The 54,084-nt window shown below is 66.5% G+C and carries 56 protein-coding genes and 4 tRNA genes (1 of these 60 only partly in view); 31 read left to right on the top strand and 29 right to left on the bottom strand.

The window, feature by feature from the left end:
- Positions 1-330: 330 nt before the first annotated feature.
- The 11 genes from thrS (at position 331) to BW38_RS00995 (ending at position 8,785) form a co-directional block, all read left to right on the top strand.
- Positions 331-2,232 carry a threonine--tRNA ligase gene (gene thrS / locus BW38_RS01045; protein WP_025876257.1) on the top strand — a complete coding sequence of 634 codons (1,902 nt, stop codon included), beginning with the start codon at positions 331-333 and terminating at the stop codon, positions 2,230-2,232.
- Between the two features lie 49 nt (positions 2,233-2,281).
- Positions 2,282-2,824, top strand: coding sequence for a translation initiation factor IF-3 (gene infC, locus BW38_RS01040; RefSeq protein WP_025876259.1), 543 nt, complete (start codon positions 2,282-2,284; stop codon positions 2,822-2,824).
- 273 nt (positions 2,825-3,097) lie between these two features.
- The gene (gene rpmI, locus BW38_RS01035; protein WP_002811096.1) at positions 3,098-3,295 is read left to right on the top strand and encodes a 50S ribosomal protein L35; all 198 of its coding nucleotides are present in this window, start codon (positions 3,098-3,100) and stop codon (positions 3,293-3,295) included.
- A gap of 10 nt (positions 3,296-3,305) precedes the next feature.
- Positions 3,306-3,665 (top strand): 50S ribosomal protein L20, encoded by a 360-nt coding sequence (gene rplT, locus BW38_RS01030; protein WP_005410435.1) that lies wholly within the window; start codon positions 3,306-3,308, stop codon positions 3,663-3,665.
- Between the two features lie 194 nt (positions 3,666-3,859).
- Positions 3,860-4,855: a phenylalanine--tRNA ligase subunit alpha gene (pheS, locus tag BW38_RS01025; RefSeq protein ID WP_032978609.1), complete on the top strand. Its 996-nt coding sequence runs from the start codon at positions 3,860-3,862 to the stop codon at positions 4,853-4,855.
- Positions 4,856-4,938: 83 nt separating this feature from the next.
- On the top strand, positions 4,939-7,320 hold the full coding sequence (pheT, locus tag BW38_RS01020; protein WP_032978612.1) for a phenylalanine--tRNA ligase subunit beta: 2,382 nt from the start codon (positions 4,939-4,941) through the stop codon (positions 7,318-7,320).
- Positions 7,321-7,347: 27 nt separating this feature from the next.
- Complete coding sequence (locus BW38_RS01015) at positions 7,348-7,647, top strand: integration host factor subunit alpha (protein WP_005410432.1); 300 nt, start codon at positions 7,348-7,350, stop codon at positions 7,645-7,647.
- Positions 7,628-7,984, top strand: coding sequence for a MerR family transcriptional regulator (locus BW38_RS01010; RefSeq protein WP_005410431.1), 357 nt, complete (start codon positions 7,628-7,630; stop codon positions 7,982-7,984). The genes BW38_RS01015 and BW38_RS01010 overlap by 20 nt, the downstream gene beginning before the upstream one ends.
- Positions 7,985-8,051: 67 nt before the next feature.
- Positions 8,052-8,128: transfer RNA gene (locus BW38_RS01005), tRNA-Pro, on the top strand.
- A gap of 118 nt (positions 8,129-8,246) precedes the next feature.
- On the top strand, positions 8,247-8,450 hold the full coding sequence (locus BW38_RS01000; RefSeq protein ID WP_025876303.1) for a hypothetical protein: 204 nt from the start codon (positions 8,247-8,249) through the stop codon (positions 8,448-8,450).
- Complete coding sequence (locus tag BW38_RS00995) at positions 8,444-8,785, top strand: phosphotyrosine protein phosphatase (protein WP_025876304.1); 342 nt, start codon at positions 8,444-8,446, stop codon at positions 8,783-8,785. Before BW38_RS01000 ends, BW38_RS00995 begins: the two co-directional genes overlap by 7 nt.
- Here BW38_RS00995 and BW38_RS00990 read toward each other — a convergent pair.
- Genes BW38_RS00990 through BW38_RS00980 form a run of 3 tightly spaced genes read right to left on the bottom strand, consistent with a single transcriptional unit; the run spans position 8,755 to position 10,123 of the window.
- Complete coding sequence (locus tag BW38_RS00990; RefSeq protein WP_032978615.1) at positions 8,755-9,204, bottom strand: GNAT family N-acetyltransferase; 450 nt, start codon at positions 9,202-9,204, stop codon at positions 8,755-8,757. The two genes, BW38_RS00995 and BW38_RS00990, sit on opposite strands and share 31 nt — an antisense overlap.
- Positions 9,201-9,554 carry a DUF6713 family protein gene (locus tag BW38_RS00985; RefSeq protein WP_032978617.1) on the bottom strand — a complete coding sequence of 118 codons (354 nt, stop codon included), beginning with the start codon at positions 9,552-9,554 and terminating at the stop codon, positions 9,201-9,203. Before BW38_RS00985 ends, BW38_RS00990 begins: the two co-directional genes overlap by 4 nt.
- A gap of 59 nt (positions 9,555-9,613) precedes the next feature.
- Entirely contained in the window at positions 9,614-10,123 is a 510-nt protein-coding gene (locus BW38_RS00980; RefSeq protein WP_032978620.1) for a DUF3011 domain-containing protein, read from the bottom strand.
- A 273-nt stretch (positions 10,124-10,396) separates the two neighbouring features.
- Between BW38_RS00980 and BW38_RS0121025 the strand changes: the two genes are divergently transcribed.
- Complete coding sequence (locus tag BW38_RS0121025; RefSeq protein WP_025876311.1) at positions 10,397-10,765, top strand: hypothetical protein; 369 nt, start codon at positions 10,397-10,399, stop codon at positions 10,763-10,765.
- Between the two features lie 51 nt (positions 10,766-10,816).
- On the opposite strand, the gene BW38_RS00975 is transcribed toward BW38_RS0121025, so the two are convergent.
- Complete coding sequence (locus BW38_RS00975) at positions 10,817-11,509, bottom strand: aspartate/glutamate racemase family protein (protein WP_032978622.1); 693 nt, start codon at positions 11,507-11,509, stop codon at positions 10,817-10,819.
- A gap of 137 nt (positions 11,510-11,646) precedes the next feature.
- Here BW38_RS00975 and BW38_RS00970 point away from each other — a divergent pair, with 137 nt between their 5' ends.
- From BW38_RS00970 to BW38_RS21655, 3 genes are all read left to right on the top strand, one after another.
- Positions 11,647-12,279, top strand: a complete 633-nt coding sequence (locus BW38_RS00970) for a cation transporter (RefSeq protein ID WP_032978623.1) — start codon at positions 11,647-11,649, stop codon at positions 12,277-12,279.
- Positions 12,280-12,378: 99 nt separating this feature from the next.
- A complete protein-coding gene (locus BW38_RS00965) occupies positions 12,379-13,020 on the top strand; it encodes a LysE family translocator (protein ID WP_032978625.1) in 642 nt (213 codons plus the stop codon).
- 104 nt (positions 13,021-13,124) lie between these two features.
- Positions 13,125-13,298, top strand: coding sequence for a DUF1328 domain-containing protein (locus tag BW38_RS21655; RefSeq protein WP_025876319.1), 174 nt, complete (start codon positions 13,125-13,127; stop codon positions 13,296-13,298).
- Positions 13,299-13,323: 25 nt separating this feature from the next.
- Here BW38_RS21655 and BW38_RS00955 read toward each other — a convergent pair whose 3' ends face one another.
- From BW38_RS00955 to BW38_RS0121030, 5 genes are all read right to left on the bottom strand, one after another.
- A complete protein-coding gene (locus tag BW38_RS00955) occupies positions 13,324-13,656 on the bottom strand; it encodes an SMR family transporter (RefSeq protein WP_032978627.1) in 333 nt (110 codons plus the stop codon).
- 13 nt (positions 13,657-13,669) lie between these two features.
- Positions 13,670-14,242 carry a TetR/AcrR family transcriptional regulator gene (locus BW38_RS00950; RefSeq protein ID WP_032978629.1) on the bottom strand — a complete coding sequence of 191 codons (573 nt, stop codon included), beginning with the start codon at positions 14,240-14,242 and terminating at the stop codon, positions 13,670-13,672.
- Positions 14,243-14,319: 77 nt separating this feature from the next.
- Positions 14,320-15,075 carry a transporter gene (locus tag BW38_RS00945; protein ID WP_032978631.1) on the bottom strand — a complete coding sequence of 252 codons (756 nt, stop codon included), beginning with the start codon at positions 15,073-15,075 and terminating at the stop codon, positions 14,320-14,322.
- A gap of 70 nt (positions 15,076-15,145) precedes the next feature.
- The gene (locus tag BW38_RS00940; RefSeq protein WP_032978633.1) at positions 15,146-15,379 is read right to left on the bottom strand and encodes a DUF1653 domain-containing protein; all 234 of its coding nucleotides are present in this window, start codon (positions 15,377-15,379) and stop codon (positions 15,146-15,148) included.
- A gap of 11 nt (positions 15,380-15,390) precedes the next feature.
- Positions 15,391-15,642, bottom strand: a complete 252-nt coding sequence (locus tag BW38_RS0121030) for a hypothetical protein (protein ID WP_032978635.1) — start codon at positions 15,640-15,642, stop codon at positions 15,391-15,393.
- Between the two features lie 419 nt (positions 15,643-16,061).
- Between BW38_RS0121030 and BW38_RS00935 the strand changes: the two genes are divergently transcribed.
- From BW38_RS00935 to BW38_RS00925, 3 genes are all read left to right on the top strand, one after another.
- Positions 16,062-16,268, top strand: coding sequence for a hypothetical protein (locus BW38_RS00935; protein ID WP_025876332.1), 207 nt, complete (start codon positions 16,062-16,064; stop codon positions 16,266-16,268).
- A gap of 130 nt (positions 16,269-16,398) precedes the next feature.
- Positions 16,399-16,962 (top strand): DUF3011 domain-containing protein, encoded by a 564-nt coding sequence (locus BW38_RS00930; protein WP_032978638.1) that lies wholly within the window; start codon positions 16,399-16,401, stop codon positions 16,960-16,962.
- Positions 16,963-17,136: 174 nt separating this feature from the next.
- On the top strand, positions 17,137-17,340 hold the full coding sequence (locus BW38_RS00925; protein ID WP_032978640.1) for a hypothetical protein: 204 nt from the start codon (positions 17,137-17,139) through the stop codon (positions 17,338-17,340).
- A 150-nt stretch (positions 17,341-17,490) separates the two neighbouring features.
- Here BW38_RS00925 and dxs read toward each other — a convergent pair whose 3' ends face one another.
- From dxs to BW38_RS00890, 7 genes are all read right to left on the bottom strand, one after another.
- On the bottom strand, positions 17,491-19,398 hold the full coding sequence (dxs, locus tag BW38_RS00920) for a 1-deoxy-D-xylulose-5-phosphate synthase (RefSeq protein WP_032951912.1): 1,908 nt from the start codon (positions 19,396-19,398) through the stop codon (positions 17,491-17,493).
- Positions 19,399-19,503: 105 nt separating this feature from the next.
- A complete protein-coding gene (locus tag BW38_RS00915; protein WP_025876340.1) occupies positions 19,504-20,169 on the bottom strand; it encodes an HNH endonuclease in 666 nt (221 codons plus the stop codon).
- Between the two features lie 411 nt (positions 20,170-20,580).
- Entirely contained in the window at positions 20,581-22,371 is a 1,791-nt protein-coding gene (locus BW38_RS00910) for an acyl-CoA dehydrogenase C-terminal domain-containing protein (RefSeq protein ID WP_032978643.1), read from the bottom strand.
- Between the two features lie 65 nt (positions 22,372-22,436).
- Complete coding sequence (locus BW38_RS00905) at positions 22,437-22,913, bottom strand: LEA type 2 family protein (RefSeq protein WP_025876342.1); 477 nt, start codon at positions 22,911-22,913, stop codon at positions 22,437-22,439.
- 163 nt (positions 22,914-23,076) lie between these two features.
- Positions 23,077-23,643 (bottom strand): lipocalin family protein, encoded by a 567-nt coding sequence (locus tag BW38_RS00900; protein WP_032978646.1) that lies wholly within the window; start codon positions 23,641-23,643, stop codon positions 23,077-23,079.
- A gap of 174 nt (positions 23,644-23,817) precedes the next feature.
- A tRNA-Phe gene (locus BW38_RS00895) sits at positions 23,818-23,893 on the bottom strand.
- A gap of 42 nt (positions 23,894-23,935) precedes the next feature.
- Positions 23,936-24,011, bottom strand: a tRNA-Phe gene (locus BW38_RS00890).
- A 337-nt stretch (positions 24,012-24,348) separates the two neighbouring features.
- Between BW38_RS00890 and BW38_RS00885 the strand changes: the two genes are divergently transcribed.
- From BW38_RS00885 to BW38_RS22040, 3 genes are all read left to right on the top strand, one after another.
- Positions 24,349-25,368 carry an NADP-dependent oxidoreductase gene (locus BW38_RS00885; protein WP_032978654.1) on the top strand — a complete coding sequence of 340 codons (1,020 nt, stop codon included), beginning with the start codon at positions 24,349-24,351 and terminating at the stop codon, positions 25,366-25,368.
- The gene (locus BW38_RS21965) at positions 25,365-25,520 is read left to right on the top strand and encodes a hypothetical protein (RefSeq protein WP_161763275.1); all 156 of its coding nucleotides are present in this window, start codon (positions 25,365-25,367) and stop codon (positions 25,518-25,520) included. Before BW38_RS00885 ends, BW38_RS21965 begins: the two co-directional genes overlap by 4 nt.
- A 104-nt stretch (positions 25,521-25,624) precedes the next feature.
- On the top strand, positions 25,625-25,798 hold the full coding sequence (locus BW38_RS22040) for a hypothetical protein (protein WP_189487004.1): 174 nt from the start codon (positions 25,625-25,627) through the stop codon (positions 25,796-25,798).
- Between the two features lie 54 nt (positions 25,799-25,852).
- On the opposite strand, the gene BW38_RS00880 is transcribed toward BW38_RS22040, so the two are convergent.
- The 4 genes from BW38_RS00880 to BW38_RS00865 form a co-directional block, all read right to left on the bottom strand.
- Positions 25,853-25,928 (bottom strand) — tRNA-Ala (locus tag BW38_RS00880).
- Positions 25,929-26,062: 134 nt separating this feature from the next.
- Positions 26,063-26,977, bottom strand: coding sequence for an alpha/beta hydrolase (locus BW38_RS00875; protein WP_032978657.1), 915 nt, complete (start codon positions 26,975-26,977; stop codon positions 26,063-26,065).
- The gene (locus tag BW38_RS00870) at positions 26,967-27,860 is read right to left on the bottom strand and encodes an alpha/beta hydrolase (protein WP_032978659.1); all 894 of its coding nucleotides are present in this window, start codon (positions 27,858-27,860) and stop codon (positions 26,967-26,969) included. The genes BW38_RS00875 and BW38_RS00870 overlap by 11 nt, the downstream gene beginning before the upstream one ends.
- A 20-nt stretch (positions 27,861-27,880) precedes the next feature.
- Complete coding sequence (locus tag BW38_RS00865; RefSeq protein ID WP_032978663.1) at positions 27,881-28,936, bottom strand: sugar phosphate isomerase/epimerase family protein; 1,056 nt, start codon at positions 28,934-28,936, stop codon at positions 27,881-27,883.
- Positions 28,937-29,037: 101 nt separating this feature from the next.
- Between BW38_RS00865 and BW38_RS00860 the strand changes: the two genes are divergently transcribed.
- Both BW38_RS00860 and BW38_RS00855 read left to right on the top strand, forming a co-directional pair.
- A complete protein-coding gene (locus tag BW38_RS00860; RefSeq protein WP_025876357.1) occupies positions 29,038-29,628 on the top strand; it encodes a TetR/AcrR family transcriptional regulator in 591 nt (196 codons plus the stop codon).
- A 154-nt stretch (positions 29,629-29,782) separates the two neighbouring features.
- Positions 29,783-32,113, top strand: a complete 2,331-nt coding sequence (locus BW38_RS00855; RefSeq protein ID WP_032978666.1) for a TonB-dependent receptor — start codon at positions 29,783-29,785, stop codon at positions 32,111-32,113.
- Positions 32,114-32,210: 97 nt separating this feature from the next.
- Here the strand turns inward: BW38_RS00855 and BW38_RS00850 are convergent, their stop codons facing one another.
- From BW38_RS00850 to rnd, 4 genes are all read right to left on the bottom strand, one after another.
- Entirely contained in the window at positions 32,211-34,277 is a 2,067-nt protein-coding gene (locus BW38_RS00850) for a DUF4034 domain-containing protein (RefSeq protein WP_051585171.1), read from the bottom strand.
- 120 nt (positions 34,278-34,397) lie between these two features.
- Positions 34,398-35,573 (bottom strand): serine hydrolase domain-containing protein, encoded by a 1,176-nt coding sequence (locus BW38_RS00845; RefSeq protein WP_081794608.1) that lies wholly within the window; start codon positions 35,571-35,573, stop codon positions 34,398-34,400.
- 427 nt (positions 35,574-36,000) lie between these two features.
- Positions 36,001-37,074 carry a hypothetical protein gene (locus tag BW38_RS00840; RefSeq protein WP_032978670.1) on the bottom strand — a complete coding sequence of 358 codons (1,074 nt, stop codon included), beginning with the start codon at positions 37,072-37,074 and terminating at the stop codon, positions 36,001-36,003.
- 74 nt (positions 37,075-37,148) lie between these two features.
- Entirely contained in the window at positions 37,149-38,228 is a 1,080-nt protein-coding gene (gene rnd / locus BW38_RS00835) for a ribonuclease D (RefSeq protein ID WP_032978673.1), read from the bottom strand.
- Between the two features lie 84 nt (positions 38,229-38,312).
- Here rnd and BW38_RS00830 point away from each other — a divergent pair, with 84 nt between their 5' ends.
- The gene (locus BW38_RS00830) at positions 38,313-40,196 is read left to right on the top strand and encodes a formylglycine-generating enzyme family protein (RefSeq protein WP_025876361.1); all 1,884 of its coding nucleotides are present in this window, start codon (positions 38,313-38,315) and stop codon (positions 40,194-40,196) included.
- Positions 40,197-40,298: 102 nt separating this feature from the next.
- Positions 40,299-41,189 carry a M48 family metallopeptidase gene (locus BW38_RS00825; RefSeq protein WP_025876363.1) on the top strand — a complete coding sequence of 297 codons (891 nt, stop codon included), beginning with the start codon at positions 40,299-40,301 and terminating at the stop codon, positions 41,187-41,189.
- Positions 41,190-41,759: 570 nt separating this feature from the next.
- Here BW38_RS00825 and xseA read toward each other — a convergent pair.
- A complete protein-coding gene (gene xseA, locus BW38_RS00820) occupies positions 41,760-43,100 on the bottom strand; it encodes an exodeoxyribonuclease VII large subunit (RefSeq protein WP_032978676.1) in 1,341 nt (446 codons plus the stop codon).
- Between the two features lie 45 nt (positions 43,101-43,145).
- A complete protein-coding gene (gene queG / locus BW38_RS00815; protein WP_032978678.1) occupies positions 43,146-44,216 on the bottom strand; it encodes a tRNA epoxyqueuosine(34) reductase QueG in 1,071 nt (356 codons plus the stop codon).
- A gap of 23 nt (positions 44,217-44,239) precedes the next feature.
- Between queG and BW38_RS00810 the strand changes: the two genes are divergently transcribed.
- From BW38_RS00810 to BW38_RS00785, 6 genes are all read left to right on the top strand, one after another.
- Positions 44,240-45,724, top strand: a complete 1,485-nt coding sequence (locus BW38_RS00810; RefSeq protein WP_032978681.1) for an NAD(P)H-hydrate dehydratase — start codon at positions 44,240-44,242, stop codon at positions 45,722-45,724.
- Positions 45,721-46,203 (top strand): tRNA (adenosine(37)-N6)-threonylcarbamoyltransferase complex ATPase subunit type 1 TsaE, encoded by a 483-nt coding sequence (gene tsaE, locus BW38_RS00805; protein WP_025876369.1) that lies wholly within the window; start codon positions 45,721-45,723, stop codon positions 46,201-46,203. The genes BW38_RS00810 and tsaE overlap by 4 nt, the downstream gene beginning before the upstream one ends.
- A gap of 82 nt (positions 46,204-46,285) precedes the next feature.
- On the top strand, positions 46,286-47,863 hold the full coding sequence (locus BW38_RS00800; protein ID WP_032978683.1) for an N-acetylmuramoyl-L-alanine amidase: 1,578 nt from the start codon (positions 46,286-46,288) through the stop codon (positions 47,861-47,863).
- Between the two features lie 128 nt (positions 47,864-47,991).
- Entirely contained in the window at positions 47,992-49,899 is a 1,908-nt protein-coding gene (gene mutL / locus BW38_RS00795; RefSeq protein ID WP_032978685.1) for a DNA mismatch repair endonuclease MutL, read from the top strand.
- 11 nt (positions 49,900-49,910) lie between these two features.
- Positions 49,911-50,840: a DUF1684 domain-containing protein gene (locus BW38_RS00790; RefSeq protein ID WP_032978687.1), complete on the top strand. Its 930-nt coding sequence runs from the start codon at positions 49,911-49,913 to the stop codon at positions 50,838-50,840.
- Positions 50,841-50,842: 2 nt separating this feature from the next.
- The gene (locus BW38_RS00785; protein ID WP_032978689.1) at positions 50,843-51,781 is read left to right on the top strand and encodes a TraB/GumN family protein; all 939 of its coding nucleotides are present in this window, start codon (positions 50,843-50,845) and stop codon (positions 51,779-51,781) included.
- Positions 51,782-51,860: 79 nt separating this feature from the next.
- Here the strand turns inward: BW38_RS00785 and phaR are convergent, their stop codons facing one another.
- The 3 genes from phaR to gluQRS all read right to left on the bottom strand — a co-directional run.
- Positions 51,861-52,406: a polyhydroxyalkanoate synthesis repressor PhaR gene (gene phaR / locus BW38_RS00780; RefSeq protein WP_032978885.1), complete on the bottom strand. Its 546-nt coding sequence runs from the start codon at positions 52,404-52,406 to the stop codon at positions 51,861-51,863.
- Between the two features lie 178 nt (positions 52,407-52,584).
- On the bottom strand, positions 52,585-53,325 hold the full coding sequence (gene phbB, locus BW38_RS00775) for an acetoacetyl-CoA reductase (protein ID WP_025876381.1): 741 nt from the start codon (positions 53,323-53,325) through the stop codon (positions 52,585-52,587).
- 17 nt (positions 53,326-53,342) lie between these two features.
- Positions 53,343-54,084, bottom strand: the 3' portion of a protein-coding gene (gene gluQRS, locus BW38_RS00770; protein ID WP_032978691.1) for a tRNA glutamyl-Q(34) synthetase GluQRS. The gene runs 179 nt beyond the window's last position; 742 of the gene's 921 nt are visible here — the last part of the coding sequence; its start codon lies off the right edge, out of view; the stop codon is at positions 53,343-53,345.

Consider the following 54,084-nt stretch of genomic DNA (forward strand, 5'->3'; position numbering starts at 1 on the left):
ATCCTGGGGGGAAGCGGGCAGGCCGGCACGGGGCGGGCTGCGCGGACATGGTAATCATTGCGTTTTCACGCCGCCAGCCAGCGCCATTCAGGCACCGCTTGGGCTTTGTCCGCCGCTGGTTTAAGATCACGGGCAACCACATCCTGGAACCAAGGTGGCCCGCGCACTGCGCCGGCCGAGCGTGCGACATGAGCACTACCACCGCCCACTGTTGACCTGCCCCGAAGGCCCTGCATTCCAGGCGCCCTCGCGGCGCTTTTTTATTGCCCGGACGACAGCCCGGGAGCGCTTTCCAGCCCGCCACGGCGGGCCCCGCATGAAGCCATTGCAATGATCACGATTACCCTTCCCGACGGCAGCCGCCGCGAATTCGAAAACCCCGTCAGCGTCATGGACGTCGCCCAGTCGATCGGCGCCGGCCTGGCCAAGGCCACCATCGCCGGTTCGGTGGATGGCGTGCTGGTCGATGCCAGTGACGTCATCGACCACGATGCGTCCCTGCGCATCATCACCGCCAAGGACGAGGAGGGCGTGGAAATCATCCGCCACTCCAGTGCCCACCTGGTCGGCCACGCGGTCAAGCAGCTCTATCCGGACGTGAAGATGGTGATCGGCCCGGTGATCGCCGAGGGCTTCTACTACGACATCTACTCCGAGCGCCCGTTCACCCCCGAAGACATGGCGGCGATCGAAAAGCGCATGGGCGAGCTGATCGCGCAGGACTACGACGTCATCAAGAAAGTGACGCCGCGCGCGGAAGTCATCGAGATCTTCAAGGCCCGTGGCGAGGACTACAAGCTGCGCCTGATCGAGGACATGTCGCCTGACATCCAGGCGATGGGCATGTACTACCACCAGGAATACGTGGACATGTGCCGCGGCCCGCACGTGCCGAACACGCGCTTCCTGAAGGCCTTCAAGCTGACCCGCATTTCCGGCGCCTACTGGCGCGGCGACGCGCAGAACGAGCAGCTGCAGCGCGTCTACGGCACCGCCTGGGCCGACAAGAAGCAGCTCGATGCGTACATCAAGCGCATCGAAGAAGCAGAGATGCGCGACCACCGTCGCATCGGCAAGCAGCAGGACCTGTTCCACCTGCAGGAAGAGGCCCCGGGCCTGGTGTTCTGGCACCCGAAGGGCTGGGCGCTGTGGCAGGTGGTCGAGCAGTACATGCGCAAGGTGTACCGCAGCACCGGCTACGGCGAAGTGCGCTGCCCGCAGATCCTGGACGTGTCGCTGTGGCAGAAATCGGGCCACTGGGACAACTACCAGGACGCGATGTTCTTCACCGAGTCGGAGAAGCGTACCTACGCGCTCAAGCCGATGAACTGCCCGGGTCACGTGCAGGTGTTCAACCAGGGGCTGCACAGCTACCGCGATCTGCCGATCCGCTACGGTGAGTTTGGCGCCTGCCACCGCAACGAGCCCTCCGGTGCGCTGCACGGCATCCTGCGCGTGCGTGGCTTCACCCAGGACGACGGTCACGTGTTCTGCACCGAAGACCAGGTCGAGGCGGAAGTGACCGCGTTCCACCAGCAGGCGCTGGCGGTGTACCAGCATTTCGGCTTCGAGGAGATCCAGGTCAAGATCGCGCTGCGCCCCGAATCGCGCCTGGGCGATGACGCCACCTGGGACAAGGCAGAGGGCGCGCTGCGCTCGGCGCTGTCCAGCTGCGGGGTGGAATGGCAGGAGCTGCCGGGCGAGGGCGCCTTCTACGGCCCGAAGATCGAGTACCACCTGAAGGACGCCATCGGCCGCACCTGGCAGCTGGGCACCATGCAGGTCGATTTCATGATGCCTGGCCGTCTGGGCGCTGAATACGTGGACGAAAACAGCCAGAAGAAGCATCCGGTGATGCTGCACCGGGCCATCGTCGGTTCGATGGAGCGTTTCCTGGGCATCCTGATCGAGCACCACGCCGGCCAGTTCCCGGCCTGGCTGGCGCCGACCCAGGTGGTGGTGGCCAATATCACTGATGCGCAGGCTGAATACGTCTCTGCGGTGACCAAAAGCCTTGCGGATCAAGGCTTCCGCGTCAGCGCCGATTTGCGTAACGAGAAGATCGGCTATAAGATTCGCGAGCACACGCTGCAGCGCGTGCCGTACCTGCTGGTCATTGGTGACCGCGAGAAGGAAAACGGCGCTGTGGCGGTGCGTACGCGTTCTGGCGAAGATCTCGGCAGCATGAGCCTCCAGGCTTTCACCGAGCGGCTCCAGGCCGAGGGCGCGTAAACAAAGGTCCGGCCCGTGCGCATTGGCGCCCGGGCCGGGTTCGACACCCTTGGGAGATCGCAATATCAGTACCCCTGACAACAAACAGAACCGCAAGAATCAGGAAATCCGTGTGCCGCGCGTCCGCGTGATCGGCAGTGACGGAGAAATGATCGGCGTGTTGACGCGAGACGAAGCGTTGTCCATGGCCGAAGATGAAGGCCTGGACCTGGTCGAGATCCAGCCGCAGGCCGACCCGCCGGTGTGCAAGATCATGGACTTCGGCAAGTTCAAGTTCGAAGCCCAGAAGAAGGCCAGCGAGGCCAAGAAGAAGACCAAGCAGGTCGAGATCAAGGAAGTGAAGTTCCGTCCGGTCACGGACGAGGGCGACTACCAGATCAAGCTGCGCAAGATGCGCGGTTTCCTTGAAGAAGGCGACAAGATCAAGGTCAACATCCGTTTCCGTGGCCGTGAAATGAGCCATCAGGAACTGGGCCGCGAGATGGCTGGCCGGATCGAAGCCGATCTGGGCGAAGACATCGTCATCGAATCCCGTCCGCGCCTGGAAGGGCGTCAGATGGTGATGATGATCGCGCCGAAGAAGAAGACCTGACGCCTGACGGGCTGCCTCGCGGGGCGCCTGGCGGCTGAATGGATGAAGGTGAAGGGACGCCGCTGGCGTCCTTTTGCTTTTCCGGGGCGGGCAGGGCCGGTCTCGGTGTGAAAACGGTGTGGGGGCTGGTTACAGGGCGGATTTGCCTGTATCATGCCCGGCTCGACCCACCCAGGACGGGTCGTACGCCGATCATGGCAGGACGGAAAGAGCGGCCCAGGCCGCCGCCAGATCAGTCAGAAACCAGGGTCATATCCCATCAAGGACATTGCAATGCCCAAGATCAAGACCAACCGGGCAGCGGCCAAGCGTTTCCGCAAGACCGCCTCGGGCAAGTACAAGTGCGGCCACGCCAACCGTAGCCACATCCTCACGAAGAAAGCGACCAAGCGTAAGCGTAACCTGCGTCAGACGAATCACGTCCGCGCAGAAGACGCAGGCCGTCTGGACCGCATGCTTCCCTACCTCTGAGGACTGATACATGGCACGAGTAAAGCGTGGCGTACAGGCGCGTCGCCGCCACAAGAAAATCCTTGATCTGGCGAAGGGCTACTACAACGCCCGTCGCAAGGTCTTCCGCGTCGCCAAGCAGGCGGTCATCAAGGCACAGCAGTACGCCTACATCGGCCGTAAGCAGAAGAAGCGCAACTTCCGTTCGCTGTGGATCACCCGCATCAACGCGGCTGCCCGCATCAACGGCCTGAGCTACAGCCGTTTCATGAACGGCCTGCTGAAGGCTGGCATCACCCTGGACCGCAAGGTTCTGGCTGACATCGCCGTGCACGACGCAGCTGGCTTTGCTGCACTGGCCGAAAAGGCCAAGGGCGCACTGGCGGCATAAGTCCTTCCCGATGCCGTTGCCGTTCACGGAGAACGGTGTCAGGTAGAGGCAATGCATGGGGAAGGGCGCAAGTCCTTCCCCATTCTTTTTTGTGCCGGGCGCAGCCGTGTAGATGGCGGGCGACCGGCAAGCGGTTGCGACGGCGCGGCCCTTCGCGCATCGCGATGGCAGACCGACTGGAGTTCCGGCTACCCATGAGCGACATCCAATCCCTCACTTCCCAGGCGCTGGCCGACGTGGCCGCCGCGCAGAGCCCGGACGCGCTGGAGCAGCTGCGCGTGGCCCTGCTTGGCAAGAGTGGCAGCATCACCTCGCAGCTCAAGCAGCTCGGTGCGCTGCCGGCCGACGAGCGCAAGGCGGCCGGTGAGGCCATCAACCAGGCCCGCGACGCGCTGAGCAGCGCGCTGGGCGAGCGCAAGGCGGTGCTGGAAGATGCTGCGCTCGATGCGCGGCTGGCTGCCGAGGCGATCGACATCACGCTGCCGGGCCGCAGTGGCGAACGCGCCGGCCTGCACCCGATCACACGCACCCTCGAGCGCATCACCGGCATCTTCGGCCGGCTGGGCTACGAGTTGTCCGAAGGGCCGGAGATCGAGGACGACTGGCACAACTTCGAGGCGCTGAACTTCCCGCCGCACCATCCGGCGCGCGCCATGCATGACACCTTCTACTTCGGTGACGGCCGACTGCTGCGCACGCATACCTCCGGTGTGCAGGTGCGCTACATGGGCGAACACCAGCCGCCGCTGCGCATGATCGCCGCCGGCAAGGTCTACCGCAGCGACAGCGACCAGACCCATTCGCCGATGTTCCACCAGGTCGAAGGCCTGCTGGTCGACGAGCATTCGACCTTCGCCGACCTGAAGGGCACGCTGTCCGAGTTCGTGCGTGCGTTCTTCGAGCGCGATTTCGAGATGCGCTTCCGCCCCAGCTACTTCCCGTTCGTTGAACCCGGCGCGGAAGTGGACATCGCCTGGCAGCAGCCCGATGGCAGCACCCGCTGGCTGGAAGTGCTCGGCTGCGGCATGGTGCACCCGAACGTGCTGCGCAACGTCGGCATCGATCCGGAACGCTACACCGGCTTTGCCTTCGGCATGGGCGTGGAGCGTTTCGCGATGCTGCGCTACGGCGTCAACGACCTGCGCGCGTTCTTCGAAAATGACGTGCGCTTCCTCAAGCAGTTCGCGTAACGCATAAGGTAGCGCCGGGCCATGCCCGGCGGACTCAACAACGCAGGCCCAGGCGCATGCGCCGGGCCCACCAGGGTGAACCCATGAAATTCTCCGAAAACTGGCTGCGCAGCCACGTCCCGACCACTGCCTCGCGCGATGAGCTCAGCGCGGTGCTGACCGCCATCGGCCTGGAAGTGGAAGACGTGACCGCGCTTGGCGATGGCCTGCAGCACGTGGTCGTCGCGCGTATCGTCGAAGCCGAGCGCCATCCCGAAGCCGACCGCCTGCAGGTGTGCAAGGTTGATGCGGGGCAGGCTGAGCTGCTGCAGATCGTCTGTGGTGCGCCGAATGCACGACCGGGCCTGGTTGCGCCGCTGGCGATGGTCGGTGCGCAGATCGGTGAGTTGAAGATCAAGCCGGCCAAGCTGCGCGGCGTCGAATCCAACGGCATGCTGTGCTCGGCCAAGGAGCTGGGCCTGGACAACGATGCCTCCGGTTTGCTGGAACTGCCGGACGACGCGCCGGTCGGCCAGTCCCTGGTGGAGTACCTCGGCCTGCCGGATGCCAGCATCGAGATCAAGCTGACCCCCAACCGCGCCGACTGCTTCAGCATCCGCGGCATCGCCTATGACGTCGCCGCAGCGACGCGCAGCGAAGTACTGGATTTCATCGCAGCACCGATCGCTGCCCAGAGCAGCCGCGAGCTGGCAATCCAGCTCGATGCCGGTGCCGAAGCGCCGCGGTATCTGGGTCGTGTCATCGAAGGAGTCAACGCCGCGGCGAAGACCCCGTTGTGGATGGCCGAGCGCCTGCGCCGCAGCGGCGTGCGCCCGGTATCGCTGCTGGTCGACATCACCCAGTACGTGATGCTTGAGCTGGGCCAGCCGATGCACGCCTACGATCTCGGTACCCTGCAGGGCACGATCAGTGTGCGTCGTTCGCGCGCAGGCGAAAGCCTGAAGCTGCTGGATGGCCGTGATGCTGCGCTGGACGACAGCTTCCTGGTGGTCACCGACGCTGATCGCGCGGTCGGCCTGGCCGGCCTGATGGGCGGCTTCGACACGCGTGTTACCGATGCCACCACCGCCGTGTTCCTGGAAGCGGCGCACTTCGCGCCGGCCGCGATCATGGGCCGCGGCCGCAAGCTGGGCCTGCACACCGATGCCGGCCACCGCTTCGAGCGTGGCGTCGACCCGGCGCTGCCGCGTACTGCCATCGAATACGCCACCCGCCTGGTGCTGGACCTGGCCGGCGGTACCCCCGCACCGGTTACCGAAGCGGTACGAGAGGCCGACCTGCCGCAGCCGGCGACGATCCTGCTGCGCCGCGCGCGCATCACCCGCGTGCTGGGCATCACCATCGAAGACGCCGAAGTCGAGCGCATCCTGCGCGCGCTGGGCATGGACGTGGTCGCCGCTGGCGAAGGCTGGCAGGTCACCGCGCCGAGCCGCCGCTTCGACATCGCCATCGAAGAAGACCTGATCGAGGAGCTGGCCCGGATCCACGGTTATGAGCAGATCCCGACCACGCTGCCGGGTGGCGCATCGCGTGTCGCGATGCCGTCCGAGACCCAGCTGGACGCGCTGAGCGTGCGCCGCCAGCTGATCGCACGCGATCTGCAGGAAACCGTCAATTTCGCCTTCGTCGACGATGGCCTGCTGGGCCAGTGGCAGCTGCGCGAGGATCTGGTGCCGCTGGCCAACCCGCTGTCGGCCGAGCTGGCGGTGATGCGCCCGTCGCTGCTGCCGGGCCTGGTCGCCACGCTGGGCCGCAACGCCGCCCGCCAGCTCGGCCGGGTGCGCCTGTTCGAGCTTGGCCGGGTGTTCGCGCAGCAGGCCGGAGATGGCCAGCCGGCGCCGCTGGAAACCCCGCGCGTGGCCGCTGCGGTCTGCGGTGAAGCGCAGGCGGTGCAGTGGGGCCTGCCGACCCGCAAGATCGATTTCCATGACCTGAAGGGCGACCTGGAATCGCTGGCCGCGGCCAGTGGCGCGGTCCTGGAGTTCCGCCCATCCTCGCGTGCCTACGGCCATCCGGTGCGTTCGGCCGAGGTGTTCCGCGACGGCCTGGCCATCGGCTGGATCGGCCAGATCCATCCGCGCCTGGCCAAGGCGATGGACATCGACGTGGACGTGTACGCCTTCGAGCTGGATCTGGAAGCGCTGTCGGCCCGTGCGCTGCCGCGCGCCGGTGAACTGTCGCGCTACCCGGCAGTGCGCCGCGACCTGGCCTTCCTGGTGCCTGAACAGGTGGCCTGGAGTGACCTGGCCGCGACCATCCGCCAGGCTGCCGGTCCGCTGCTGCGCGAGCTGAACCTGTTCGATCGCTATGTCGGCCAGGGCGTCGAGCCGGGATTCAAGAGTCTCGCTATGGGCTTGATTTTGCAGGACAAGTCGCGCACTCTGACGGACCGCGACGTGGAAGCGGTAGTGGCCGAGGCGGTCACTGCCATCGAGCGTGAACACCACGCCCGGATCCGCGGCTGAGCGGGCAGCACTCGGGGGTAGCAGGCAATGGCATTGACCAAGGCGGAGATGGCGGAAAAGCTGTTCGACGAAGTCGGTCTGAACAAGCGGGAAGCCAAGGAATTCGTCGACGCGTTCTTCGATGTGCTGCGTGAAGCATTGGAACAGGGACGTCAGGTGAAGCTGTCGGGCTTTGGCAATTTCGACCTGCGGCGCAAGAACCAGCGCCCAGGTCGCAACCCCAAGACCGGCGAGGAAATTCCGATTTCCGCCCGTACGGTGGTTACCTTCCGTCCGGGCCAGAAGCTCAAGGAGAGGGTGGAAGCTTATGCTGGATCCGGGCAGTAACCGCGAACTTCCGCCGATTCCGGCCAAGCGCTACTTCACCATTGGTGAAGTCAGCGAACTGTGCGACGTCAAGCCGCACGTGCTGCGCTACTGGGAAACCGAGTTTCCCAGTCTCGAGCCGGCCAAGCGCCGTGGCAACCGTCGTTACTACCAGCGCCACGACGTGCTGATGGTGCGGCAGATCCGCAGCCTGCTGTACGAACAGGGCTACACCATCGGTGGCGCGCGCCTGCGCCTGGATGGTCCGGATGCGCGCGAGGAATCGGCCTTGAGCAACCAGATCATCAAGCAGGTGCGGATGGAACTGGAAGAAGTGCTGCAACTGCTGCGTCGCTGACCCATTTCCGCCGTAATCCGCTATACTTCACGGCCCGCCGCACTGGCGGGCACATCGCAGCATCAGTCGGGGCGTAGCGCAGCCTGGTAGCGCATCTGCCTGGGGGGCAGAGGGTCGTCGGTTCGAATCCGGCCGTCCCGACCACTGTGATGTAACAGACAAGCCTGCGCAGCGATGCGTGGGCTTTTTTGTTGCGGCGTTGTATCCTGCGCGCACTCGTACTACCGCGGCTGCTGAACCCGGTACTCACGAGAACACGATCATGGAAACGCAAAGGAACCGCGCCTGGAGGCGCTCGCAGTCGCGCCACCACGCTGGCGACCACACGGCAGCACCGTCGATCTTCAAGCCGGAAAAGAACTGGAAGCTGATGTATACGCGCGGCGACAAGCTGCTGCGGGCGCGCCAGCTGGGTTTCACCTATCCAGTCCTCAGCCCGCGGCAACTGCTGGACCAGGAATGTTGAACCTGTTGTTTGTCTGCAGTCGCAACCAGCTGCGCAGCCCCACCGCTGAAGCGATGTGGCAGCGCCGGCCAGGTATCAGTGCGCGCTCGGCAGGCACCAGCCCGCATGCGCGCCGGCCCATCAGCCCAGCGGACATCCGCTGGGCTGATGTCATCTTCGTGATGGAGCCCAAGCACCAGCATCGGCTGCAGGCGAATTTTGCCCGCCTGCTTGAACACACGCCGCTGCACTGCCTGGATATCCCCGACGACTATCGCTGCATGGATCCGGCGCTGATGGCGCTGCTGGAAGCGAAGGTCGCGCCTTACCTCACATCGTCAGTAGCGAAGCGGTAGATCAACTCCGGATCGCCTTCGTCGAGGCCGTGCACGATGCCGCACTGCTTGAAACCAGCGGCTGCCAGCAGCCGCTGCATGTTGGCGTTGGATTGGTTGGTGGATGTGAAAAGCCTGGCACCTGCGCTGCACGACGTGGCATGCAGAAGCAGCGCGCTGCCGACGCCGTGTCCGCGCAGTGGCGCGGCGACCATCAGCATCTCGATGAAGGCTTCACCGAAGAAGTGTCGGTGCTGGACCCGGTAGCCGGCCAGCGTGTCGTCGAGTTCGGCGACGTGCATGTGGCCGTCCGCCAGCCATTGGCCGATCTGCACGGCACGCCGTGGGTCATCGGCCGCAACGCTGTCCAGGGCGATCAGTGCCGGAAGATCCGTGCACACGGCCGCGCGTATCCGAACTGCTGGAGCCCGCACGTTCATCGCCAACGGATGCGCAGCAGCAAACCGCTGCCGCTGACCAGGCAGGCCAGAAGCGTGAGCAGCGACAGGGGCAGGTGGAATTCATCGCGACCGGCCGCAGCGAAGCCTGCATGGATGAGGGCTGTGCCGATACCCAGCGCGCCGCACAGCAGTGCGTAGCGGCGCGCAGAGCCCAGGCCGAGCACGACCTGACGGTAACCGTGCAGCAGTACGCCGATGGCAAGCAGATTGAAAAGCAGGAATCCCTGGATGCCGCCGGGTACCTGGAACATCCGCCACTCCTGCCAGAACGCGGCATCGATCTGATGCAGCAGCAAGGACATCATCGTTGCCAGGTACCAGCGTTCCATGCGGTGTTTCCTGCTGCGGGAGCTTGATTCTAGCGATGATGGGCCCGCAGCCATCGCACTCAGTAGACGCGGAATTCGGCGCGGCAGCCGTCGCTGACCCATACACCGCGTCGGTCCCAGCCCCAGTTGCGGTCCTCGGTGCAGGTGGTGACCGATTTCTGCTTGACCAGCCGCACGTCATGACGGACGCGGGTGCGGCACTTTTTCTCCTTGTTTTCGTAGGATTCGCAGACTAGGCGCTCGCCATCGCGATCACGGTCACGCCCACGCCCGGGCCAGCGGCCACGCCCGCGTTCTTCGGCGACGAATTCGGCGCGGCAGCCGTCGGTAACCCACAGCATGCCGCGGCGCTGTCCCCAGTTGTCATCTTCAACGCATCGCGTCACCGAAAGCTGCCGCGCGAGTCGCGCGCGTCCTTCGAACGGGCACTGCTGGGTCTTGTTGAAGTGCGATTCGCAGGTCGTGCGCGGCGACGATTCGCTGTCGTAATCCTGGGCCGAGACGGTCGTTGCGGCCAGCAGCAGGGCAAGTGCAGAGCCGCCCAAGGGCAGTAGCAGGCGAAGGCTCATTGAAACCTCGGTTTGGGGATGGGACGCAAGAATGGCGCACGTATGGCGCTCTGCGACGACTGCGGGCTGCGCTGGCTCAGGACGGATTTATAAGTGTGCGACGGCGCATGCAGGGCGTTACATCCCGTATCATCCCGGGCACATCCGATTGCATCGGTTTACAGTTTTTTACACGTTCCAGCGCTTTCGGACGCGGCCTTCGGGCATCGCCCGTGGCCGCTGGCGCGGGTGCGGACAAGGATGTGCGGACCACGACGACCACAGGGGGTTGCGTTGATCAGCAGTATCGTCATTCATCGGTCGGCCGGCACAGGCGCGGCCGACGTGCAGGTCCTGGACACGACGTTCAAGGGCAAGCGTGTTTTTGTTGCGTGGGGCCTGCGTGGCCTGGAACTGACCCGCGAAGCCGAGCCGGAAGATACGGTTGCGGCCCGCGATGCCTTGCGGCGGGTTTCCCGCCAGGCCGACGGGCCGCGCAGCAGCGAGATTTTCATTGCCAGCCAATCGGGCGTGGCCATCAGTGTCTACCGGATGCTGACCGAAGCCCGCAGCGGTGACGCCGTGTTCTTCCTGTGCGATTCGCCACCGGTGGTGGAATGGCTGGTCACTTCGCTGGAAGTGCAACCCGAATCGCCTGCGTGACCGGACGCCTGACCGTGCAGTCGAGCCTGTTCGACTGCACCCCGCCGTGGGTTACGCCAACGCTGCGTCCACTGCCGCGCGCGCATGCAGGGTCGTGGTGTCGAACAGCGGCACCGGGCTGTCTTCGGCGCGTACCAGCAGCATGATCTCGGTACAGCCGAGGATGATCGCCTGGGCACCGCGGGCAACGAGGCGTTCAATCACTTCGACGTACACCTGCCGTGATCGCTCGTTGACCACCCCGGCGATCAACTCCTCGTAGATGATCGCGTGTACCTCGCGGCGGTCATCGGCCTCCGGAACCAGTACGTCCAGGCCGAAGCGCTCGCTCAGGCGGCCACGGTAGAAGTCTTCCTCCATGGTGAAGGCGGTGCCGAGCAGGCCGACACGCTGCAGACCGGCCTGCATGATCGCCGTGGCAGTCGGGTCGGCGATATGCAGCAAGGGCAGCGGGCAGGCCGCCTCGATCTCAGCAACGAGCTTGTGCATGGTGTTGGTGCAGATCAGCAGCAGGTCGGCGCCACCGGCCTGCAGCCGCTGTGCGGCATCGACCATCTCGTTGCCCAGGGCATCCCAGTCGCCGTCGTGCTGCAGCTGCTTGATGCGGGCGAAATCCAGCGACCACATCAGCAACTGCGCCGAATGCGCGCCGCCCAGCCGCGCGCGTACCTCTTCGTTGATGAGGCGGTAGTACTGCGCCGAACTCTCCCAGCTCATGCCACCGATCAGGCCAAGCGTCTTCATGCGTGTCTCCGTGCCGGGGAAGCGCCATTGCAGCACAACATGGGCCAGGACGTGCAATTGTGGGTGGACCCGCCGCAGCAGCTGCCGACGGGCCTGATCGGCGTGATAATGGGGTACGACAGGCAGAGGGCAGGGCGATGGGCGAATGCTGTGGCTGCGGCAAGACGCTGGATGTGGCAGCCATGCAGGCGCGCCACCGGCGCGTGCTGTGGATCGTCCTGCTGATCAACCTGGCGACCTTCCTGATGATGGTCGGCGCGTCCTGGTACAGCCATTCGTCCTCGTTGCTCTCCGGTGCGCTGGACAACCTGGGCGATGCGGCGACCTATCTGCTGAGCCTGCTGGTGGTGGGGGCCGGCGTGGCGGCCAAGGCGCGGGTTGCGTTGTTCAAGGGCGTGCTGATCCTGGCTGCGGCCGTGGCAGTGGCCGTACAGATCGGATGGCGGCTGGCGCATCCGCAGGTCCCCCTGTTCGAAAGCATGGGCCTGGCCGCGCTGTTGAACCTTGCTGCCAACGGTTTCTGCCTGTGGCTGCTGACGCCGTATCGCAATGATGACGTGAACCTGGCATCGGCCTGGGAATGCGCACGCAACGATATCTTTGAGGGCGTTTCGGTGGTGCTGGCGGCGGGGCTGGTGGCGCTGTTCGGTGCCGGTTGGCCGGACCTGCTGGTCGCCATCGCGCTGCTGGTCGTGTTCCTGCGCTCGGCGCTGCGGGTGCTGCGCATCGCGATGACCGAGCTGCGCGCATCGCGCATTGCCAGCAGCTGAGCCGCACCGGCTGTAACCGTCGAATCGACCCCGGACTGTACATGGTGGTGACAGCCGCTGCGCACTATCCTTGCAGGGATTATTACGGTGGATGAAGTGATGGCCCTGCATACCTGGTGGTGGTTCCTGGCGACAGTCTTCGTGCTGTGTGGCACGCCGGGCCCGAACATGCTGCACATCCTGGGGCGCAGCGTCGGCCTGGGCTTCCGTCGCAGCGTGCCGGCCATGGCCGGTTGCCTGCTTGCGATGCTGCTGGTGCTTGCGGCGTCCGCGGCCGGCCTGAGCGCGGTGCTGCGATCATCGCCGATGCTGTTCGATGTGCTGCGCTACCTGGGTGTGGCCTACCTGGCCTGGCTGGGCATCAAGGCGTGGCGGGACAGCTACCGGCAGGCGCCGGTGGCGACAGACGTCGATGCAGCAGCGCTGGCGCCGGTACACGGTGCCTGGGCAGTGTTCCGTGGTGGCCTGCTGGTGGGGTTGAGCAATCCCAAGCTGCTGCTGTTCGCCGCCGCGTTCCTGCCGCAGTTCGTCGACCCCGCGCGTGGCCAGGCCGTGCAGTACACGGTGCTGGTGGCGACCTTCGCCACCTGCGAACTGTTCTGGTACGTGATGTATGCCGCAGGCGGGCATGGGCTGCGCCGTTGGCTGGCAAAGCCATTTGCGCAACGCTGGTTCGAACGCCTGGTCGGCAGCGTGTTCCTCGCTTTCGCAGTGGCGCTGCTGCGCTTCCGGCCGCGCTGAGCGGGTTCGTTTCACGCCGCGCCTGCGACCTGTTCACGCGTGTGGCATCGCGGCGTACCTAACCTGATCCCACCTTCAGTATTCCCGCCAGGGAGAGGATCGACATGATCAAGTGGGCCATCATTTTCGCCATCATCGGCCTGATCGCCGGTGCGCTGGGTTTCGGCGGCATCGCCGGCGCTGCCGTGGGCATCGCCAAGTTCCTGTTCTGGGCCGGCATCATCATTGCCGTTGTGCTGTTCGTGCTTGGCATGACCGTCGCCAAGAAGGTCGCCTAGCCCGGGTGTTCGTGCAGCAGCGCGTTCAATGCGCGCTGCTGTGCGAGAACAGGTTGATGACCAGCACGCCGGCACAGATCAGGCCGATACCGATCAGCGCCGGAGCGTCCAGGCGCTGCTTGAACACCAGCAGTCCGATCAGCGAAATCAGCACGATGCCGACGCCGGACCAGATCGCATAGGCGATGCCGGTGGGGATCGACTTCATCGTCAGCGACAGCAGGTAGAAGCACACGCCGTAACCGGCAAGCGCGCCCAGCGTGGGACCGAGCCGGGTCATGCCTTCGGATGCCTTGAGCAGGGACGTGGCGATCACCTCCAGCACGATCGCACCGGCCAGGTAGAGATATGGGTTCATCGAATCCTCCTGCTCATGCCGGTTCGCACAGCTTCAGTGCCTCCAGGGCCATGGCCTGGGCATTCTGGCGCTCGTTTTCGTCCAGCGGCCGCCCATAGGCGGTGGCCCAGTAACCATCGGCAACGCAACGCGCGGCGTACAGGCGCGGATCGCTGGCTTCATCCGGGAACTCGGCGAGCATGCCGCGCAGCCACGTGCGCCAGTAGACCAGAAGCGCCGGCTCCAGCATGTTGCCCATGGTGAGCCCGATGTCGTTGATCTGCTCCTGCTGCAGCAGATGCTCGAAATTCACCTGCACATAGGCACGGCTGAAGCCGCCATGGCGGCGCGGGGACTGTCGCAGCACCGCACGCACTCTGTCCTCGAAGTCGGCGATGAGCGAGGTCAGCGTCGCCTCGACCAGGTCCTGCTTGCTACTGAAGTGATGGAACAGCGCGCCCTTGCTGACACCGGCGGCGTCGGCGACGTCCTGCACGGTGAGGGCCGCCAGCCCATTCTTGCCAAGGGTATGGGCGGTCGCGTGCAGCAGTGCCTGGCGCACGCTGTCGGGCGCCTTGCGGCGCGAGCGGGGAGGGGATTCTGTCATGGGGGAACGAAACCGACTGGACGGTATGATTGTAGCGCGGGGGCGATGCGCCCGGCGCGCACGATCAGGTCTTGAGCTCACTGCAGATAGAACGCGATGCCGGTGCCGAGCTGCAGGTCAGGGCTGTTGCGATTGAGGCCCAGGTCGAACGAGGCGTCCAACTGTACGTTCGGCCGCAGCATCCAGGTCAGCCCTGCGCCGGCGATGGCCTGGTCGGGTTGCTGGTTGGCGTGGGTGAAACCGGCTTCGAGATAGGTGCCAAGCCGCTCGGTCACGCTCAACGAGAGGCTGGGCGACCAAGTGGTGCTGCGCTGGCCGGCGCCACGCTGATGACTGCCATACAGCGCGCCGCTCCAGCGGTCGTTGAAGCTGTGCTCGACGCTGGCGGCCAGCGCGTACTGGCGGCCGTCGCTGAAGGCTGCATCGCCACGCGCGATCACCCCGCTGGCCAGCAGCGCCCACGCCGTGCGCTCGGTACTGCCGGGACCTGCCCATTTCACTCCGACGGAGCTGTCGCCGGCGCCGCGCTGCTGCGTGCGCGGCATGTCGGGGCCACGTTCTCGCTGACGCTGCCATGGCGTGGACGCCAACTGCAGTTCCCAGCCCGGAGCCAGCCCGGTGCGCAGCAGCAGGTCGCTGGACAGCGTCGTCGTGCGCAGGCCGTCGCGATCACGCTCACGTTGATAGCTGGGCAGGCCCAGTTCGACGGCAAGGCCGCCACGCGGCACCGTGTCGGTGCCGAAGCCGATGCCGGGACGATCGAAGCTGGGAGGTTCCGCGCCCAGCACCGGGGTGCTGGCCAGCGACAGGGCGATCAACAGGGTGTGGCGCATGCGGGTTCCGTCTCGCAGGGGATCTTCAGCATGCCCGGCGATACCGTGCGCGCGGCGTGAGCCGCACCGCTCAGTCGCTGATGCGGGCGAAACGCGCCTGCGGGCCGTGCTCGCCGGGCACCTGCTCCATGAACATCGTATAGGGCCGCACCCACAGGCCGCCCTCGCCATACAGAGCGCGGTAGAGAACCATCGGCTGCAGCGTCTCACTGCTGCGGACGATGTCGATCACTTCGTACTCGCCACCCTTGAAGTGGCGGTAGCGGCCAAGTGCCAGCGCGGGCAGCGGGGTCAGGTCGGTCATTGGTGGGCCCGTTACCTGCGTGCCGGCGACGCCGGGGTGGCGCAGTAGGCATCGATGGCTTCGGCGGTGTTGGCCAAGCCCTGCGCCTGTGCCAGCTCCCACGGGCGCTCGCAGCGCTGGCTGCGTTCGCACCACTGATAGCCGGCCGAACCGATGCAACCGTGCGCATCGCGATCGCCACCGACCACGGGTGTGGCGGCGTCATGGGTGACTGGTTTTTCCGGGCTGGCACACGCGGCCAGAGCCAGCAGCGGGATCAGCATCAGGGGCGCGGCTCCGTGCCGTAAACCGACAGTCTGTTCGGTCCCGGCAGCAGCGGCAAGCATCGCTGGCCGATCCTCAACTCAGCGATGCGCGGACCAGTTCCTCGATCAATACCACGTAGCTGGCGGCGAAATAGAACTTCAGCAGCGTCGAACGCTGCAGTGGAAGCGAGGTGCGCATGTGGAAGGGGCCCCTGTTGATGACGATAGTGTGAAGCGCGGCTGACTTCGTGACAAGGGTCACGGAACGGGTTTCCTAAATGGCCTCAGGGATGTGATGGGGGGCGCTTTCTGAGGCGATGGTGGGGAGTTTTCGGATAAATCCGATAGGTCTTCTCCGGGGCGCTGGCTAGGCTGGTCGGGCATCGGAGATCGGCCTTGCGCCGGTCCCCGATTTCCCAGAACCGCAGGAGCCCACCATGGTCATCACTGTCCAATGCACCGCCCAGCGCTGGTCCGTCCTGGATCCGCAGACACGCGCGACCGAAGTGTTCAGCACCGGTGCGGCCGCCTTCGATGCCGCTGCCTCGCGGGCCAGCGAGCATCACTGCCGTACCGGCCAGCACAGCACCGTGCGCGTGGAAGCGCTGGGCACAGCGGTCGACGCGCTGCACTTCGGCCGCTGAGCCACCGCAGCCGCAGTCAGTTGCGGTTGGGTTGGTTGAATGGGGGAAAAACCGCCGTCGCGGCTCCCTCTGTGCGCCACGCCGGGAATCCCTGATGCTTGCCTCCACCGTATTCACCTGGAGACAAGGGATGGGCAAGGGACTCACTTGGCGCACCGTGGCGTGCACCGTGTTGCCGATGATGGCTGCCGCTGGCGGCGTGCAGGCGCAGAACTATGGCTACGACGATCGCTACGATGATCGTGGTGGCAATGGCATCGTGCGCTGCGAATCGATCAAGAACCGCAGCAACGAGTGCCGGCTGGAAGGGCGTGCGCGCATGATCCGCCAGTTGTCCGGCTCCCCCTGTGTGGAAGGTGAGACCTGGGGCCAGTCCCGTTACGGTGTCTGGGTTACCCAGGGCTGCCGTGCCGAATTCGTCGGTGAATACCGGCGGCCGGGCGGTGGCGGCGGTGGTTGGGGTGGCGGTGGTGGCAACGGCTGGGGCGGAAGCCAGTGGGGTGGTGGTGGCCAGGTGATTGCCTGCCATTCCAATGACCGGCGCCAGCAGTACTGCGATGCGCAGGTTCGTCGCGGCGTGCGTCTGGTACGACAGGAATCGCGCAGTGCCTGCATCGAAGGCCAGACCTGGGGCTGGGACCGCCGTGGCATCTGGGTCAGCAATGGCTGCAGGGCCCAGTTCCAGGTGAATTGAGCGGTTGTCGCAATCGGCTCAAGATCAGAAAAATCTGATAGCGATCACACTTCTTTCCTCGTATTGTCGACTCCCGGGACGCCTTGCGCGTCCCGGTTCGCACTGGCCATTCCTGTCGCGCCTGGTGCGGTCATTCTCTCGTCGTCGATACGCTGTTCAAGGAGTGAGCAACGCATGTTGATCCGACTGCAATGTGAGCAGCGCCAATGGCGCGTGCTGCACCCGGACAAGCCGGAGCCGATTGAGTTCCGCGATGGCGTCCGTGCCTTCGATTTCGCCGAAACCCTGGCCCGCCTGCATTTCACCGATACCGGCCAGCGCGCCTCGGTGCGGGTGGAGTCCAGCGGTGCGTTTGTCGAGGCGATCAGCTACGGCTGAGCACGCCGCTTGTCGGCACGGTCCGCGCCATCCACGCTTGGCGTGGATCTGCTTTTGCGCCACCAGCAATCTGGTAGATCCACGCCAGGCGTGGATGAGGAACCTGGGGAGCCACGCATGGCTTGGCCCCACCAGACCCCTGCAACGCTCTCAGCCCGCCGCGCTCAACGGCGGGTTGCCGGCGGCCAGCTGCGGCCAGCGCTTGAGCAGCGCCGCACGGATGCCGGCCGCATCGATGCCGGCCTCGGCCAGCAGGTCCTCGCGGCTGGCGTGATGCTGGAAGGCATCGGGCAGGCCCAGGTGCAGGATCGGACGCAGCACGTCCTCGGCATTGAGCAGTTCGGCCACGGCCGAACCTGCGCCGCCCGCCACCACGTTGTCTTCGATCGTCACCAGGGCGTCGTGCTGGTTGGCCATGGCAAGTACCAGTTCGCGATCGAGTGGCTTGATGAAACGCATGTTGACCACGCTCAAGCCCAGTTCGCGACCCACCTGTTCGGCGGCGGCGACGGTGCTGCCGAACGCGAGCAGGGCGACGCGGTTGCCTTGCAGGCGCAGCTCGCCCTTGCCGATCGGCAGGGTCGACAGATCGCTGCCGGCATCCACGCCGGTACCGCTGCCGCGCGGGTAGCGCACCGCAGCCGGGCCGGGGTGCTGCAGGCCGGTGCTGAGCATCTGCCGGCACTCGGCTTCGTTGGAGGGTGCCATCACCACCATGTTCGGCACGCAGCGCAGGAAGCTGAGGTCGAGGTTGCCTGCGTGGGTTGCACCATCCGGGCCGACGACGCCGGCGCGATCGATCGCGAACAGCACATCCAGGTCCTGGATGGCCACGTCATGCACCAACTGGTCGTACGCGCGCTGCAGGAAGGTGGAATAGATCGCCACTACCGGCTTGCCGCCCTGGGTGGCCATGCCTGCGGCCAGGGTCACCGCGTGCTGCTCTGCGATGGCCACATCGAAGTAGCGCTGCGGATATTCCCTGCTGAAGCGCACCAGGCCCGAGCCTTCGCGCATTGCCGGAGTGATGCCATACAGACGCGGCTCGGCTGCGGCGGCGTCACACAACCAGTCGCCAAACACATCGGTATAGGTGGGCTTCTTCGCGCCGGTCTTGGCCACCAGGCCCTTGTCCGGATCGAACGGGCCCACCGCGTGGTAACCGATCTGGTCGCCTTCGGCCGGCTCGTAACCCTTGCCCTTGGTGGTCATCACATGCAGCAGCTTCGGGCCCTTGGAGGCACGCAGCGTCTTCAGCGCGGACAGCAGCGCCGGCAGGTCATGGCCATCGATCGGGCCGGTGTAATGGAAGCCCATTTCCTCGAACATCGTGGACGGCACGAACATGCCCTTCCAGTGTTCTTCCCAGCGCTTCACGAAACGTGCGGGATTGTTCTTCTTGTCGCCGAGGATCTTCTTGCCGCCTTCGCGCAGCGCATTGAGCGTGCGGCTGCCGGTGGCGCGGCCGAGCATCTTGGTCAGCCCGCCCACTGCCTCGGAAATCGACATGTTGTTGTCGTTGAGGATCACCAGCAGGTTCGGCTCCGGTTCCATGCCGCCGGCGTGCATCAGCGCTTCGAAGGCCATGCCGGCGGTCATTGCACCGTCGCCGATCACGGCCACGACCTTGCGATCATCACCTTCGGTCTGGCGCGCGATGGCCATGCCCAGCGCTGCGGAGATCGAGGTCGAGGAGTGGCCGACACCGAAGGTGTCGTACTCGCTTTCCTCGCGCTTGGGGAACGGCGCGACGCCATCCTTCTGCTTGACGGTATGGATCTCGTCGCGGCGACCGGTGAGGATCTTGTGCGGATAGGTCTGGTGGCCGACGTCCCAGACCAGCTGGTCGACCGGGGTCTGGTACAGGTAGTGCAGGGCCACGGTGAGCTCGATCACGCCCAGGCCGGCGGCGAAATGGCCACCGCTTTTGCCGACCGATTCGATCAGGTAGGCACGCAGTTCATCGGCGACCGCCGTCAGTTCGGATTCGTCGAACGTGCGCAGGTCATCCGGTGTCTGGATGCGCGCGAGGCGGGGATAGCGGGCAGAGTCGATCATCATGTTCGCACTTGTTCTGAACGCCCATTTTCGCCCTCAAACGGGGGTGGGGCAAGCAAACGCCGCCGCCCGTGACAGGACGGTGAGGGTTGCATTCCCGGATGTTCAGGTGCAGAGCTTGGAACGCTTGGGCAGCTGGGCCCTCAGGAACGCCATCTGGTCGGCCAGGATGTTGCGGTTGGACAGGATCAGGTGCTCGATCCAGCTCGGCCGGTACGGCACCGCCAGCAGCGGCATGCCGGCCTGTTGCGGGGTGCGGTCGCTCTTGCGCGAATTGCAGTGGAAGCAGGCGGTGACTACGTTTTCCCAGGTATCCAGGCCGCCTTTGGACAAGGGCATGACGTGGTCGCGGGTCAGGGTCGGGCGTCCGAACTGCTGTCCACAGTAAAGACAGAGATGGGCATCGCGGGCGAACAGGGCCGGGTTGGTCAGGTTCGGTGTCGGGTCCAGTGCACGCGAGCGGGCATGGCCGCGCGCGGCGATGATCGGGTGCAGGTCCATTCCGCTCTGCATGCCACTGCGACGATTGGTCCCACCGTGGATGTGCAGGCAGGGATCGCCGAGGGTCCAGGCGACGGCATCGCGGGCGTAGAGGCAGGCGGCGTCCTGCCAGGTGATCCAGTCCAGGACCCGGCCATGACCATCCAGTGAGAGCAACCGGACCGTGCCGGGGCGATGCAGCGTCGTGGCGTTGGGCGATGCTTCGGCGCCCGGAGCAGAAAACGGAGCTCCGGCTTCGATCAGACCCAAGCGTGTAGTGTCTGTCTCCATCGGGAAAACAGCTTATACCTGAATCATTGCGATTTGGGTATCGCCCGGAGGGCGAAACCCAAATCGCAAGATTCAGGTCCGCGCATTCTTCCTATCCCCCGCGCCGTCGGCGCGCCCCCTTTAACAAAAGGGGGCTTTTCTCCAGAGGCATTACGGATGGTTTCCATCCACGCTTGGCGTGGATCTACCGGGAAATTGTCGAAGGCGGGGTGGGGCCGGTTGCGGGGGCGTGAGCGCCATGGATGGCGCGATCGAGGCTACAGGGACGTACTTGCGCCGTCCCCCGCAATTGGACCCACCCCGCCATCCCGCAGGAAACCAGCTGTTGCTGTTGCTCCAGCTGTTGCGGTTGCCGGCCAGCGGCCGGCACTACCGTGGGTGCCGGGTGCCGGGTGCCGGGTGCGGCCCGGCTCAGGCGCCGAAGCGTTCGTCGTCCATTGCCATCAGCGGTGCGGCGCCCGCCTGGATGGCGGCGGCGTGGCTGAGGGTGCGCGGCAGCACGCGGGCGAAGTAGAAGCGCGCGGTCTCGCGCTTGCCTTGGGCAAACGCCGCACCGTGTGCGCTGGCATCGGCGGCGGCAACGCTGCGGGCCCACCAGTAGGCCAGCACCACATAACCCGAATAGAACAGGTAGTCGTAGCTCGCTGCGCCCAGTTCGTCCGGATTGGCGGCCGAACGCTGCAGCACGTCCATCGTCAGCTTGCCCCATTCGGCGGCCTTGGCGCGCAGCGGGCCGATGAACTCGGCCAGGCTCTCGTTGCCTTCATTCGCCTTGGCGAACGCCTCGATCTCGGCCAGCATCAGTTTCAGGCCAGCGCCCTGGCTGGACGCGGTCTTGCGGCCGATCAGGTCCAGCGCCTGGATGCCGGTGGTGCCTTCATACAGCGTGGTGATGCGGGCATCGCGGGCCAGCTGTTCCATGCCGTGCTCGCGGATGTAGCCGTGGCCGCCGAAGCACTGCAGGGCGTTGTAGGTGTTCTCGATGCCCCATTCGGTCTGGCAGGCCTTCGAGATCGGGGTCAGGAAGCTCACCAGGGTGTCAGCGCGCTCGCGCTCACCGGCATCGTCTGCATGGTGGGCGACGTCGATCAGGGTGGCCGCATGCAGGGCCAGCAGGCGGCTGCCTTCCACCAGCGACTTGATGGTCAGCAGCATGCGGCGCACGTCCGGATGCACCAGGATCGGGTCGGCCGGCTTGTCCGGGAACTTGGCGCCGCTGAGCGAACGCGACTGCAGGCGCTCGCGGCTGTACTTCAGCGCGTTCTGGTAGGCGCGCTCGGACAGGCCGATGCCCTGCAGGCCGACACCCAGGCGAGCAGTGTTCATCATGGTGAACATCGCCTGCAGGCCCTTGTGCGGCTGGCCGACCAGGTAGCCCTGGGCGCCATCGAAATTCATCACGCAGGTGACCGAGCCCTTGATGCCCATCTTGTGCTCGATCGAGCCACAGCGCAGCGCGTTGCGCTCACCGACGTTGCCGTCGCGGTCGACCTTGAACTTCGGGGTGACGAACAGCGAGATGCCCTTGGCGCCCGGGGGAGCATCGGGCAGCTTGGCCAGCACCAGGTGCACGATGTTGCCGGTCAGGTCGTGCTCGCCGGCGGTGATGAAGATCTTGGTGCCGGTGATCGAATAGCTGCCATCGGCGTTCGGCTCGGCCTTGGTCTTGAGCAGGCCCAGGTCGGTGCCGCAATGCGGCTCGGTCAGGCACATGGTGCCGGTCCAGCGGCCTTCGATCAGCGGCTTCAGGAAGGCCTCGTGCTGCCAGGCTTCGCCGTGCTGCTTCAGCGCTTCGATGGCGCCGTGCGACAGCAGCGGGAAGTTGCCCCAGGCCAGGTTGGCGGCGTTGATCATTTCATTGAGCGGCACGCCCAGCGTGTGCGGCAGGCCCTGGCCGCCCAGTTCCGGCGCCGCGGTCAGGCCGGTCCAGCCGCCGTCGACGAACTGGTCGTAGGCCTGCTTGAAGCCGGGTGGCGTGGTCACTTCGCCGCTGGCCTGGTCGAGCACGCAGCCGATCTCGTCGCCCACGCTGTTGAGCGGGGCCAGCACGCTGGCGCTGAAGCGGCCGGCTTCTTCCAGCACGGCATCGACGACATCGGCGGTGGCGTCGGTGAAGCCAAGACGGGCGAACAGCGGCTCGACCTTCAGCACATCGTGCAGGCCGAAACGAAGGTCGGAAAGCGGGGCGGAGTAGCTGCTCATCGGTGCGTCTCGATTTGATCAGTAACAGGGGGGGCGGCGCGATGCGTCGCGGCGGAAAGCGGAGATCAGCGCAGCACGCCGGGCAGGCCCGGGGCCTGGTTGAGCGTGCTGCGGCTGTTGATATCGAAGGTGCGCTGCTTCTTTTCCTGCGGCGTGGCCGACACCGTGCCCTTCAGGCTGTAGGCGAGGGTGCGGTTGCTGGCCAGTGCGTCGGCGATCACCAGGCGTGCGGCCGGGCTGGGCTTGAAGTTCACGTTGATGACATCGGCGGAGACGCCGCCGATGGAGATGCCCGGCTTGGCCGACAGCGGGCCGGCCTCGGTGTCGCCGATGGTCAGGGCCAGTGCGACGTCGTCGAAACTCATCGGCATCGAACTGTAGTTCTGCAGGCGCAGGGCGACAGTCCAGTCGCCATTGGCCTGCACGGTCAGCTGCTGCAGGCTCGCGGCCGGTTCCGAAACGCGCTTGACGATGCCATCGCCGCAAGCGACCAGGGCCAGGGTGCACAGGACGATCAAGACGGTACGGAAGCGGTGGAACATGGGCGCAGGTCCTCTGAAGGCGGTGCGTGGGATAAGCATACTACGGCGTATGGTGGAAAGGGTCGCCCGCGGCGACCGGCCACAGAGGGTAGCGCGTGAAGATGCACGCGAGGCGTGCGCGATGCTGGATTGCGGACGTTGCGTGCGCCGGTCGGGCGGCGCCTCAGTCGGCGGGCGCGCCGCGCACGGGCGCGTCGTGCACGGGCGCCATCAGACGCAGCGGCGCCAGGTCGTAGCCCATCGCTTGCGCCTTCGCCTTGAGCTGGTCGAACAGGGCGCGGTCCATCTCCGGCAGGCGCGCGAGGATCCACAGATACCTGCGGCCGGGCTCACCGACCATTGCCCACTGGTAGTCCGGGTCCAGCGCGATCACCCAGTAGTCGGCCCAGACCAGAGGCACCCAGCTCAGCCAGTCGGGAACGAAGCGTACCTGCAGCTGGCCGGGCTGCCCCGCAACGGGCCGCGCCACACCCTCGGCGACAATCCGCTCGCCATCGGCCTTGCGGCAGGCGTTGGTGACGCTGATCCGGCCATCGCGGCGCAGCCCGTAGTTGGCAGTGATCTCGCCCACGCACTGCTTCTGGAACGACACCGGCAGATGTGCGATCTCGTGCCACTGGCCGGCATAGCGATCGATGTCCAGTTCGCTGACCGCGCGCACGGGCTCGGCAGCGAGTGCCGGTGCGGCGAAAAGCAGCAGGCAGGCGAGCAGGGCAGGGTGCAAGCGCATTGGTCGGCTCCGGGCAGGAGTCTGGAGCGTAGGTTGCGAAGCACGCGGAGGTGTGAATGTTTCGTCAACCCACGTGCCGCATCCGCGCAGGATCGATGCGGCGCGATCCATGTCGTGCGTGGACGGAACGTCACGGACAAAAAAAAGACCTGCATTTCTGCAGGTCTTTGAACATGGTGGCCGAGGACGGAATCGAACCGCCGACACGGGGATTTTCAATCCCCTGCTCTACCAACTGAGCTACTCGGCCATGTAGAAAAAAAAGACCCGCATTTCTGCAGGTCTTCGAAAGTGGTGGCCGAGGACGGAATCGAACCGCCGACACGGGGATTTTCAATCCCCTGCTCTACCAACTGAGCTACTCGGCCACTTGTTTCGTTGCAGCGATGTCGCTGCCGAGGACGCGCATATTACGGACGTAGGACAGGTTCGGCAAGCGTTTTGGAAAAAAACCTTCACATTGGTGTCTGCGGCCAGCGGAAGTACCTGCAAGTGGTTGATCCTGCGTTGAGCCGGCCTGACCGGGAATGCCGGACGCGGAAAACAGCGGCCCGTCGCTGGCGCCAAAGGTGACGGGACAAGCGATGCAGCGGCGGAGTGGGGAAGGCACCGATGGAACGCTGTTTTCATGGCACCCACGAGGGCAGGGCGCGGCGTACTGTCGCGGTTCCTCTCCCGACGCTGCCCGCAGCAGAGCCATTGGACATGTCCGATTCAACCACCCGCATCGTGCTTGCCTCGCGCCCGCAAGGTGCGCCGGTCGCCGCCAATTTCCGCCTCGAACAGGTGCCGCTAGCGGCATTGGCCCCGGGCCAGGTGCTGCTGCGCAACCGCTACCTGTCGTTGGACCCGTACATGCGCGGACGCATGGACGATGGCCCGTCGTACGCACCGCCGGTGGCAGTGGATGCGGTGATGGAGGGCCAGACCGTGGCCGAGGTGCTGCAGTCGCAGGCGCCTGGCCTGGCGGTGGGCGAGCTGGTGCTGGCCCCCGGTGGCTGGCAGACGCATGCCGTGGTGGCGGGTGATGCGATCAGCCGGCACCTGGATCCGGCCGGGCTGCCGCTGAGCACAGCCTTGGGCGTGTACGGCATGCCGGGGTTCACTGCGTACTCCAGCCTGATCGAAATCGGCAAGCTGCAACCCGGCGAGACCCTGGTGGTGGCCGCTGCCAGTGGGCCGGTCGGCGCCACCGTGGCCCAGTTGGCCAAGCTGCAGGGCGCGCGCGTAGTTGCCATCGCCGGCGGTGAGGCCAAGCGTGCCTATCTGGAAACACTGGGCGTGGACGTGGCGCTGGACCATCGCGCCTCTGGTTTTGCCGAACAGCTGCGCGCTGCCGTGCCGGATGGCATCGACGTGTACTTCGAGAACGTGGGTGGGCATGTGCTCGATGCCGTGCTGCCGCTGCTCAATGATTTCGCGCGCATTCCGGTGTGCGGCACCATCGCCACCTACAACGCCCGCGGCGTCGCGCAGCCCGGACCGGATCGGCTGCCGGCGCTGTTCAGCCAGATCCTGCGACAGCGCCTGACCGTGCGTGGCTTCATCGTGCATGACTTCAAGCATCTGTGGCCGGATTTCGAGCGCGACATGCCGCAGTGGCTGCGCGATGAGCGCATCCAGTATCGCGAGGACGTCGTGCAGGGCCTGGAAAATGCACCCGAAGCCTTCTTCGGCCTGCTGCAGGGGCGCAACTTCGGCAAGCTGGTGGTGAAGCTGGATTGAGCGATCGCGTCTTGAAGGCACCGGAACATTCCGGTGCCTGCCTTCTTCAACGCACGCCGTTCGTTGGCCTACTGGGCGAAACGCAGCTGATTGGCGGCGCGTATCTGGATCTGGTAGATGTTGAGCGGGCGGCGGTAATTGCCGGGGTGTGATGGCTGCACGCGCTGTTCGCAGGCAGCTGACCGTCACATCACGCAGTCGCCGCTAGCGTTGTCTGCGTCACGCTGGCCTGTTGCCGGCGCCGTCGGAGCGATGCATGAGCGAACATGACAAGAAGCCCTCCCACGCACGCGAAGGTGTGCAGGAGAGTCAGCAGGACCGGCAGCAGGATGAAGTGGCCAAGCAGCGTCCCGGCCAGCAGGACCAGAAGGTGCGCGATGCACATTCGCGTGCACCCGCGCGCAAGGACGGCGGGCAGGAGCCGGCCTGAGCGGCTGGCCAGAACAGAAAGCCCCGGCAGTGCCGGGGCTTTCTGTTTTTCATATGGTGGAGCCAAGGAGGATCGAACTCCTGACCTCGTCATTGCGAACGACGCGCTCTCCCAGCTGAGCTATGGCCCCATGGGGGTGTTGCATCCCGTGGGCAGCGGAGCTGGCGCCACGTGACGGCCCTAGCATAGCGCTGGCCGGTGCCGGCTGCAAAGGGGCGGGCCGGACACAGCGGCGCAGGTGCTCTGCGCCGCTGCAGGCCTGGCTCAGGGCAGCAGGGCCGCCGCGCGCTGGATCGCGATGTCGGTCGCCGCCGACACACCACGCAAGTGGATGCAGGCGTGGATCATCCCCGGCAGGCGCTCCAGCGTGCAGTCCACACCCGCTTCCCGCAGGCTTGCGGCGTATTGTTCAGCTTCGTCGCGCAGCGGATCGAACTCACAGCTCAGCACCGTGGCCGCCGGCAGGCCACGCAGATCGCGGGCGAGCAGGGGCGAAGCCAGCGCCTGTCGGCGGTCACCGTCGCCGAGGTAGGCCTGCCAGCAGCGCTGCATCAGGCCGGCGCTGAGGTAGTAACCGTCGGCGAACTCGCGGTAGGTGTCGCTGGCCATGGTGGCATCCAGTGCCGGGTACAGCAGCAGTTGATGCGATGGCAACGGCAGTCCCTGATCGCGCAGCAGCAGGCAGCACGCGGCGGCGAGATTGCCGCCGGCGCTGTCGCCGCCGATGACCAACCGTGCCGGATCAAGACCCAGCGCGGTGGCATGGGCCTGCAGCCACAGCCAGGCATCGGCGACGTCGTGCAGCGGCGTCGGGAACGGATGCTCCGGCGCCAGGCGATAGCCGACGGCAGCGACGACATGGCCGCTGGCATTGGCCAGGGCCCGGCAGGGGCCGTCATAGACCGCCAGCGAGCACTGGAACCAACCACCGCCGTGGGCGAACAACAGGGCAGGGCGCAGCTCGGTGCCGTTGGCTGCGGGCGTATACAGGCGCACGACGAGCGCATGGCCGTCGCGCGCGCTGATGACGTGCTCCACGACATGCGATACCGCCTCGGTGGCACCCTGCAGCGTGGGCAGCGCCTGCTCGCTCAGTGCGCGCAGTTCCAGCAGATCGTCTGGCAGTGGTTGCGCCGCCACCGCATCCACGAACGATTGCAACGCAGGTTCAAGCGGCATGGTCAGCCTCCTGCAGGAACGGCAGCAGCTGGGCGAGGAAGGCGTGCGGTGCTTCTTCCATGATGAAGTGGCCACAGCCTGGCACGACGCTGCCGCGCAGGTCATCGGCGTGCGGCTGCAGGGTCAGCATGGGGGCGTTGCCGGTGGCGTGCTCGGCGCCGATGGCCAGCACCGGCATCGTCAGCCGGCGTTGTGCGCGGAGCTGGTTCTGGCGGATGGTTTCCGGAATCGCGCGGTACCAGGCAAACCCTGCACGCAACGCGCCGGGGCGGCTGTAGGCGGCGATGTAGGTTTCGCTGGCCACCGCGTCGCGCCGGTACGACCAGCGGTCGAACATGAAGTCCAGGTAGGCACGTTCGCGACCGGTGATGAGGGCCTCGGGCAGATCGGCCACCTGGTTGAACATGAAGTGCCACAGGAAGATGTTGTCGGCCGGCGCGGCGAAGATGCCCGGCTCGGGCGCCAACCCGGGAATCACCGCCTCGGTCACGGCCAGGCGCTGCACCGCCTGCGGCTGGTCGCTGGCCAATGCATAGGCGATCCACATGCCGATGTCATGGCCGACCACCTGATAGCGCTCGTGGCCCAGCGCCTGCATGGTCTGGTGCAGTACTGCGGCGGCGCTGCCGGTGTCGTAGCCGTGCGCGGGACGATCGGATTCGCCGATGCCGGGCGGGTCGACCGCGATCGCTTCGAAGCCGGCCTCGGCCAGGGCATGCAGCACGTGGCGCCAGGCGTACCAGGTCTGCGGCCAGCCGGGAATCAACAGCACCGGTTGACCGCTGCCGGCGGAGACGCAATGCACGCGCTGGCCGTCGATACGCAGGTAGTGGTGGCGCAGGGTGTCGTCGCCGGGGGTACCAGCGGTGGGGAAATTGGTCATGGGGATGTTCCTGTGGGGGCTCAGGCGATGCCGAGCATGTGCTGCATCTGGGCGGCGCTGATCGGCGCGCCGGCGAAGTCGTCGAAGATCTTGTCGGTGACCGGGATGATGTGGTCGCGGATGAAGGCGGCACCTTCGCGCGCACCGGCTTCCTGGTCCTTCAGGCAGCACTCCCATTCCAGCGTTGCCCAGCCGGCGTAGTCGTACTGCGCCAACTTGGAGAAGATCGACTTGAAATCGACCTGGCCATCGCCCAGCGAGCGGAAGCGGCCCGCGCGTTCGGTCCAGTCGGCGTAGCCACCGTAGATGCCCTGGCGACCATTGGGACGGAACTCCGCATCCTTGACGTGGAACATGCGGATCAGCGGATGGTAGATGTCCAGGAACTGCAGGTAATCCAGCTGCTGCAGCACGAAGTGGCTGGGATCGAACAGGATGCGGCAGCGCTCGTGCTGGCCCACACGCTCGAAGAAGCGTTCGAAGCTGATGCCATCGTGCAGGTCTTCGCTGGGATGGATTTCGTAGCAGAGGTTGATGCCGTTGTCCTCGCAGGTATCGAGGATCGGCCGCCAGCGGCGTGCCAGCTCATCGAATGCGGCATCGATCAGGCCCGGCGGACGCTGCGGGAAGGGGAACAGGTAGGGCCAGGCGAATGAGCCGGAGAAGGTGCCCATGTCCTGCAGCCCGAGCCGGCGCGAGGCGCGGGCGGCCAGATGCAGCTGCTGCTGTGCCCATTCGCTGCGTGCCTGCGGATTGCCGCGCAGTGCTTCCGGTGCGAAACCATCGCACAGCTCATCGTAGGCCGGATGCACCGCCACCAGCTGGCCCAGGATGTGGCTGGTCAACTCGCTGACCTGCAGGCCGTGCTCGGCCAGGGTGCCACGCAGGTCATCGCAGTAGTCCTGGCTGTCGGCGGCGGTGGCCAGGTCAAACAGGCGCGCGTCCCATGCCGGAATCTGCAGGGCCTTGAAACCATGACCGGCCGCCCAGGCGGCGATGCCGGACAGGCTGTCGAACGGCGCCTGGTCGCCAGCGAACTGCGCCAGATGCAGGCTGGGGCCTTTGAGGGTTTGCATGTGTTTCTCCAATTGTTTGTCGGTCGACAAAGAATAGGCGCGTGCATCGGGATGGTCAACACCCGCGTTACACTGCGCGCCTCAGAACGGCAGGCAGGCAGATGGCAGGGCGACCGCGCGAATTCGACAGGGACCAGGCATTGCGCAAGGCGATGCTGCTGTTCTGGCAGCACGGCTATGAGGGCACCTCGATGTCGGCCCTGGTCGAAGCGCTTGGCATTGCCTCGGCGCGCATCTACGCCGCGTTCGGCAGCAAGGAGCAGCTGTTCCGCGAAGCGGTGGCGCTGTACGAGGAAGGCGAGGGCGGCTTCGCGCCGCGCGCGCTGGAGCAGGCGTCACTGCGCGATGCGATCGGCAGCATGCTGCGGGATGCCGTGTTGACCTACACCCGTCGCGGTCGTCCGCATGGCTGCCTGGTAGTGTCCTCGGCCAGCAGCGTGTCACCGGATGGCGAGGGCGTACGCGACTGGCTGGCCAGCCACCGCCGCCAGCGCACGGCGGCGATCATCGCGCGGCTGCAGCAGGCGCAGGCGGCTGGCGAGCTGGCGGCCGATCTATCCGTGCAGGCGCTGGGCGATCATTTCGCCACGGTGCTGCATGGCATCTCGGTGCAGGCGCGAGACGGCATCAGCCGCGAACGCCTGCTGGCGATGGTCGAGGTCGCGCTGGCGCCGTTACCGCAGCACGGCTGAGGCGGGGACTGTGCCGAAAGCGGCCTGATCCCCCTGCTGCCTAGCGGCGCAACGAAATTGTAACAATTTGGAGGATAATGGCCGCTTGCGCAGTTTTCCTCCTATTTGCCGCCCGGTCAGCGCAGGCCGCACGGACGCCTCCTCAGAGCTTTCGATGCCTTCCCATTCCGATTCCCGCCGTTCGTCGGGCATGTCGTCCTCCTTCGTTTCCTTCCGTCGCCATCCGCTGGCCCTGGCCTGTGCAGGCCTGGCGCTGGCTGCCAGCTTCGGTGCTGCCGCGCAGGACAGTGCACCGACCCCGACCGGGCTGGACACCATCACCGTGACCGCCGAGCACCGCGAGCAGAACCTGCAGGAAGTGCCGGTGTCGGTAGGCGTGGTGCAGGGCGAGCGCATGCGCGACTTCACCGCCGGCGGCGACGACACCCTGCTGGCGCTGTCCGGCCGCGTGCCGAGCCTGTATGCGGAAACCACCACCGGCCGCATCTTCCCGCGCTTCTACATCCGCGGCCTGGGCAACATCGATTTCTACCTCGGTGCCTCGCAGCCGGTGTCGATCATCCAGGACGACGTCGTGCTGGAGCACGTGGTGCTGAAGTCCAACCCGGTCTATGACGTGGACCAGGTGGAAGTGCTGCGCGGTCCGCAGGGCTCGCTGTTCGGTCGCAACACCACCGCCGGCATCGTTAAGTTCGACACCCTCAAGCCGACCCAGGACTACAGCGGTCGCGTCAGCGCCAGCTATGCCTCCTACAACAGCGTGTCGATCGACGGTGGCTTCGGCGGCCCGATCAACGACATCGCATCGTTCCGCGTGTCGGCGCTGTACCAGCACCGCGACGACTACGTCGACAACACCTACACCGGCCCCAGCGCCGACGGCACGGTCAGCCCGAAGAAGAACGCCATGGGCGGCTTCGACGACCGCAACGTGCGTGCGCAGCTGCTGCTGACCCCCAGCGACGAGTTCTCGATCCTTGCTTCGGCCCACGCCCGCGACTACGAAGGCACCTCGACCCTGTTCCTGCGCAACGCACTGACCAAGGGCTCGAACAAGACCGACGTGCCGCGTGACCAGGTCGCCTACGACGAGGCCGACAACAATCCGCAGGCGTACAAGACCTACGGCGGTTCGGTGAAGGCGCGTTATGACTTCGGCGCGATCGACTTCACCTCGATCACCGCTTACGAGACCACTTCCGGCTACAGCCGCGGTGACACCGACGGCGGCGCTGCGGTCAACTTCCCGGTCAATGGCGTGCCGAACGGCTACGGCCAGTCGATGGGCCAGATCCGTGACCTGGACCAGTTGACCCAGGAGTTCCGCCTGGCCAGCCATGACGACAGCGCCCTGCAGTGGCAGGCCGGTGCGTTCTACTTCAACGGCAGCGACACCACCGACTTCTACCAGCGCGCCTGGTTCCTGAAGGGCGCTGCGCGCAACCCGAACAACTGGGTGCGCCTGCGCAACAAGAACACCTCCTGGGCCGGTTTCGGCCAGCTGAGCTACGCCTTCACCGACAAGTTCACCGTCACCGCCGGCCTGCGCCAGACCCGCGATGAGAAGCACACCCGCCTGCTGAAGACGGCCGATACCGCTGCCGGCCTGGTCACCTACAAGGGCCGCACCGACGTCAAGATGACCGACACCACCCCGAGCTGGGATCTGAGCGCGATGTATCAGATCACCCCGGACGTGAGCGTCTATGCGAAGGTCGCCCGCGGCTTCCGTGGCCCGACCATCCAGGGCCGTTCGGCGGTGTTCAATGCCGACTTCACCACCGCCGATTCGGAAACGATCCTGTCGTGGGAAGCGGGCGTGAAGAGCAGCCTGTGGGACAACCGCCTGCGCCTGAACGCCACCGCGTTCACCTACACCGTCAACGACATCCAGCTCAACGGCAACGATTCGGACGGCAACGGCGTGCTGTTCAATGCAGACAAGGCCAAGGCCTACGGCTTCGAAGCGGACATGGAGCTGCGCCCGATCCAGAACCTGACCCTGAGCGCCGGCCTGAGCCTGCTGCACAGCGAGATCAAGGACAAGCGCGTCTACGCGCAGGTCTGCGGCCTGAACGGCCAGGTGGTGTGCACGGTGAACGATCCGACCATCAAGGTCGGTGCCAACACCTTCGCGCAGATCGATGGCAACCCGCTGCCGAACGCACCGAAGTACAACATCAACCTGACTGCGCGCTACGACTTCCCGGTCAGCGACGCGGCCACGATGTTCGTGTCCACCGACTGGAACAAGCAGGGCTACACCAGCTTCGTGCTGTACGACAGCAAGGAGTTCAACTCCAAGGGTGATTTCGAGGGTGGCCTGAAGATCGGCTATTCGGGCAACTACGGTGCCTACGAAGTGGCGCTGTTCGCGCGCAACATCACCAACGAGAAGAACCTCAAGGGTGTGATCGAGAACTACATGGCCGCGGTCTACAACGAACCGCGCACCGTGGGTGTTTCGCTGAACATGAACTGGTAAGCCGCATCGGCCGGTATCGCACGCGATACCGGCACCCTTGCACTTTCCTGCAGACGCCCTGCCCGTGCAGGGCGTCTGTCGTTGGCCTGCGGCTGGTTCAGACCGGGTGCACGTCGTGCCGGTCCGGTACTGCATCCAGGCCGAAGGTCAGCTGCCAGCTGCGCAGGTCCACTTTGTCGCGGTCGCGGGCTTGCTGACGCGCTGCACGGCTGGCACCAAACAACTTGCCCTGCCCATCGATCAACGGGCGCATGCGCAGCACCTCCGCGTTGTCCGGCTCCGCATCGGCGGCCCGGTCAAGCCAGGTCTTGGCCAGGAAGGCATTGGCAGGCACACCATTGCCGAAGTGGAACACATCGGCCAGGAAGCCTGCCGCCCAGGCCTGCGTCGTGCTGTCGCCGCGCCACCACAGCGGCCCCAGCAGGTCGAACACCGCTTCGCGCTTGTCGTTGTCATCCTCGCCCTGATACAGCAGCACCGCGAGATTCATGTGTGCAGGGCGCCATACCCGGTCATGCGGCTCGGCCTCGTCCACGCAGCGCCGATACAACATGCGCGACTGCTGCTGCAGCGCGGGGTCGGGCGTCTCCCTGAAGATCTCACCGAGCTGCCAGGCGCGGTTGTAGATCACCACCAGGTCGCCGGCAGCAATCGCACGCTCGGTCCACAGCGCCTCCTGCACGGGGTCGGCGTAGGCGGGGAAGTCCTTGCCGGCCACACGCCCGCGGTACAGATCCACCAGCGATGCCATCGACCTCGGGTCGCCGGCGTGCGCGAGCTGCAGCAGCATCTGCAGACCGGCCGGCGCGGAAACCGAGCAGAACAGGTTGGCAGCCACCGTGGACAACTCCACGCCATCTTCGTCGGCCGTCGCCAGCGCTCCCTGCAGGTGCTGCGCGGCCAGGGCGCTGTCCGCGCTGAAGCCGAACAGGCCGGACTGACGACCGGCTGCCAACCACGCAAGGGCATGCGCGCTGTCGGTCCAGTCTTCGACACTGGCGAGCACCTGTGCGAACAGCGCGTCGGCGCCGTCGACGCGTGCAAAATGCGCACAGGCTTCCAGTGCGTTCATGCCCTCATCGACCACACAGCCGGGATCCAACGCGAACGCCTCTGCCAGGCAGTCACGGGCATGCGTCATCCGCATCGGGTCCCAGTTCACCTGGTTTTCCTGCGGTTCGTCGCGGCCGAGGTGGTAGTCCAGCATCGCCCGCCAGCACAGCACCTGTGCCCGCGTTGATGCATCCAGGTGCAGGTCGAGCAGGGCGCGATAGGCCTGCTCCTGTTCGGCGATGGCCTCGGCATCGTCGGCATCCGGGGCGAGCCACAGCCAGTCGCGCTCCTTGACCACACGCAGTCGATTACGCTGCGGAAGCATCAATCGTGATGCTTCGGGACCATCGATGAAGTGTTGCATCAGCGCGTGGCTGCCGCCCCAGCGCGGGTACAGGTAATACAGATAGATCTCGAGCACGTCGACATCATCGGCACGGAACGACAGCGCCAGCTCCAGCCAGTAGTCGGCGGCATACTCGAATGCTTCTTCGCTGCGGTGCGCCAGCACAGCGGGCAGGGCGGGAAGTTCATCCAAGGGGGCACCGTAGGGCGCAAGCAATGCGACCGCGGCGGCGAATGCTTCCGGGTCCTGGCGCTGCTGCGCTGTGTACAGATCGGCGCGTCCACCGCGTTGCAACTGCTGCAACCAGCGCGGCTCGCCCAGATAGCAGGCCATCCGCAGCATCCGCCCCAGTACGAAGGCGGGACGTGGATGGCGTGCGATGGTGTGCAGCCATGCGGCCAGAGCGTGGTCGCGTGCCAGCGCAGCACCGTCCCATTGCGCCTGACGGATCTTCTCGATGGTGTCGGTGGAGCGGATGCGGCCGGCAACCCGGTCCCACAGCGTGCCCAGCACGGCCCACGCGTGCGGGCTGTGTGGCTGTCGTGCGCACCACTGCCGGGCCCGTTCAAGGCGGGCAGGCAGGTCCTGCGCAGGCTCAAGCAGGGTGGCGAGCAGCCAGCCATATCCAAAGCGCGGGGTGCCACCGTCGAGCCACTGTTGCTCCACCTCCCCGAGCAGGCGGTCGACATCATCGAAACGCTCCTGCTGCAGCGCATCGCGTGCTTCGCGGCGCAGGGCCATCGCTTCGTGGGGGGAATGCGGCATGGGTAACAGCGTCCTTGCAGATGATCGGACGCGCATTCTAGGCAATCCGGTGCATGCCTGTTACCGCCTGCAGTGGTGCGGCAGGACGACGCCCCGCAGGTACAGGGCGTCGCGAGGAGTCTACCTGGCGGCAGGCGCGACAGCAGGGGCCAGTTCAGCGAACAGACCGCCGAGCACGCCCATGGTGGCTGTGTCGGCCCCCGTGTCTTCGGCGGCGTTGGCAATGGCGATCACGCCACTGTTCTGTGCGGGGAACAGCACCACCCAGGCCAGCCAGTTGCCATCAGAGCCGCCGTGTACCAGCACCGGGCCCTGGCGGCCGGCGATCGCCGGCTGCACGCCCCAGTCCAGACCCGATGGGCTGCCCGGTTGCGCGCTCTGCATCAGCGTGTAGGACGCCGGCGTCAACAGCGTGCCCTTGCCGTGACTGCCGGCGAGCTGGTCGATGGCGAACAGTGCCAGGTCCTGCAGGCGCATGTGCAGGTTGCCGGCGGCGGTGTAGATCGGCGGTACCCCGTCATCGGCTTTCTGCGGCGCCCTGGTCACGGGTTTTCCGCCGCGGTGGCCCAGCGGCTGCCCGGCAGTGGTCGGCCCGAAGCCGGCGCCGGTCATCTGCAGCGGTTGGAACACCTCACGCTGGATCAGCGTTTCCACGTCCTTGCCGGTGGCGCGCTCGGCGATCACCGCTGCGATCAGGAAGCCGCTGTTGCTGTAAGCGAATTCGGTTCCCGGCGGGTGCACCGGCGCCTCTGACAACGCAGCCTTGATGTACGCCTCGCGCTGTACGGGCAGGGCACGCGTGTCAGTGAAGAACGCATCCAGCGCGGCACCATCGGTGAGGTTCTCCGGCAGGCCGGCGCGGTGCGACAGCAGCTGCACCAGCGTGACGTTGCGGTAGGCCGGCTGCATCTGTGCCGCCAGGTCGGGCAGCATCGTCGACAGTGGCGCATCCCACTTCAGCACGCCCTGTTCGACCAGACGCGCGATCATCGCCACGGTGATCGGTTTACCGGTCGAGCCGATCATCCAGGCATCGCCGTTGTTGGCGGCCACTTTTTCATCATTGCGGCGTAAGCCGCTGACGGCCTGCTCGGCGATCCTGCCGTCGCGGATCACCAGCACTCCCATCGCTGGCGTCGCAGTGCCCTGCAATGCCTGTGCGATGCGTGCCTGCAGGTCATCGGCGGCGCTTGCACTGGCAGCGACGCACAGGAGTGAAACGCCCAGCCATCGGCGCAGGTGGCGCATGGCCCGGGAGGAGGGAGCTGCGGTCCGTTCGGAGATGATCGTGTGCATGGGAGTCCTTTGCGCAGCAGCGTGGGCAGGACCTGCGCCGACGGCATCGGCCCTGCGGGATGCGTCGTCCACCAGTGCCCTGAGCAGGCGAACGAGGTGACGTGCGATTCACTCTTGCATGCCGCCGATGCGGGCGTATGTGTCTGCAGTCATGCAGGTAAACGGCGCGGCGGGATCACGTTGGCGTGCGTACAGGATCGCGGCGGGCACTGCCCCATGTGGCCATCAGGATCGCGCGCCGGAAGTGCAGTCGTGCGAAGTGCCGCGCGCTGCAGGCACGCGCCGCATCTCATGGCGATTTCGGAGACGATTTCGTCCTGGGAAGCGGGCATGGAGCTGCGTCGATCCAGGAACATGTACCGGTAGGCATTGCTGGTGGGAGTATCAAAAACGGCGCTCATCGAGCGCCGCTTTTCGTTGTACCGATTCAGTGCGTGGCGCTCACCGCCGTGCCAAGCAGCGGATCTTTCGTGCCGATGGGGCCGCGGACCTGCAACTGCATCGCTTCGATCCGATCCAGGACCTTTCGCTGCTTCGCGTTCAAGCCACGGGAGCTGATCGCGATGTGCTGGCGGGTGGCATCCAATGGTGCTGGCCGGTAGCGCACGGTGAAGCGGCGCAGGCGGCAACTCATGACACCCTGCACAGGCGAGCAGTCCTCATTGTTGAAGTCCACGTCACCGTCGGCGGCGACGACGAACGGACTGAGCAGGATCTGCCCTTCGCGCGCGATGAAGGACAGGGGTGCATGTGCCTTGCTGATGACCGCCTGGATGCGCACGGCAGGTACATCGGTGGGCATGATCCGGTCATCCCAATAGCCCTGCGTGGAGCGCGAAGTCGTGTACGCCTGGGTACCCCAGGACACGCAGTTGCCTGATGCAACGTGCACTGAAGTACACACCTGTTGAGAATGCTGCTCATCCAGCGTGCCTGGCGGCACCCACACCTTCTGCCAGGCGTACTTGCGGAAGGTCACGTCAGACAGCCGGGTGACGCCGATATCCCGACTCGCCTCATCCTTCGCGGCCAGTGGCTTCAGGACGGAAACACGGCTGTCCAGCCTGTAGTTCTCGGCCCCGTTGAGCAGATAGGTGCCGGGAGGAATCAGATGCACTTCCAGCACATCCATCAATACCGTCCGTTGCGGTCCGGTCTCCAGTTCGTTGGTATTGAACGACTGCACGTAACCCTGTGAAGGAGTGTCCTGGTGCTGCCATGATGCCCGCATCGAGAACGGTGGCAGATCCGTGGACCGCTTGCCGAGGTGGAACCCGGGAACAGGTGTCGACACCAGCTGCCCCTCGTCCATCACGGCATAGGGGGCGGGGACCAACACCACCGCCAGACCATCGCGGGTGGCTCCGTCGATGATATCCACCAGCCTGGCGGTGTTTTCCTTTTCCTGCTCGTACGTGGGCCGGGCGAGCGCGCTGCTGGTCAGGCCCAGGCAGGCGGCCAGCAAGGGGGCGCATGCCGCAGCATGCTTCAGCATCTTCATCGACGTCTCCTTGTCTGCTGAAGACAACGCTAGCATGCCGGCTGATGCGGATGGCCAGCAGCCGGTGCCTGCCTTCAGCGTTTCGGCAACAACGCCTGCAACCGCGGCTCCAGTTCCTGCTGGCGCCAGCCAGCCAGTGCAGCCGGCCACTGCTGATGCTCCAGATAGCTTTCCAGATGCTTGCGTGAGGCCAGCACGCCGTCGGCCAGGCCGAGCTCGCGGCTGCGTTCGGCCACCGCATCCTGCAGCTTCTTCAGCAGCTGCTTGCTGGCATCGCTGGCCTGCATCGCCAACGGCGCATCGGCTTCGTCGGCCAGCGGCGTGTCCAGCGCCTGCCATACCGCAGCGGCCAGCTTGCGCGGCGCCTTCGGGAACTGTTCGAACAGCTTGCTCACTGCAGCGGCATCGGCTGGCGGGGTGCGTGCCAGGGTGGCGGCCAGTTCGTTGTCCAGGATCCAGCTGCGCGGGCGGTCGCTGGCGCGCGCCTGCACGTCGCGCCAACGCAGCAGGCGCAGCAGGCGGCGCTGCGCGGGCGCGTCCAGGAACTGCGCCGAGCGCATGCCCAGGTGGGGCCAGCGGTCTTCGTCATTTGCCACGCTGGCCAGCAGCCGCTCGCCATCGTCGTGCAGCCACTGCTGGCGCCCCAGCGTTTCCAGCTTGGCGGAGATGGCGTCGTGCATCGCGAACAGATGCTCGACGTCGTCGGCGGCGTACTTCAGCTGGGAGTCCGACAACGGCCTGCGCATCCAGTCAGAGCGGGTTTCGCCCTTTTCCAGTGCCACGCCGGTGATCTCCTGCACCAGCTTCTGGTAGCCCATGCCAGCACCGATGCCAGCCAGCGCGGCGCCGATCTGGGTGTCGAACAACGGACGCGGCAGCACGCCACAGGTCCACTTGAACGCCACCAGGTCTTCGCTGGCACTGTGCATGACCTTGGTGATGGATTCATCGGCCAGCCACGGCGCCAAGGCCTCGGGCATGCCGGGAATCAACGGGTCGATCAGCAGGATGTCCTCGCCGACGGCCATCTGCACCAGCGCCAGCTGTGGCCAGAAGGTGCGTTCACGGATGAATTCGGTATCCAGGCCGATGCGGGTCGGCCGCTGCTGGCGGTATGTGTCCAGCTCGGCGGGGGTGGTGATCCAGGTTGCCACGTGTCAGGGCCTACTACTCGGGTTTGCTCAGGCAGGGGAGAATAGCCTAACGTCGGTCCGCATCCGTGCCGAAGGAGGCCCTGCTTGCGTTTTCTGCTGTCGCCCGCGCTGTTTACCGCCTTGGCTGTGAGCCTGGCCGGTTGCACGCCGTCGCCCCCTGCGCAGACCGCCGGTGCCACCGCAGCCCAGCCGGCCGATCCCGCACCAGAGGCCGGTCCGGCGCGTGGTACCGGGCGGGGCACGGTGACCATTGCCGGTGACGACGCGGCCGAGGACATCCAGCAGTGGACGCCGCCGCGGGTCGATCGCCAGGGACGTACGCTGGCACAGCTGCGCCGGGCTGCCGACCAGGCATTCGCGCGGGGGCATCTGTATGAAGATGGCGATGCGGCCGTGCCCCTGTGGCTGGCAGTGCAGGAGGAGGAACCCGACGATCGGCAGGCGCGCCTGGGCCTGCAACGCGCGAAACAGAAGCTGCAGCAGCAGGCCGATGCGTTGCTGCAGCGGCCATTGCAGCAGCGTGAGGCGCTGGCCGAAGCCGGGCGCCAGGCGCTGGTGCTGCTGACCCTGGCGCCGAAGGACGAGAAGGTGCGCGCGCTGCAGGGGCGGGTCGAGACCGCGCAGCGTGTGGTCGCCTACAACCGCGCGGGCGAAGACGATCTGCGTGCCGACCGTATCGGCGAAGCGGGGGATGGTGCGATTGGCAACTTCCGTGAGGCACTTGCGCTGGACCCGGCGAATCGTCGCGCGCGGCAGGGCCTGGCAGCTGCTGAAAGTGGGCTGATCCGGCGTGCCGAGGATGCCGCGCGTATCCGCGATTTCGCCAGTGCCGGCGCGTGGTTGGCAGAAGCCAGCAAGGTGCGGGACTCGTCACCGACCATCGCCGATGCGTTCGAGCGCATCGAGCAGATCCGTGCAGCGGCACTGGTCCAGCTGCGCGATGGCGGCCTGCATGATCTGACTACCCCGCAGGGGCTGAAGCCCGCGCGCGAGAAGCTGGCCGAAGCGCTGCGCATTGCCTTGCCGGGGGACGCGGTGGTGGCGCAGCTGCGCGAACGCATCGAACTGGCCACCCATTACGGCAGCTTCCGGCCGGGGCAGGTGTTCAGCGATGCGCTGCGTGATGGCGGCCGTGGACCGCAGATGATCGTGGTGCCGCATGGCGGATTCCAGATGGGCGCCAGTGATACCGAACCGGGCGCAACCGACGCAGAGCGGCCATCGCACTATGTGCGTTTCGAGCGTGGGTACGCGATGGCGATCACCGAGATCACCGTGGGTGACTTCGAGCGCTATGTGAAGGCGACCAATGCCCGCCCACGTGCGACCCGGCGTGGACATTCGGTGGTCTATGACGAGCGCAGCGGCAATTTCATCCGTCGCAGCGGCGTGGACTGGCGGTCCGACTATGACGGCGGGCGGGCACTGGGCAATTCGCCGGTGATGCACGTGAGCGTTCGTGATGCCGAGAACTACGCGAACTGGCTGTCCGAACAGACCGGCCGCAGCTACCGCCTGCCCAGCGAGGCCGAGTTCGAGTACGCGATGCGTGCCGGCAGCAGTGGCCGCTACCCGTGGGGCGATGCCGGTCTGCCACCGGAAGGCAGTGGCAATTACACCGGCAGCAAGGATGTTTCGCCTTCGGGCAGGCATTGGCAGAACGCCTTCGTCGGCTATGGCGATGGTTGGTGGGGACCGGCCCCGGTCGCCAGTTTCCAGGCCAACGCCTTCGGGCTGCATGACATGGGCGGCAATCTGAGCGAGTGGGTGGCCGATTGCTGGCATGCCAGCTATCGGCGCGCGCCGGCTGATGGTGTGGCGTGGTTCAACCCGGGTTGCCGTTCACGGGTGATCCGGGGTGGCAACTGGGCCAACGCGCCGGAGCAGACCCGGGCGGCGTGGCGGCAATCGCAGGATTCGGATACCACCAACGCGCGCATCGGCTTCCGACTGGTGCGAGGGATCTGACGGGCACGACTGGATCGGCGCCGGTTTCACCCGCCGCAGGCAGCGCCGCACTAAGATTGCGCCGTACCCGCCGGCCGGCGGGGTCAGCCGGAAGACCAGCCGATGCGCAACGATCCTTTTTCCCGCTCGCCGCAGCAGCGGCGTGGCCTGTTCGGCAACATCCGCTGGTGGGTGCTGCTGCTGGCCGCCGGCTACGCGGCGTTCTACTGGTTCTCCAACCGTGCGGTCGACCCCTATACCGGCGAGAAGGTGCTGATCGACAGCAGCCTGGACGCCAGCCAGGAGAAGGCGCTGGGCCTGCAGGCCTACCAGCAGATCCTGTCGCAGGAGCGCCCTTTGGGCCCGAATGAACAGGTCTCGCGGGATGTCCGGGCAATTGCCGAGCGACTGATCGCCAAGGTGGACGTGGTCGAAACCGCGCTGGCGCAGGAACACGGGCTGCAGCCGGCACACTTCGCACGCGATTTCGAGTGGGAAGTGAACGTGATTCCGTCCGAGCAGGCCAATGCTTTCTGCCTGCCCGGTGGCAAGATGGCGGTCTACACGGGGCTGATTCCGGTGGCGCGCACCCGCGATGCGATGGCGGTGGTGATGGGCCATGAGATCGCCCACGCATTGCTGCGCCATGGTGCACAGCGCATGGCCCAGCAGAAGCTGACCCAGATCGGCCAGGTAGCCGGCGCCGCCAGTGGCATGGATGCGCAGCAGCAACAGATGATGATGTCGGCGATGGGCTACGGGTACCTGTTGCCGTACGCGCGCAGCCACGAGACGCAGGCCGATGAAGTGGGCCTGATGCTGGCGGCCGCGGCGTGCTTCGACCCGCGCGAGGCGGTGCCGCTGTGGCAGCGCATGGGCCAGGCCGGTGGTGGCCAGTCGCCGCCGGAGTTCGCCTCGACCCACCCCAATCCGGGTACCCGTATCCAGAACCTGCAGGCGTTGATGCCGAAGGCACTGGAGTATCGGCAGAAGTTCTGCGAGCAGGCCAGGTAAAGGGTGGTTCGGCAGGGCTGCGCCCTGCACCCGCAGAAGCGGTAGTGCCGGCCGCTGGCCGGCAACCTCAACAGCAAAAGCTGGCTTCCTGTGGGATGGCGGGTGGGTCCGGTTGCGGGGGACGCCGTGAACCCGTCCATGGGGGCTTGGCAGCCGCATCCATGCGGCTGACACCCCCGCAACCGGACCCACCCCGCGTTCGACAGATTTCGCGATCTGTCGGAACGGCATGGCCTGCCCTTGGTGGGTGTCGACCTTGGTCGACACGGTAGATCCACGTCATGCGTGGATGCATTTCGATCAATTGTCGAAATATTCGATCTCGATGGAGATTCATTCACGCATGGCATGGATGTACCAACCGCCACCGGGAAACTCTCGAAGGCGGGGTGGGTCTGGTTGCGGGGGCGTGAGCGCCATGGATGGCGCGACCGAGCTTACATGGACGTACTTGCAGCGTCCCCCGCAACCGGGCCCACCCCGCCATCCCACGGATAGCCAGCTTCTGCCGTTGCTTCGGCTGTTGCATTTGATTCGGCAGGTGCAGGGCGCAGCCCTGCCGAACACCCCTTACTTGACCGCAGTCACCTGTACGTCGATCACGCCGTCGCCGACCCGGGCCTGCAGTGCGTCACCCGGTTGTACCTGCTCGATCCGGCGCACCAGCGCGCCATCGTCTGCACGGGTCACGATGCTGTAGCCACGCGCGACGGTCGCCAGCGGACTGACCGCTTCCAGCGAACGTGCAAGGCCACGCAGGCGCAGCGCATCACGCTGCAGCAGGCGCTGCAGCGCCGCTTGTGGGCGCCCGCCCAACGCGGCAAGGCGACGTCGCAGCGCCTCCATCTGCCGCTGCGGATGATGGCCCCGCAACACTGCGGCAGCGTGGCGCAAACGGGCTGCGCGACGCTCCTGCTGCTGGTTGTGCGCCGCATGCAAGCGACGTCCGAGGTCCAGCTGACGACGGCGCAGTAGATCCAGTCGTGCCTGCGGACTCTGTGCGTTCAAGCGCAGCAGGGCGCGATCAGCGCGCTGCATGGCCTGCTGCATGGCGTGGCGTTGCAGCTGCACCATGCGAGCCGCGTTGCGGCGCAGGCGCAGGGCCAGGTCGCGCTGATCGGGTACCAGCAGTTCCGCGGCCACCGATGGCGTAGGCGCGCGCAGGTCAGCAGCGAAATCGCTGAGACTGAAGTCGGTTTCGTGACCCACCGCCGAGACCACCGGCGTGCCGCTGGCGGCGATTGCGCGGGCCAGCGCTTCATCGTTGAAGGCCCACAGGTCTTCCAGCGAGCCACCACCACGGGTCAGCAGGATCACGTCGTAGCGACCGCTGGCATCGGCGGCCTGCAGCAGGCGGGTGATCTGTGCGGCAGCGGTTGCGCCCTGTACCAGGGTCGGCAGCAGATCCACTTCCAGCAACGGGAAGCGGCGGCCGAGCACGCTCAGCACATCGCGCACGGCGGCACCGGTGGGCGAGGTGATCACCGCCAGGCGCTGCACGTGGGCCGGCATCTGCCGCTTGCGGGCCGGGTCGAACAGTCCCTCGGCTTCCAGCCGCGCCTTCAGTTCCTCGAACGCGCGACGCAGCGCGCCTTCGCCGGCTTCCTCCATGTGGTCCAGCACCATCTGGTACTCGCCACGGGCGTCGTACAGGGTTACCTTGCCGCGCACCAGCACGCGCATGCCCTCGCGCGGAACGAACTTCAGGTACTGCGCCTTCATCCTGAACATCGCAGCGCGCAACTGTGCACGCGCGTCCTTCAGGGTGAAATACAGATGGCCGGACGCCGGCCGCGCCACGCTGCCCAGTTCGGCTTCCACCCAGATCGCCGGGAAGCTGCCTTCCAGCAGGTCGCGCGCCAGGGTGTTGAGCTGGCTGGGGGTGAAGACGTCGTTGTTGCGTGGCTGCATGGTTACGGCGTGGGGCAGATGGAGCAGGGGGCTCAGGATCGCACGTCAGCGCTGGCCGTGCTGGGCCAGTGCCCATTGCACGTGTTCGCGGACTACGGGTGAAGCAGCCTCGGCGCGCGTCTGCAGCGCCGACAGCGTCTCTGCCGTGGTTGGCGCATTGCCCAGTGCCACGGCGATGTTGCGCAGCCAGCGCTCATGGCCACTGCGGCGGATCGGGCTGCCTTCGGTACGGCGCAGGAATTCAGCTTCGTCCCAGGCGAACAACTGGTCCAGGCGTGCGGTGTCCAGGTTGTTGCGGGCGCGGAAGTCAGCTTCGTCGGTGCGCTTGGCGAACTTGTTCCAGGGGCAGACCAGCTGGCAGTCGTCGCAGCCATAGATGCGGTTGCCGATCAGCGGTCGCATCTCCACTGGAATCGCACCGTCATGCTCGATGGTCAGGTAGGAGATGCAGCGGCGCGCATCCAGCCGCTGCGGGGCGGTGATGGCTTGGGTCGGGCAGACGTCGATGCAGCGCGTACAGGTGCCGCAGTGCGCGCTGGCCGGCGTGTCGATCGGCAGCGGCAGGTCGATGTAGATCTCGCCGATGAAGAACCACGAGCCGCCGTGGCGGTCGATCAGGCAGGTGTGCTTGCCGATCCAGCCCAGCCCCGCGTTGCGTGCCAGCGCGCGTTCCAGCACTGGCGCCGAATCGACGAAGACGCGGTAGCCCAGCGGCGCCACCTCATCGTTGATCTGCGTGGCCAGCTTCTGCAGGCGGTTGCGCATCAGCTTGTGGTAATCGCGGCCGAGCGCGTAGCGGGCGACGTAGGCGCGCCCCGGATCGGCCAGGGTCGCCCACGCTTCGGTGTCGTCCCTGTGGCAGTAGTCCATGCCTACCGAGATCACCCGCACGGTGCCGGGAAGCAGTTCTGCCGGGCGCGCGCGCAGGGTGCCGTGGCGTGCCATCCAGTCCATCGTGCCGTACAGGCCCTGGCCCAGCCAGTCGGCCAGGTGCGCCTCGTCCTCGCCCAGTTCGATGCCGGCGATACCGCAGCGCTGGAAGCCATGCGCGCGCGCCAGATCGCGGATGCGCTGTACGGCCATGGCCGGATCGAGGGGGGCAGGGACGGGGGACATGTGCACCAGTATAAAATCCCCGCATGGCCAACCTCGCCGATCTGTTCGATTCCCGTGCCGCACGCACACTCGATGCCCGGGCCTCCGCGCTGGCGGGCGATGGTGGCTGGGGCCTGATGGCCCAGGCGGGCCAGGCGGCCTGGCAGAGCCTGCTGCAGCACTGGCCGCAGGCGCGGCGGATCGGCGTGGTGGTTGGCAGCGGCAACAATGGCGGCGATGGCTATGTGCTGGCCTGTCATGCGCTGGAGGCCGGGCGGCAGGTGCAGCTGATCGCGCTGCCGGGCAGCCCACCTTCCACGGCGTTGGCGCAGCGCGCCGCAGCGGATTTCAGGTCCGCCGGCGGCACCGTCACTGATTTCAACGGCGAACTGGCCCAGGCCGATCTATGGGTCGATGCCCTGTTCGGCCTTGGCTTCTCCCGGGCACCAGAGGGCGCGGCACTGGCCTTGATCGAGGCGCTGAACGCGCAGCAGGCGCCGGTGTTGGCGTTGGACGTACCCAGCGGTGTCGACGCCGACCATGGCTGCGTGCCGGGCGCAGCCGTACGCGCGGCCCTGACAGTGCAGTTCATCGTCGCCCACCGCGGCCTGTACACCGGCGATGCACTGGAATACACCGGGCGCAGGCACCTGGCACCACTGGCGCTGGCCGATGCGGCCTGGCAGGGTGTCGTCGCTGCTGCAGAGTGCTGGACGCAGTCGCGCCTGCCGGATCTGCTGCCGCCGCGCCGTGCCAACAGCCACAAGGGTGAATCCGGCCACGTGCTGTGCGTGGGCGGCAACCATGGCAGCGGCGGTGCCATCGCGATGGCCGCCGAAGCTGCGCTGCGTGCTGGCGCGGGCCTGCTGAGCATCGGCACCCGCCGCGACCATGTCGGCCCGCTGCTGGCGAGGTTGCCTGAAGCGATGACGCACGCGCTGGAAGATGGCTCAGCGCTGCCGGCGTTGCTGGCAAAAGCCAAGGTGGTGGCGATCGGCCCGGGCCTGGGCCAGGAAGAATGGGCGCGCGCGCTGTATGCGCGTGTGCTGCAGTCAGGCCTGCCGCTGGTGATCGACGCCGATGCGTTGAACCTGCTGGCGCAGGATGCACATGCGCTGCCCGATGCGATCCTGACCCCGCACCCAGGCGAAGCCGCGCGCCTGCTGGAAACCACCACGGCGGCAGTCCAGGCCGATCGCTATGCCAGCGCGCAGGCGCTGGCCGAGCGCTATCACGCAGTGGTGGTGCTGAAGGGGGCGGGCAGCATCGTCGCCGCGCCCGGCCACGCACCGCGACTGATTGCGGCCGGCAACCCGGGAATGGCGGTGGGTGGCATGGGCGACCTGTTGACCGGCATCATCGCCAGCCTGCGCGCGCAGGGCCTGCTTGCGTTCGATGCGGCGGCAGGCGGTGCGCTGCTGCATGCCCTGGCCGGCGATGTCGCCGCCGCCGACGGTGCCCGCGGCCTGCTTCCCACTGATCTGCTGGCGCCCCTGCGGCGGCTGGCCAACCCGGAACGTTCCCGATGACCGAATTCTTCCTTGCTGACAGCAACGCCACCGAACTGCTGGGGCAATGGCTGGCAGCCACCCGTCCGCCGCAGGCGCTGGTCGAGCTGCGCGGTGATCTTGGCGCCGGCAAATCGACCACGGCGCGCGCGCTGCTGCGGGCGCTGGGCGTGCAGGGGGCGATCCGCAGTCCCACCTATACCCTGGTCGAGCGCTATCCGTTGTCCAGTGGCGGCGAGGCCTGGCACATGGACCTGTATCGCATCGGCCAGGCCGGCGAGCTGGATTTCCTCGGGCTGGACGAGGGCAGTGCCGTGCTGTGGCTGGTCGAATGGCCAGAGCGCGGTGCCGGTGCGCTGCCGCCAACCGATCTGGTGGTCGCACTGGAGATTGAAGGTCAGGGGCGTCGCGTGCGTCTCACTGGCATCAGCGACACGGGACGTGAATGGCTGCAGCGGCTTCCCGAAGGTGGCGACTTGCAGGCCCTTTCTGTCGGCTGACGAGAACAAACACCGGCAGGTTACGGATTATTAAGGAAAAAGGTGTTGCATTCCGTTCAGTGCGGTGATTGAATCCTGAGTCATGCGCCCGGGGAATCGACTCATTGCCATCTGTGCCGCCGTCGGACTTGGTCTGGCGAGCGTCAGTGCGTGGGCCGGTGAGGTCCGCCAGGTGCTGCTCAATACCGGTGCGACCGGAACCCGCGCGGAAATCGCGCTGGTCGGCAGTGGTGGCTACAAGACCCTGTCGCTGGCCGGTCCGAACCGGCTGGTGGTCGATTTCCCTGATTCCAGCGCGGTGCGCAACCTGAAGATGCCGTCGCCGCAGGGCGTGGTGACTGCGGTGCGCACCGGGCAGCCGGTGCCGGGCACTTTCCGCGTCGTATTCGACCTGGCCGAGACGGTCGCCCCCTTCCGCCCGCAGATGCAGCGCGAAGGCAATGAATCCAAGCTGGTGATCGAGTGGCCGGGCGATGGCCCGGCCGTGGCCGCCAGTCGCCCCGCGCCGACGCCTGCGCCGACGCAGCCGCCAGCGGCATCTTCGGTGAGTCCGGCTCCGGTCCCGGGCCCGAACCCGGCACAAACCGCACAGTCCCGTGGTGATGCCGCGCGAGCCACTGCGCTGTTGACCGCGCAGGTCCAGCAGCAGGCCAGTGCCAGCGCTGCGGCACCCGCCGCGCCGACGCCGGCACCCAGCACCACCCCGGTGCAGATGGCGGCAGCAGGCACCACCGCCAGCAGCACCCCGACGTCGTCGCCGGCAGCCATCCTGGCTGGACAGGCCACCACTGCAGTTGTGGCCACCCAGCCGAAGCCGGTGCCGACACCTGTTGCGCCGACCGAGTCGCCGCGTCCGACCATGCCCAGCGATGCCTCGCGCATCCGCATGCAGCCGGGCATGCGTCACCTGGTGGTGGCGATCGATCCGGGCCATGGCGGCCAGGATCCGGGCGCCATCGGCCCCACCGGCAAGCGCGAAAAGGATGTCACCCTGGCGGTGGCGCGTGAACTGGCTCGCCAGGTCAACGCCACGCCTGGCCTGAAAGCCTTCCTCACCCGCGACAGCGATGTGTTCATCCCGCTGCCGATGCGTGCGCAGAAGGCGCGTGCGAACAAGGCCGACATCTTCATTTCGATCCATGCCGACGCCGCCGAAAACCGCTCGGCCACCGGTTCGTCGGTGTATGTGCTGTCGACCAAGGGCGCGTCTTCGCAGCGTGCACGCTGGCTGGCGGACAAGGAAAACGCCGCCGATCTGGTCGGTGGCGTGCGCCTGCAGCAGACCGAAGGCACGCTGGCCAACGTTCTGCTGGACCTGGCCCAGAGCGGTTACATGAAATCCTCCGAGGACGCAGCCGGGCACGTGCTGGGCGGCCTGAAGCGTATCGGCAACAACCACAAGCCGAACATCGAGCGCGCCAACTTCGCCGTGCTGCGCACTTCGGACATGCCGGCGATGCTGGTGGAAACCGCGTTCATCTCCAACCCGGATGAAGAGCGCCGCCTGATCGACCCGGCCTACCAGCGCAAGGTCGCCGGTGCGGTGCTGGATGGCGTGCACACCTTCTTCAGCCGCCAACCGCCGCCGGGCACGCTGTACGCCGCGCGCGCGCAGGCCGAGATCGACGCTGCAAGCACCGTGGCGGGCGGCAGCAAGTAACCCGCTGGATCGCCTGCTTCCGCTGAAGCCAGGCCACGCCTGGCTGGCGCCGCGTACGCTGCATCTCGACTCTACCTGGCGCCGCTCCGCTATCATCGTGGCATGACGTCTGCCTGCCTTGCCTGCCCATGAACGCGCCCGATCCGCGTCCGATCCGGCCGCTGCCGGAAATCCTGATCAACCAGATTGCCGCCGGTGAAGTGGTCGAACGACCCGCATCGGTGGTCAAGGAACTGGTAGAGAATGCGATCGATGCCGGCGCCAGCCGCGTCGATATCGAGCTGGAAGAAGGCGGTGTGCGCCTGATCCGCATCCGCGACAACGGCAGCGGCATTGCCGCAGAGCAGTTGCCGCTGGCGGTTTCGCGGCACGCCACCAGCAAGATCGCCAACCTGGATGAGCTGGAAGCAGTGGCCACGCTGGGTTTCCGTGGCGAAGCGCTGCCGTCGATCGCCTCGGTCAGTCGTTTCACCCTGGCCTCGCGCCGTGCCCATGATGAGCACGGTTCGGCACTGCAGATCGAAGGCGGCAAGATCGGCGAGGTGACCCCGCGCGCGCATGCGCCCGGCACCACGGTGGAAGTGCGCGAGCTGTTCTACAACGTGCCGGCGCGGCGCAAGTTCCTGCGCGCCGAGCGCACCGAACTGGGGCATATCGAAGAGTGGCTGCGTTCGTTGGCGCTGGCCCGTCCCGATGTCGAGCTCCGCGTCTCGCACAACGGCAAGGCCTCGCGTCGCTACAAGCCAGGCGACCTGTATTCGGACGTGCGCCTGGCCGAGACCCTGGGCGAGGACTTCGCCAACCAGGCTGTGCGCGTGGACCACAGCAGTGCCGGCCTGCGCCTGCATGGCTGGATCGCGCAGCCGCATTATTCGCGCGCCAGCACCGACCAGCAGTACCTGTACGTCAACGGACGTTCGGTACGTGACCGCAGTGTCGCCCATGCAGTGAAGATGGCCTACGGCGACGTGCTGTACCACGGCCGCCAGCCAGCGTATGTGCTGTTCCTGGAGCTGGACCCGACGCGCGTTGATGTGAACGTGCATCCGGCCAAGCATGAGGTGCGCTTCCGCGATTCGCGGCTGGTGCATGACTTCGTCTACCGCACCCTGAAGGATGCACTGGCCGACACCCGTGCCGGCATGACCGCGCAGGAGATCGGTGCCGGCGCGGCGCATCCGGCCGAAGGCGACCCTGCGGCGGCGATGCCGGGCGCGACGGCGTCCAGCTTCGGCTACGTACGCGGCCCGGCGCCCGGTGCCGGGCAGGGCGGCGGTGGTGGTGGCGGCTTCTCTGGCTGGCGCCCGCAGCAGCCGCTGGGCCTGCAGGTGGCCGACGCACCCGCCGCCTATGCTGCGTTGTATGCGTCGCCAGCGGGTGCCGAGCGCGGTGCGGCACTGCCGCCGATGCCGATGGAGAACGGATTGCCGGTCACCAGTGCCGACGCCGGCGTACCTCCGCTGGGTTACGCCGTTGCCCAGCTGCATGGCATCTACATCCTGGCCGAGAACGCCGAAGGCCTGATCGTGGTCGACATGCATGCGGCGCACGAACGCATCGGCTACGAGCGGTTGAAGAATGCGCACGATGGCATCGGCCTGCAATCGCAGCCGTTGCTGGTGCCGATCACCCTGGCGGTGGGCGAGCGCGAGGCCGATACCGCCGAGGCGGAGGCCGATACGCTGGCTGCGCTCGGATTCGAGATCACCCGCGCGGGACCGGGCGCACTGCACGTGCGCAGCATCCCGGCGCTGCTGGCCCATGCCGAGCCCGAAGGCCTGCTGCGCGATGTGCTGACCGACCTGCGCGAGCACGGCCAGAGCCGTCGCATCGCCACTGCGCGCGATGAGCTGCTGTCGACCATGGCCTGCCATGGCGCGGTGCGTGCGAACCGGCGCCTGACCGTGCCGGAAATGAACGCGCTGCTGCGCGACATGGAAATCACCGAGCGGTCCGGACAGTGCAACCACGGCCGACCGACCTGGGCCCGTTTTTCGCTGGCGGAGATCGACCGCTGGTTCCTGCGCGGACGTTGAGGGGAGCACCGATGCGATTTTGCCGAATGGGCAGCCTGCTGGCGGCCCTGTTGTTGGTGGCCTGCAGCCCGGCACCCACGCCGGCACCGGCCGCCGTTGAGGATCCGGCCTTCGCCGCACAGCAACAGCAATGGCGGGTGCTGCGCTACCAGGACCTGACCCGGCCCGATGGCTGGACCGCGCTGGTCGGCCTGCACTGGTTGCAGAACCGATCGCACTTCGTCGGCAGCGGCGACACCAGCGGCATCCGCCTGGCGGTGGGGCCGGCCAAGCTGGGCCTGCTGCGCCGTGAAGGCGACCAGTGGTGGTTCACGCCGGAGTCCGGCACGGATGTCACCCTTGATGGACAGCCCGTGCGCGGGCGTGTGCGCATGGATACCGACAAGGATCCGCAGCCGACCCTGCTGGCCTTCGATGGTGGCAAGGGCCAGCTCAGCCTGATCCGTCGCGGCCCGCGTGACGCACTGCGGGTCAAGCATGCCGATGCACCGGCGCGCCGCGATTTCGCCGGCCTGCAGTACTGGCCCGGTGGCCCGCAATGGCAGGTGCAGGCGCGCTTCATCGCGCATCCGCCAGGCAAGACCTTGCCGATCGTGGACATCACCGGCCTGACCACCGAGATGCCCAACGCCGGTGCCGTGGAATTCGATCGCGACGGCCGCAGCTGGCGGCTGGAAGCGATCGGCGAACCGGGGCAGCCGCTGTTCCTGATCTTTGCCGACCGTACCAGTGGCCACGGCAGCTACCCTGCCGGCCGCTATCTGGATACCGATGCGCCCACGGCCGACGGCCACGTGACGATCGATTTCAACCACGCCCACAACCCACCGTGCGCGTTCACCGCCTATGCGACCTGTCCGTTGGCACCGCCGGAAAACCGCCTGGACCTGCGCGTGGAAGCGGGTGAAAAGACGTATCACCTGCCTGAAGGAGAGGGTTGAACATGTTGATGAAACTGTTGCTGCGCAGTGCCGTTTTTCTCGCTGCCTGCGCCGTCGGTCCGTTGGCCGTCGCGCGCGATGCGCCGGCCGAAGCCACGGCCGGCAAGCCGCCGGTGCCGCTGCTGTGGAAGGTCACCGGGCAGGGAGATGCACGCCTGTACCTGCTGGGTTCCTTCCATCTGTTGAAGCCGCAGGACTATCCACTGTCGACCGAGGTCGAGCAGGCATTCGAAGCCTCGCAGCGTGTGCTGTTCGAAGTGACCCCTGAGGAACTGCAGTCGCCGCAGATGGCCAGCCAGATGGTGCAGGTGGCTACCCGCAAGGACGGCAGTGAACTCAAGCGTGACCTGGATGCGCCGACCTGGCAGAAGCTGCAGGCCTATGCGACGCAGAACCAATTGCCATTGGCGCAGTTGCAGGGCATGAAAGCGTGGTTCGTCGGCCTGACCATCACCGTCGGGCAGATGCAGAAGCTGGGCCTTGACCCCGAGCTGGGGCTGGACCGGCACTTCATGCAGCGGGCGCAGAAGGCCGGCAAGAAGACCGCAGGCCTGGAAGACATGTCCAGCCAGATCAACCTGCTTGATGGCATGAGCGTGCAGGAGCAGCGGCAGATGCTGTCCGAGGCCTTGGACGAAGCGGGCAAGGGGGACGCCCAGGCGCAGATGCTGCATGAGGCCTGGCGCCGCGGCGACGATCGCCTGCTGTGGAGCCGGATGGGCGTGGAGATGCGCCAGAAGTATCCGCAGCTGTACCAGCGCATCAATACCGACCGCAACGATGCGTGGGTGCCCAAGCTGCTGCCGTACCTGCAGGCCGGGCAAGGCGGCACGCTGGTGGTGGTGGGCGGCCTGCACCTGCTGGGCAACGACGGCGTGGTCGAGAAGCTGCGGGCGAAGGGGTACAAGGTCGAGCGGGTCTGCAAGGGCTGCAGGAAGTAAAACCACGCCCCGCGTAGAGGCGTTCAAAACAGAACGGCGCGCTCATGGCGCGCCGTTTTCGTATCCGCCGGGGCGGGGCTCAGCGGCGGGTCTTGCCGCCGGTGCCGGTGCCGCCGGCCGGATCGTTCGGCTTGCCGGCCGTACCGGCGCCGGTGCCCGTTCCGGTGCCACCCGGACGCGGGCCACCGAAACCGCTGCCCATGTTGCGCTGGAATTCCTGCCACAACTCCAGGTTGCGCTCGGTCAGCTGGTTCATCATCGCCCACGGCGTCTGCCCCAGCAGGTTGCCCATCTGCTGGCGGAACTGCTGCTGCTGGTCGAGGAAGACCTGCATGCTGCGCTCCAGGTAGTTGCCCATGAAGCCCTGCAGGGAATCGCCGTAGAAGCGAATCAGCTGGCTCAGCAGCTGGGTGGAGAGCATCGGTTCACCGTCCTGCTCCTGGTCGGCGATGATCTGCAGCAGGACCGATCGGGTCAGGTCGTCGCCGCTCTTGGCGTCGCGGACTTCGAAGTCTTCGCCGTCGAGGATCAGCTGGCGCACGTCCTCGATGGTGATGTAGCTGGAGATCTCGGTGTCGTACAGACGGCGGTTCGGATACTTCTTGATGATGCGGGTCGCAGCCATGAAGCGGTACTCGTCACAGTAGACGCGCAGCATGGCGCAGTGCAGCAGCGGTTGCAACCGCCCCAGCCCCCGCCAGGCTTGGCTTTCCGTCGCCGGAATGTTGCGCAGCAAGGCTTTGCGTGCTGCGCAGCATGACCAACGGCAGGGTGCAGCACGGGCTTTCAGGCCCTGGCGCCGTTTACCAGCCCATGTGATGGCCGCCGTTGATGTCCAGGTTGCTGCCGGTGATCCACGAGGCCTCTTCGGCCACCAGGAAGGACACGCCGTAGGCTATTTCTTCCGGCTTGCCCAGGCGCCCGGTCGGGATGTCGGCAATGATCTTGGCGCGCACTTCCTCGGGCACCGCCATCACCATGTCGGTGGCCACGTAACCGGGCGAAATCGTGTTCACGGTGATGCCGAAGCCTGCGTTCTCGCGCGCCAGCGAGATGGTGAAGCCATGCATGCCGGCCTTGGCGGCGGCGTAGTTGGCCTGCCCGTACTGGCCCTTCAGGCCGTTGATCGAGCTGATCTGGATGACCCGGCCCCAGCCGCGTCGACGCATGCCCTCGATGACCGGGCGGGTGACGTTGAACACCGAGTTGAGGTTGGTGTTGATCACATCGTGCCACTGCTCCGCGCGCATGCGGTGGAAGGTGGTGTCGCGGGTGATGCCGGCGTTGTTGACCAGGATCTCGACCGGGCCCAGTTCGGCCTCGACCGCGCGGATCAGGCCTTCGGCGCTGGCAGAGTCGGAGACATCGCCCGGGAAGATCGCCACGTGGTAGCCGCGTTCGGTCATCGCCTGCTGCCAGGCGCGGGCCTTGGTCTCATCGCGGTAGTTGGTGGCGACCCGGTGGCCCTGGTCGGCCAGGCGTTGGCAGATGGCGGTACCGATGCCGCCGGTTCCGCCGGTGACCAGTGCGACGCGAGATGTCATGGAAAGCTGTCCGGATGTCAGGTGGGGGAAGGGGGATTCTGCAACATCGGCGCGGAAAGTGCGCCGGCCGGCAGCAGAATGTCCGCGCGCGGCAGCAGGCCGGGGTTGAAGCTGCGCTGCGCGGCGGCCAACAGCGCGTCGCGGTCGTCGATGCCGTCCAGTGCGGTGCCCGGCTGGCCCAGCAGTTCCCACAACCGGCGCAGCACCGGTACCGGCGCGCCGGCATCCACCGGCAGCGCGGCCAGTGACTTGGACAGTTTGTGGCCCGGTGCATCCAGCAGTAGCGGCAGGTGCCAGTAGCGCGGCGTCGGCAGGTCCAGCGCCTGCTGCAGCAGGATCTGCCTGGCGGTGGAATCGAGCAGGTCGGCGCCGCGCACGACTTCGTTCACGCCCTGCGCGGCATCGTCGACGACCACCGCCAACTGGTAGGCCCAGCAGCCGTCGGCGCGGCGCAGTACGAAATCACCGACCTCGGCATGGACATCCTGTTGCTGCGGGCCGCGCAGGCCATCCTCGAACCGCACGATGCTGCCGGGCGGCACGCGGAAGCGGACGGCTGGGTCCGGTCTTGCCTGCCGCGCGACGCAGCGATGGTGGATGCCGCCATTGGCGGCCAGATCGCTCCGACTGCAGTGGCAGACAAATGCGTCGCCATCGGCCAGCAGGCGGTCCAGCGCCGTCTGGTAGGCGTCGCCACGCGCGCTCTGCCAGATCACCGGCCCGTCATGAAGCAGGCCGAAGGCGGCCAGCGCCTGCAGT

This window comes from Stenotrophomonas sp. RIT309 (genome assembly GCF_000632045.1).
In the GTDB taxonomy this organism is placed as follows: Bacteria; Pseudomonadota; Gammaproteobacteria; order Xanthomonadales; family Xanthomonadaceae; genus Stenotrophomonas; species Stenotrophomonas indicatrix.

What these genes read in the sequence shown, in the direction of transcription:
- thrS (WP_025876257.1), top strand. Translation starts at nt 331, where the DNA reads ATGATCACGATTACCCTTCCCGACGGCAGCCGCCGCGAATTCGAAAAC.
- rpmI (WP_002811096.1), top strand. Translation starts at nt 3,098, where the DNA reads ATGCCCAAGATCAAGACCAACCGGGCAGCGGCCAAGCGTTTCCGCAAG.
- rplT (WP_005410435.1), top strand. Translation starts at nt 3,306, where the DNA reads ATGGCACGAGTAAAGCGTGGCGTACAGGCGCGTCGCCGCCACAAGAAA.
- pheS (WP_032978609.1), top strand. Translation starts at nt 3,860, where the DNA reads ATGAGCGACATCCAATCCCTCACTTCCCAGGCGCTGGCCGACGTGGCC.
- pheT (WP_032978612.1), top strand. Translation starts at nt 4,939, where the DNA reads ATGAAATTCTCCGAAAACTGGCTGCGCAGCCACGTCCCGACCACTGCC.
- BW38_RS01015 (WP_005410432.1), top strand. Translation starts at nt 7,348, where the DNA reads ATGGCATTGACCAAGGCGGAGATGGCGGAAAAGCTGTTCGACGAAGTC.
- BW38_RS01010 (WP_005410431.1), top strand. Translation starts at nt 7,628, where the DNA reads ATGCTGGATCCGGGCAGTAACCGCGAACTTCCGCCGATTCCGGCCAAG.
- BW38_RS01000 (WP_025876303.1), top strand. Translation starts at nt 8,247, where the DNA reads ATGGAAACGCAAAGGAACCGCGCCTGGAGGCGCTCGCAGTCGCGCCAC.
- BW38_RS00995 (WP_025876304.1), top strand. Translation starts at nt 8,444, where the DNA reads ATGTTGAACCTGTTGTTTGTCTGCAGTCGCAACCAGCTGCGCAGCCCC.
- BW38_RS00990 (WP_032978615.1), bottom strand. Translation starts at nt 9,204, where the DNA reads ATGAACGTGCGGGCTCCAGCAGTTCGGATACGCGCGGCCGTGTGCACG.
- BW38_RS00985 (WP_032978617.1), bottom strand. Translation starts at nt 9,554, where the DNA reads ATGGAACGCTGGTACCTGGCAACGATGATGTCCTTGCTGCTGCATCAG.
- BW38_RS00980 (WP_032978620.1), bottom strand. Translation starts at nt 10,123, where the DNA reads ATGAGCCTTCGCCTGCTACTGCCCTTGGGCGGCTCTGCACTTGCCCTG.
- BW38_RS00975 (WP_032978622.1), bottom strand. Translation starts at nt 11,509, where the DNA reads ATGAAGACGCTTGGCCTGATCGGTGGCATGAGCTGGGAGAGTTCGGCG.
- BW38_RS00970 (WP_032978623.1), top strand. Translation starts at nt 11,647, where the DNA reads ATGGGCGAATGCTGTGGCTGCGGCAAGACGCTGGATGTGGCAGCCATG.
- BW38_RS00965 (WP_032978625.1), top strand. Translation starts at nt 12,379, where the DNA reads ATGGCCCTGCATACCTGGTGGTGGTTCCTGGCGACAGTCTTCGTGCTG.
- BW38_RS21655 (WP_025876319.1), top strand. Translation starts at nt 13,125, where the DNA reads ATGATCAAGTGGGCCATCATTTTCGCCATCATCGGCCTGATCGCCGGT.
- BW38_RS00955 (WP_032978627.1), bottom strand. Translation starts at nt 13,656, where the DNA reads ATGAACCCATATCTCTACCTGGCCGGTGCGATCGTGCTGGAGGTGATC.
- BW38_RS00950 (WP_032978629.1), bottom strand. Translation starts at nt 14,242, where the DNA reads ATGACAGAATCCCCTCCCCGCTCGCGCCGCAAGGCGCCCGACAGCGTG.
- BW38_RS00945 (WP_032978631.1), bottom strand. Translation starts at nt 15,075, where the DNA reads ATGCGCCACACCCTGTTGATCGCCCTGTCGCTGGCCAGCACCCCGGTG.
- BW38_RS00940 (WP_032978633.1), bottom strand. Translation starts at nt 15,379, where the DNA reads ATGACCGACCTGACCCCGCTGCCCGCGCTGGCACTTGGCCGCTACCGC.
- BW38_RS0121030 (WP_032978635.1), bottom strand. Translation starts at nt 15,642, where the DNA reads ATGCTGATCCCGCTGCTGGCTCTGGCCGCGTGTGCCAGCCCGGAAAAA.
- BW38_RS00935 (WP_025876332.1), top strand. Translation starts at nt 16,062, where the DNA reads ATGGTCATCACTGTCCAATGCACCGCCCAGCGCTGGTCCGTCCTGGAT.
- BW38_RS00930 (WP_032978638.1), top strand. Translation starts at nt 16,399, where the DNA reads ATGGGCAAGGGACTCACTTGGCGCACCGTGGCGTGCACCGTGTTGCCG.
- BW38_RS00925 (WP_032978640.1), top strand. Translation starts at nt 17,137, where the DNA reads ATGTTGATCCGACTGCAATGTGAGCAGCGCCAATGGCGCGTGCTGCAC.
- dxs (WP_032951912.1), bottom strand. Translation starts at nt 19,398, where the DNA reads ATGATCGACTCTGCCCGCTATCCCCGCCTCGCGCGCATCCAGACACCG.
- BW38_RS00915 (WP_025876340.1), bottom strand. Translation starts at nt 20,169, where the DNA reads ATGGAGACAGACACTACACGCTTGGGTCTGATCGAAGCCGGAGCTCCG.
- BW38_RS00910 (WP_032978643.1), bottom strand. Translation starts at nt 22,371, where the DNA reads ATGAGCAGCTACTCCGCCCCGCTTTCCGACCTTCGTTTCGGCCTGCAC.
- BW38_RS00905 (WP_025876342.1), bottom strand. Translation starts at nt 22,913, where the DNA reads ATGTTCCACCGCTTCCGTACCGTCTTGATCGTCCTGTGCACCCTGGCC.
- BW38_RS00900 (WP_032978646.1), bottom strand. Translation starts at nt 23,643, where the DNA reads ATGCGCTTGCACCCTGCCCTGCTCGCCTGCCTGCTGCTTTTCGCCGCA.
- BW38_RS00885 (WP_032978654.1), top strand. Translation starts at nt 24,349, where the DNA reads ATGTCCGATTCAACCACCCGCATCGTGCTTGCCTCGCGCCCGCAAGGT.
- BW38_RS22040 (WP_189487004.1), top strand. Translation starts at nt 25,625, where the DNA reads ATGAGCGAACATGACAAGAAGCCCTCCCACGCACGCGAAGGTGTGCAG.
- BW38_RS00875 (WP_032978657.1), bottom strand. Translation starts at nt 26,977, where the DNA reads ATGCCGCTTGAACCTGCGTTGCAATCGTTCGTGGATGCGGTGGCGGCG.
- BW38_RS00870 (WP_032978659.1), bottom strand. Translation starts at nt 27,860, where the DNA reads ATGACCAATTTCCCCACCGCTGGTACCCCCGGCGACGACACCCTGCGC.
- BW38_RS00865 (WP_032978663.1), bottom strand. Translation starts at nt 28,936, where the DNA reads ATGCAAACCCTCAAAGGCCCCAGCCTGCATCTGGCGCAGTTCGCTGGC.
- BW38_RS00860 (WP_025876357.1), top strand. Translation starts at nt 29,038, where the DNA reads ATGGCAGGGCGACCGCGCGAATTCGACAGGGACCAGGCATTGCGCAAG.
- BW38_RS00855 (WP_032978666.1), top strand. Translation starts at nt 29,783, where the DNA reads ATGCCTTCCCATTCCGATTCCCGCCGTTCGTCGGGCATGTCGTCCTCC.
- BW38_RS00850 (WP_051585171.1), bottom strand. Translation starts at nt 34,277, where the DNA reads ATGCCGCATTCCCCCCACGAAGCGATGGCCCTGCGCCGCGAAGCACGC.
- BW38_RS00845 (WP_081794608.1), bottom strand. Translation starts at nt 35,573, where the DNA reads ATGCACACGATCATCTCCGAACGGACCGCAGCTCCCTCCTCCCGGGCC.
- BW38_RS00840 (WP_032978670.1), bottom strand. Translation starts at nt 37,074, where the DNA reads ATGAAGATGCTGAAGCATGCTGCGGCATGCGCCCCCTTGCTGGCCGCC.
- BW38_RS00825 (WP_025876363.1), top strand. Translation starts at nt 40,299, where the DNA reads ATGCGCAACGATCCTTTTTCCCGCTCGCCGCAGCAGCGGCGTGGCCTG.
- xseA (WP_032978676.1), bottom strand. Translation starts at nt 43,100, where the DNA reads ATGCAGCCACGCAACAACGACGTCTTCACCCCCAGCCAGCTCAACACC.
- queG (WP_032978678.1), bottom strand. Translation starts at nt 44,216, where the DNA reads ATGTCCCCCGTCCCTGCCCCCCTCGATCCGGCCATGGCCGTACAGCGC.
- BW38_RS00810 (WP_032978681.1), top strand. Translation starts at nt 44,240, where the DNA reads ATGGCCAACCTCGCCGATCTGTTCGATTCCCGTGCCGCACGCACACTC.
- tsaE (WP_025876369.1), top strand. Translation starts at nt 45,721, where the DNA reads ATGACCGAATTCTTCCTTGCTGACAGCAACGCCACCGAACTGCTGGGG.
- BW38_RS00800 (WP_032978683.1), top strand. Translation starts at nt 46,286, where the DNA reads ATGCGCCCGGGGAATCGACTCATTGCCATCTGTGCCGCCGTCGGACTT.
- mutL (WP_032978685.1), top strand. Translation starts at nt 47,992, where the DNA reads ATGAACGCGCCCGATCCGCGTCCGATCCGGCCGCTGCCGGAAATCCTG.
- BW38_RS00790 (WP_032978687.1), top strand. Translation starts at nt 49,911, where the DNA reads ATGCGATTTTGCCGAATGGGCAGCCTGCTGGCGGCCCTGTTGTTGGTG.
- BW38_RS00785 (WP_032978689.1), top strand. Translation starts at nt 50,843, where the DNA reads ATGTTGATGAAACTGTTGCTGCGCAGTGCCGTTTTTCTCGCTGCCTGC.
- phaR (WP_032978885.1), bottom strand. Translation starts at nt 52,406, where the DNA reads ATGGCTGCGACCCGCATCATCAAGAAGTATCCGAACCGCCGTCTGTAC.
- phbB (WP_025876381.1), bottom strand. Translation starts at nt 53,325, where the DNA reads ATGACATCTCGCGTCGCACTGGTCACCGGCGGAACCGGCGGCATCGGT.